The organism is Nocardioides sp. GCM10027114, from assembly GCF_042659625.1.
In the GTDB taxonomy this organism is placed as follows: Bacteria; Actinomycetota; Actinomycetes; order Propionibacteriales; family Nocardioidaceae; genus Nocardioides.
Map to the genome: position 1 here is coordinate 1 of NZ_JBHSSS010000025.1, position 57,671 is coordinate 57,671.

34 protein-coding genes (1 of these 34 running past the window's edge) are annotated in these 57,671 nt (G+C 69.3%); 27 read left to right on the forward strand and 7 right to left on the reverse strand.

All coding sequences use genetic code 11. The features are described 5' to 3' along the window. The 3 genes from ACFP2E_RS13285 to ACFP2E_RS13295 all read right to left on the reverse strand — a co-directional run. Nucleotides 1-198: hypothetical protein (locus ACFP2E_RS13285; protein WP_378539341.1), on the reverse strand; the 198-nt coding region annotated here is incomplete at its 3' end. A gap of 212 nt (nt 199-410) precedes the next feature. After that, nucleotides 411-1,124, reverse strand: coding sequence for a transcriptional repressor LexA (lexA, locus tag ACFP2E_RS13290; protein WP_378523950.1), 714 nt, complete (start codon nt 1,122-1,124; stop codon nt 411-413). A 347-nt stretch (nt 1,125-1,471) separates the two neighbouring features. Then, on the reverse strand, nt 1,472-2,263 hold the full coding sequence (locus ACFP2E_RS13295; RefSeq protein ID WP_378523952.1) for a GNAT family N-acetyltransferase: 792 nt from the start codon (nt 2,261-2,263) through the stop codon (nt 1,472-1,474). Between the two features lie 123 nt (nt 2,264-2,386). Here ACFP2E_RS13295 and ACFP2E_RS13300 point away from each other — a divergent pair, with 123 nt between their 5' ends. Both ACFP2E_RS13300 and ACFP2E_RS13305 read left to right on the forward strand, forming a co-directional pair. Beyond that, a complete protein-coding gene (locus ACFP2E_RS13300) occupies nt 2,387-3,208 on the forward strand; it encodes an SDR family NAD(P)-dependent oxidoreductase (RefSeq protein ID WP_378523953.1) in 822 nt (273 codons plus the stop codon). A 535-nt stretch (nt 3,209-3,743) separates the two neighbouring features. Then, complete coding sequence (locus ACFP2E_RS13305) at nt 3,744-4,175, forward strand: LysM peptidoglycan-binding domain-containing protein (protein WP_378523954.1); 432 nt, start codon at nt 3,744-3,746, stop codon at nt 4,173-4,175. A gap of 116 nt (nt 4,176-4,291) precedes the next feature. Here the strand turns inward: ACFP2E_RS13305 and ACFP2E_RS13310 are convergent, their stop codons facing one another. Continuing rightward, complete coding sequence (locus ACFP2E_RS13310) at nt 4,292-5,218, reverse strand: calcium-binding protein (RefSeq protein WP_378523955.1); 927 nt, start codon at nt 5,216-5,218, stop codon at nt 4,292-4,294. Nucleotides 5,219-5,495: 277 nt separating this feature from the next. Here ACFP2E_RS13310 and ACFP2E_RS13315 point away from each other — a divergent pair, with 277 nt between their 5' ends. Beyond that, on the forward strand, nt 5,496-6,824 hold the full coding sequence (locus ACFP2E_RS13315) for a DUF2254 domain-containing protein (RefSeq protein WP_378523956.1): 1,329 nt from the start codon (nt 5,496-5,498) through the stop codon (nt 6,822-6,824). A 39-nt stretch (nt 6,825-6,863) separates the two neighbouring features. Here the strand turns inward: ACFP2E_RS13315 and ACFP2E_RS13320 are convergent, their stop codons facing one another. After that, the gene (locus ACFP2E_RS13320) at nt 6,864-7,271 is read right to left on the reverse strand and encodes a hypothetical protein (protein ID WP_378523957.1); all 408 of its coding nucleotides are present in this window, start codon (nt 7,269-7,271) and stop codon (nt 6,864-6,866) included. A gap of 80 nt (nt 7,272-7,351) precedes the next feature. On the opposite strand from ACFP2E_RS13320, the gene ACFP2E_RS13325 reads away from it, so the two are divergent. Further along, a complete protein-coding gene (locus tag ACFP2E_RS13325; protein WP_378524180.1) occupies nt 7,352-8,377 on the forward strand; it encodes an ATP-binding protein in 1,026 nt (341 codons plus the stop codon). Between the two features lie 4 nt (nt 8,378-8,381). Here the strand turns inward: ACFP2E_RS13325 and ACFP2E_RS13330 are convergent, their stop codons facing one another. After that, nucleotides 8,382-9,293, reverse strand: coding sequence for a hypothetical protein (locus ACFP2E_RS13330; protein WP_378523958.1), 912 nt, complete (start codon nt 9,291-9,293; stop codon nt 8,382-8,384). A 356-nt stretch (nt 9,294-9,649) separates the two neighbouring features. Here ACFP2E_RS13330 and nrdR point away from each other — a divergent pair, with 356 nt between their 5' ends. The 8 genes from nrdR (at nt 9,650) to ACFP2E_RS13370 (ending at nt 24,730) form a co-directional block, all read left to right on the forward strand. Next, nucleotides 9,650-10,159, forward strand: coding sequence for a transcriptional regulator NrdR (nrdR, locus tag ACFP2E_RS13335; RefSeq protein ID WP_378523959.1), 510 nt, complete (start codon nt 9,650-9,652; stop codon nt 10,157-10,159). 192 nt (nt 10,160-10,351) lie between these two features. After that, nucleotides 10,352-13,252 (forward strand): vitamin B12-dependent ribonucleotide reductase, encoded by a 2,901-nt coding sequence (locus tag ACFP2E_RS13340; RefSeq protein WP_378523960.1) that lies wholly within the window; start codon nt 10,352-10,354, stop codon nt 13,250-13,252. A 404-nt stretch (nt 13,253-13,656) separates the two neighbouring features. Beyond that, entirely contained in the window at nt 13,657-14,523 is an 867-nt protein-coding gene (locus tag ACFP2E_RS13345; protein WP_378523961.1) for a hypothetical protein, read from the forward strand. 551 nt (nt 14,524-15,074) lie between these two features. Then, nucleotides 15,075-16,511, forward strand: a complete 1,437-nt coding sequence (locus ACFP2E_RS13350) for a hypothetical protein (protein WP_378523962.1) — start codon at nt 15,075-15,077, stop codon at nt 16,509-16,511. 49 nt (nt 16,512-16,560) lie between these two features. After that, nucleotides 16,561-17,028 carry a hypothetical protein gene (locus ACFP2E_RS13355; RefSeq protein WP_378523964.1) on the forward strand — a complete coding sequence of 156 codons (468 nt, stop codon included), beginning with the start codon at nt 16,561-16,563 and terminating at the stop codon, nt 17,026-17,028. Between the two features lie 478 nt (nt 17,029-17,506). Continuing rightward, nucleotides 17,507-18,286: a hypothetical protein gene (locus ACFP2E_RS13360; RefSeq protein ID WP_378523965.1), complete on the forward strand. Its 780-nt coding sequence runs from the start codon at nt 17,507-17,509 to the stop codon at nt 18,284-18,286. Next, nucleotides 18,283-21,708 (forward strand): helicase-related protein, encoded by a 3,426-nt coding sequence (locus tag ACFP2E_RS13365; RefSeq protein WP_378523966.1) that lies wholly within the window; start codon nt 18,283-18,285, stop codon nt 21,706-21,708. The genes ACFP2E_RS13360 and ACFP2E_RS13365 overlap by 4 nt, the downstream gene beginning before the upstream one ends. 10 nt (nt 21,709-21,718) lie before the next feature. Continuing rightward, the gene (locus tag ACFP2E_RS13370) at nt 21,719-24,730 is read left to right on the forward strand and encodes an SNF2-related protein (RefSeq protein WP_378523967.1); all 3,012 of its coding nucleotides are present in this window, start codon (nt 21,719-21,721) and stop codon (nt 24,728-24,730) included. 25 nt (nt 24,731-24,755) lie between these two features. On the opposite strand, the gene ACFP2E_RS13375 is transcribed toward ACFP2E_RS13370, so the two are convergent. Continuing rightward, nucleotides 24,756-27,842, reverse strand: a complete 3,087-nt coding sequence (locus ACFP2E_RS13375; RefSeq protein WP_378524181.1) for a DUF3427 domain-containing protein — start codon at nt 27,840-27,842, stop codon at nt 24,756-24,758. Between the two features lie 272 nt (nt 27,843-28,114). On the opposite strand from ACFP2E_RS13375, the gene ACFP2E_RS13380 reads away from it, so the two are divergent. The 15 genes from ACFP2E_RS13380 to ACFP2E_RS13450 all read left to right on the forward strand — a co-directional run. Continuing rightward, on the forward strand, nt 28,115-30,988 hold the full coding sequence (locus ACFP2E_RS13380) for a DEAD/DEAH box helicase (protein ID WP_378523968.1): 2,874 nt from the start codon (nt 28,115-28,117) through the stop codon (nt 30,986-30,988). Then, on the forward strand, nt 30,985-35,622 hold the full coding sequence (locus ACFP2E_RS13385; RefSeq protein WP_378523969.1) for a class I SAM-dependent DNA methyltransferase: 4,638 nt from the start codon (nt 30,985-30,987) through the stop codon (nt 35,620-35,622). The genes ACFP2E_RS13380 and ACFP2E_RS13385 overlap by 4 nt, the downstream gene beginning before the upstream one ends. Further along, the gene (locus ACFP2E_RS13390; protein ID WP_378523970.1) at nt 35,619-41,963 is read left to right on the forward strand and encodes a DEAD/DEAH box helicase; all 6,345 of its coding nucleotides are present in this window, start codon (nt 35,619-35,621) and stop codon (nt 41,961-41,963) included. Before ACFP2E_RS13385 ends, ACFP2E_RS13390 begins: the two co-directional genes overlap by 4 nt. Next, nucleotides 41,963-44,185 (forward strand): 3'-5' exonuclease, encoded by a 2,223-nt coding sequence (locus ACFP2E_RS13395; protein ID WP_378523971.1) that lies wholly within the window; start codon nt 41,963-41,965, stop codon nt 44,183-44,185. The genes ACFP2E_RS13390 and ACFP2E_RS13395 overlap by 1 nt, the downstream gene beginning before the upstream one ends. 522 nt (nt 44,186-44,707) lie before the next feature. Continuing rightward, entirely contained in the window at nt 44,708-46,459 is a 1,752-nt protein-coding gene (locus tag ACFP2E_RS13400; RefSeq protein ID WP_378523972.1) for a DUF262 domain-containing protein, read from the forward strand. Next, the gene (locus ACFP2E_RS13405) at nt 46,456-48,729 is read left to right on the forward strand and encodes a DUF262 domain-containing protein (protein WP_378523973.1); all 2,274 of its coding nucleotides are present in this window, start codon (nt 46,456-46,458) and stop codon (nt 48,727-48,729) included. The genes ACFP2E_RS13400 and ACFP2E_RS13405 overlap by 4 nt, the downstream gene beginning before the upstream one ends. A 64-nt stretch (nt 48,730-48,793) precedes the next feature. Next, a complete protein-coding gene (locus tag ACFP2E_RS13410; protein ID WP_378523974.1) occupies nt 48,794-50,236 on the forward strand; it encodes an ADP-ribosylglycohydrolase family protein in 1,443 nt (480 codons plus the stop codon). 23 nt (nt 50,237-50,259) lie between these two features. Then, a complete protein-coding gene (locus tag ACFP2E_RS13415) occupies nt 50,260-50,628 on the forward strand; it encodes a hypothetical protein (RefSeq protein ID WP_378523975.1) in 369 nt (122 codons plus the stop codon). A 150-nt stretch (nt 50,629-50,778) separates the two neighbouring features. After that, entirely contained in the window at nt 50,779-51,738 is a 960-nt protein-coding gene (locus ACFP2E_RS13420) for a hypothetical protein (RefSeq protein ID WP_378523976.1), read from the forward strand. Next, nucleotides 51,728-52,321 (forward strand): HD domain-containing protein, encoded by a 594-nt coding sequence (locus ACFP2E_RS13425; protein ID WP_378523977.1) that lies wholly within the window; start codon nt 51,728-51,730, stop codon nt 52,319-52,321. The genes ACFP2E_RS13420 and ACFP2E_RS13425 overlap by 11 nt, the downstream gene beginning before the upstream one ends. 13 nt (nt 52,322-52,334) lie before the next feature. Then, a complete protein-coding gene (locus ACFP2E_RS13430; protein WP_378523978.1) occupies nt 52,335-53,306 on the forward strand; it encodes a hypothetical protein in 972 nt (323 codons plus the stop codon). Between the two features lie 551 nt (nt 53,307-53,857). Next, nucleotides 53,858-55,189 carry a hypothetical protein gene (locus ACFP2E_RS13435; protein WP_378523979.1) on the forward strand — a complete coding sequence of 444 codons (1,332 nt, stop codon included), beginning with the start codon at nt 53,858-53,860 and terminating at the stop codon, nt 55,187-55,189. Then, nucleotides 55,179-56,522, forward strand: coding sequence for a UDP-N-acetylmuramoyl-L-alanine--D-glutamate ligase (gene murD / locus ACFP2E_RS13440; RefSeq protein ID WP_378523981.1), 1,344 nt, complete (start codon nt 55,179-55,181; stop codon nt 56,520-56,522). The genes ACFP2E_RS13435 and murD overlap by 11 nt, the downstream gene beginning before the upstream one ends. Before the next feature lie 35 nt (nt 56,523-56,557). Next, the gene (locus ACFP2E_RS13445) at nt 56,558-57,319 is read left to right on the forward strand and encodes a hypothetical protein (RefSeq protein WP_378523982.1); all 762 of its coding nucleotides are present in this window, start codon (nt 56,558-56,560) and stop codon (nt 57,317-57,319) included. A 39-nt stretch (nt 57,320-57,358) separates the two neighbouring features. After that, nucleotides 57,359-57,671, forward strand: the beginning of a protein-coding gene (locus ACFP2E_RS13450; protein WP_378523983.1) for a GNAT family N-acetyltransferase. It continues 776 nt past the right edge of the window; only the first 313 of its 1,089 coding nucleotides appear in the window; it begins with the start codon at nt 57,359-57,361; its stop codon lies off the right edge, out of view.

A 57,671-nucleotide genomic window follows, 5' to 3' on the forward strand; every position in this document is an offset into this window, starting at 1 on the left:
CGCGCGGTCGGGCGCGCGGTCGGCGCCGGTCAGCAGCGCCGTCGCCCGGTCCAGCGCGGCGGCCGCGGCGCGCGCCCGGTCGGTCGCCGCCGGCGGAGTCCGGTCGGCGCGGCCGTCGTCGGCGGCGGCCCCGGTCAGGCCGACGGAGGTGGCGAGCGTGGTCACCACCAGAGCCGAGACGACGGACCTCTTGTCCATGGGCACCTCCGCGCGCAGGCGACCCTTCCAGTGGAGGTCGGTCCGGCGCGCGAGGTCGGCGGATCCGGGGGCGGGTACCCAATAGTGGGGCGGCCCCCGCGCGAGGTCGGGGACAAGGTCCCGGGCCCTCCGCGCGGCCGTACAAGACGAACGGCGCCCGGGCCGCTCAGGTGAGCGGCCGGGCGCCGTCCGTGTGGGTCGGGTGCCTGGGGTCAGACGCGGCGCAGCACCGCGGTGACCTTTCCGAGGATCGTGGCGTTGGTGCCATCGATCGGCTCGTAGGCCTCGTTGTGGGGGAGCAGCCAGACCTTGCCGGACTTCTTCTGGAAGGTCTTGACCGTGGCCTCGCCGTCGATCATGGCCGCGACGATCTCGCCGTTCTCCGCAGTGGGCTGCTGCCGGATCACGACGTAGTCGCCGTGGCAGATCGCCGCGTCGACCATCGAGTCGCCTGCGACCTCGAGCAGAAACAGCTGGCCGTCGCCGACGAGCTGCTTGGGCAGCGGGAAGACGTCCTCGACCCGCTCCTCGGCCAGGATCGGGCCACCGGCGGCGATCCGGCCGACGACCGGGACGTACGACGCGGCGGGCGCGGCGTCGCCGACCCCGGTCTCGTCGATCGAGGACTCGTCGGCCGAGCTGATGGAGCGGCGGGCCGCCATCACCTCGGGCAGGAAGACCTCGATCGCGCGCGGCCGGTGGGGGTCGCGCTTGAGGAACCCCTTCTCCTCCAGCACCTTGAGCTGGTGGGCGACGCTCGAGGAGCTGGTGAGGCCCACGGCCTCGCCGATCTCGCGCATGCTGGGCGGGTAGCCCCGCTTCTCGATGGAGTCCTTGATGTGGGCGAGGACGCGCTGCTGGCGCGGCGTCAGGCCGGTCGCGTCGGGCGGGCCGTCCGGCAGCTCGGACACCTTCTTCTTCGCCATGGGTCGTGCCTTCCGGTCAGCATGGGCTCGGCTGGGTGCGGGAACCCGGCGGTCCCCGACCCGTCACGAAGAACGCTAGTGCGCCGAGCCCCGGACTTCAAACATCTGTTCGAACAGGCGTGTCGGCCCGATCTGCTACGCCGGCGGATCCGGTGAGAGGAGCAGGGCGCCGAGGTACGCCGGTCGAGCCCGTCGAGACCTGTGGCTGATGGTGCCCGCGTGCGCAACGGCAGCTGGTGGACGGCCTCCGACCTGCGGTTGCGCACAAGTGCGGTGAGCCTAAGTGGCATCGGTGGTTGAGGTGCGAGCGCAGCGAGCCTCGAAACCCCGGAAGAGGAGCAGGGCGCCTACTCCGGCGACCACACGTACTGCGGCACCTGGCACACCTCGACGAACCCCAGCCGCTCGTAGACCGACCGCCCCAGGTCGGAGGAGTGCAGCACGGCCTCGGTGCACCCCCGCTCGCGTGCGAGGTCGAGCAGGGTCGCCGTGACGGCGTACCCGATTCCGCGCCCGCGGAAGGGCTCCAGCACGGCGATGTTGTAGAGCCCGGCCACCCGGCCGTGGAGCCACAGTGTGCCGCCGCCGACCGGCTCCCCGTCCACGGTGGCGAGGACGTGGCTCATCCGGTCCGTCGGCAGCTCGGTCATCGCCCGGGTCATCATCGGCTGCGCGAAGTCGGGGAACCCGAACACCTCGAACAGCACGGGTAGCAGCCGATCGTGGTCGCCCGGGCCGACGCGGCGGATCTCGAGCCCGGGGGTGAGCGCGACGTCCGGGTCAGGGCCGTCGAGCCGGCGGTGCATGCCGGGGGCCACGTCCACCTCCAGCCCGGCCTCGACCAGCGCGGCCTCGATCCCCGGGCTGGTGTGCGACGGCGTCGCCACCCAGGAGAACGGCAGGCCGCGCTCGAGGAACGGCCCGAGGACCGCGCGGGTCCGCTCCGCGGCGCGGTCCGCCGGGAAGCGCGCCGCGACGACGCCGTTGTAGAGCGGGAACGGGACGTCGCAGAAGTAGGTCAGCGCGTCGGGCTGGTCGTCGGTGCCGATCCCGGGCATCGACGCCAGCACCGTGGTGAAGTCGACGAGGTTGTCCTCGACGGGCCCGACCCGCGGGTCGGTGACGGTGGTGCCGGTCATGCCCGGGACGGTACGCCGCACCGCCGCCGCCCGCAGCGAAGCCGGTGATCGAGGTGCGAGGCGCCCCGGCGCCGAGCCTCGAGATCCCCGCACGGGCGCAGGGCTCTGGTTGACTCCTCGCCCATGGAGACCAGGGCGGAGACCAGCTGCGTCGTCACTGGAGGGGCCCGCGGCATCGGGCGCGGGATCGCCGAGCTGATGGTGGCACGCGGCCACCGGGTGGTGGTCACCGACGTCGACGGTGCGGCCGCGGCGGAGACGGCCGCGGAGGTCGGTGCCGCCGAGGGCCTCGCGCACGACGTCCGCGACCCCGAGGGTCACCGCGCCGCTGCGGAAGCCGCCGCGTCGTACGGCGTGCTGACCGCGTGGTTCAACAACGCCGGCGTCGGCGACGACGGCCGGCTCGCGGAGCAGTCCGAGGAGCAGGTCCGCCGGCTCGTCGAGGTCAACCTGCTCGGCACGATGTGGGGCACCCGCGCCGCCATCGACGCGTTCGGCGAGCAGGGCGGCGACATCGTCAACACCGCCTCGCTGTCCGGGCTCTGCCCGGTGCCGGGCTACGCGGCGTACGCCGCCACCAAGGCCGCGGTCGTCTCGCTGTCGGCGTCGGTCGACCTGGAGACGCCGCGGCGGGTGCGGGTGCACGCCGTCTGCCCGGACGTGGTGCAGACGGCGATGCTGACCGAGGGGCACACCCACGACTCGCTGGGCTCCCGGCTCGCCCACTCGGGCGGCCGGATCCTCACCGTCGAGGAGGTCGCCCGCGAGGCGGTCGGCCTCGTCGGGTCGAACCGGGTCATCCTGTCCGTCCCCGGCTGGCGCGGCGCCCTCGTGCGCGCCAGCGGGCTCGCGCCGTCGGTGTCGCGGCACGCGCTGGGGCTCTTCGAGCTGATGGGCAAGCGAGCGATCGCGAAGCAGGAGCGCGCCCGGCTCAGAGGGGCCTGACACGGAACCACCCACCCCCGGGTGAGGCCGGGGATGGGTGGCCGTGGCAGCGCACTGCCTGACAGCCCCCGGGTGCTCCCCAGGGCGCCGCTGATCGCGGGCCGTGAAGGGCGGGTCGGGGGAGCAGCACGCTAGGACGCGGAGCGTCCCGACGCTTCCGAATATCCGCCGCTGTATGGACCGGCGCCCGTGGGCGTGGGGTGAGGTCTCGACGGGCTCGACCACCGTGTGGTCGCCGCCCCGCACCGGTGAGCGGCACCGGTGGTTGAGGTGCGAGGCGCGCCGGCGCCGAGCCTCGAAATCCCCGCACCCGCGCAGGGCCCTGGCCGAAGTCGAGCCGCGACACGCTCGAACATCTGTTCGGCGTGTTGCTTGATCTTGTTCGAACACCTGCTCTACCTTCGAACACGTGATCGATCGAACGTCTGATCGACGACCAGCCCCGGAGGCGGGCAAACCGGCTTGTCGGTGGTCGCGGTTAGACAGTCCCTCGTCACCGACCGAAGGCTGACCGCCGCTTCCCCAGGAGGTCCTCATGAGCAGCATCTCGTTCGCCCCCACCGCCGTCCCGGCCCGCGACTTCCGCGCTGTCCGCCCGAGCCGCCCGGCCCGCCCGGTCAGCAGCGCGCGCCCGGCCCAGACCCGCCCAGCCCAGCCCGGCCAGGTCCGGCTCACCCGCCGCGGCCGTGTGGTGGTGCTCCTCGGCGCGCTGGCGATGGTGCTGCTGCTCGGCTTCTTCTGGGGCGCCGGCTCGGTCGCCACCGAGCGACCCGGCCAGGCCGAGCCGACCACCGTCGTCCAGGTCGCCCCGGGCGACACGCTCTACGACCTCGCGGCCGCCGTCACCGTCGACGGCGACGTCAACGCGATGGTCGAGCGCATCCAGCGGCTCAACCGGCTCGACTCGGGGATGCTCCTCGCCGGCCAGAAGCTGCGCATTCCCGTCACCGGCGCCAGCGCCGGCTGACCACAGTCGTCCGCCGGCCGCCTCGACCCCGGCCGGCGGATCAGGGGAAGACGACGGGCGGGACCGCTCTTGGGGAAGAGGCGGTCCCGCCCGAGTCGCGTCCAGGACGGATCCCCCTACGGGATCCGTCGCTTCCGCTCGCACTTCTTCTGCTGGTCCTTGCCGACGCCGCCGTCGCACCGGTCACGTGCCGCGCCGCCGTTCAGGAAGTCCGGCCCGGGACCGCCGAACAGCCGGTCACGAGCCCCGTTGCCGTACACATCGTCGGGACCGCCCGCGCCGCGCACGTCGTCGGGGCCCGCGCCGCCCTTGATCAGGTCCGCTCCCCGGGCGTCCTGGACGAAGTCGGCTCCGCCGCCGGCCCGGGTCCGGTCGTTGCCGTCGCCCGGGAAGATCAGGTCATCCCCGCCGAAGGCCCGGATCCGGTCGTTGCCGTCGTCGCCGCAGATCACGTCGGAGTCCGCGGTGCCGAGCAGCAGGTCGTTGCCCGGCGTGCCGAGCACGGTGCAGATCGGCTCGATCCGGATGTCGTCCACGAGCTCCCACAGGATGTTGGGAGCTCCGGCGGCGTCGACGTACTGGAAGATCGCCCGGTTGAAGAGGTCGGTCCCCGAGATCCCGATGCGCTGATCCATCTCGTCGTTCGAGTTGATGGTCATGGTTCGGGTCCCGACGAGGTCGGCCCCTCGGAAGACCTTGAGCTGGGCTTGGTCTGTCTTGTCCGAGAAGCCCGGGTCATCGTTGCCGAAGGCCAGACTGATGCCCGTGGTCGGATTCGGCAGGCGGATCTCGATCGCGCTGGCGTCGTCCCCCACCGCCAACAGCCCCAGCCCGTTGCTCTGCACCCCGAAGTCATCGACCTGGAGATCGGCGCCCACCGTGTCGAAGAACTGCACGTTGGGCGCCTCGGCGCTCGAGTACCCGTTGGGCTTGGCGCCCGTCGCCTCGCCGGTGAACGTGATCTCGACGTCCGGCGGCAGCGCCGCGCTGGCCGGCGCGGGCGCCAGCCCAGCCGAGATGAGGACGGCCGCTCCAGCAGCCATGAGTGTCGTTCTGAGGTGCCGCATGCCTTCCGCCTCGTTCCTCGCTCGAGGCCGGCCCCTGCGGGCCAGGCTCTTCGGATGTGTGGCGGTTCCGGCTGCTACTCCGGCCGAGTCTGGTCCCGTTCCGCAACCGTCCGCCAGAGCCCGGACGGGCTGGTCAGGTGGGGCAGGCCGGGTGGGGCAGGCCGGTCGATCCGGGCCGGACGTGACCGCGGGCGCGATAGGTTGCCGAGGGTGCCCGTCGGAGGGGCGGGTGGGGCGACGCCGAGGAGGCCATGTGAGGACGCGCCTGCACGACCTGGCGGAGAGCCTGCGCGCGAGCTTCTGGTTCCTGCCGGTGCTGATGACGGTCTCGGCCGCGGCGCTGGCCTACATCACCCTCAACATCGACGACGAGTTCTCCGGGACGGTCGGCGGGCTGCTCTACAACGGCGGCCCCGACGGCGCGCGCGTGCTGCTGTCGACGGTGTCGGCCTCGATGGTCACCGTCGCGGCGACGGTCTTCTCCATCACGATCGTCGCGATGACGCTGGCGAGCCAGCAGTTCGGGCCGCGGATGCTCACCAACTTCGTCCGCGACCGCGGCAACCAGGCCACGATCGGCACCTTCCTCGCCGTCTTCCTGTACGCCGTGCTGGTGCAGCGGCAGGTCCGGATGAGCCCGGGCCGGGTGCCCAACATCTCGGTCAGCCTGGCGATGGTCTTCGCCGTGGCTGCGGTGCTGGTCCTCATCTACTTCATCCACCACATCGCGACCTCGATCCAGGTCATGAGCCTGACCCGGACCATCTCCCGCGACCTGCACTACCGCGCCACCCGACTCTTCCCGAACCTCGACGAGTTCCCCGAAGCCCGGCCCTCCGACCCCGACCTGTTCAACCCGCAGGGCAAGGAGTGGCACGCCCGCCCCGGCTATCCCGGCTACGTGCAGTCCATCGACGTCGAACGGCTCCTCGCCATCGCGGCGAAGCACGACCTGCTGCTACGCCTGGAGACCCGCCCCGGGAAGTTCGCCGTCGCGTCCACCCCGCTGGTCACGGTCTGGCGCCGCGACGGCTCGGGCGAGGACGTCGGGACCGACCTGCTCCAGGACATCGTCCGCGCCTTCCGGCTCGGGTCGCGGCGCGAGCACGGCCAGGACGCTGAGTTCCCGATGGCCCAGCTGACCGAGGTCGCGGTCCGGGCGCTCTCGCCGTCGCTGAACGACCCGTTCACCGGCTGCGCCTGCGTCAACCACCTCGCCGCCGGGCTCTGCGACATCGCCGGCGAGGAGATGCCGCCGCGGGCCCTCGCCGACTCCGACGGCACGACCCGGCTGTTGATGGGCGCGCCGATCACCTTCCACCGGCTGGTGCGCGAGGCCTACGACCCGATCCGGCAGTCGGCCGACTACCACGTGATGGTCTACCTGCGGCTGCTCGAGGCGCTAACCGAGATCGTGCTCAGCGCCGCGACCGCCGACCAGTACGACGCGCTGCACGAGCAGGCCGACCTGGTCCGCGAGCGGGCCGGACAGGTCGTGCCGCAGCAGGGCGACCGGCAGGACGTCGAGGCGCGCTACGAGAAGTTCCGCGACGTGCTCGCCGCCGCCCGCGTGCCGGGCTGACGGCCGCCCCCGGCCAGGCACCAGCAGCAGGACCAGCGGTCAGCGGGCAGCGCGGCGGCCGCCGGCCAGCCGCGCCACGGGGACCTCGGCGGTGTCGTCCGCGGTGTCCCCAGCTGCCTCGGTGACGTCCGCCCGCAGCTCGATCCGGCGTACCGGCGCCAGCGGCCCCTCCTCGGGGTCACGGGTGATCCCGAGCCGGCGGGTGATCCGGGCGACCAGCATCAGCCCGACGAACAGGCAGGCCACCGCGCCGAGCGACGCGAGGCCCAGGAACGCCCACGCGGCGGGCTCGCCGCTGCGCGCCGACGTACCGAAGTCGATGGCCGCCTTCACGAGGTAGCCCCAGGCCACCACCAGCAGCGTGACCCCCAGGGCGAGCCCCAGCAGGGCGGCGTCGAACGACGACCGCCTCTTGCGCGGTCCCACCCGCTTTCCTCCCTGACCCACCGGCACATCATGACCCATGACCGGGCACGGATTGCGGTGGACCGGCGAGAACGCAGGTCCTTTAACCTGATGGGGTGGGGATGGAGCGGTCGCTCTACGATCCGGGGGGAGACGCCCTCCGGGCCTCGGTCGCGCACGTCGCCCGGCTCGACGAGGTGCTGGCCCCGACCGCCGACCTCGACGGCGTCGCCCGCGCCTGCCTGACCCACCTCGCGCTGCTTCCCGGCGTCCGCCGCGCCGGCGTGGCGTTCACCGAGGGCGCCGGCCGGCGACTGCAGTTCCTGGCGTCCGACTGGGTCGGCCCGGGCCTGCAGCCGGGGCTGCTGCCGTGGTGCCACATCGACGCCTACGACGACGTCCCGCTCAACACCGTCGCCCGGACCGGCCGGCCCGAGATCGGCAGCCTCGAGGAGCTCGAGAAGCGGTTCGCCGGCGTCGTCGCCCGGCAGCGCGACGAGGGCACCCGCGCCATGGCGGCGGTCCCGCTGCCCGGCAACGGCGCCCCGCTGGGCGGGCTGATCCTGTTCTTCGACACCGACCAGGCGTTCACCGACGACCAGCGGCGGGTCTACGACTCGGCCGCCCGCCGGATCTCCGACGCCGTACGCCGCGTCACCGCCGCCGCCGGCGGCCGGCACGGGTCGCCCCGCCCGGACGTGCGGGGCGTGGGGCTGCAGGCCGAGGGGCACGTGGCGCGCTGCTCGCTCGACCACGACCCGCAGTCGGCGGGGGAGGCCCGCCGGTTCCTGCGCGGCCGGCTGGCCGAGTGGGCGGTCGACGACGACATCTCCGACAACGCCCAGCTGTGCCTCTCCGAGCTGGTGAACAACGTGATCATGCACGCCCGGGCGAGCGCGGAGCTGACCGTCGGGCTCGACGGCGGCGTGCTGACGGTGGTCCTCCGCGACCACGGCGGCGGCCCGCCGGTGGAGGCGGACGCCCCCGTCCACCGGCCGGTCCCGGACGACGACCCGCTGCGCGTCTTCGGCCGCGGCCTCACCCTCGTCGACGCCCTCGCCGACCGCTGGGGGACCGAGCGCGACGCGGTCGGCACGACCGCCTGGTTCACCCTCGACGTGGTCGCCCCGCGCACCTCCGCCGGCTGACCGCTCAGGCGTCGGCCGGCTCGACTCGACGCACCGTGACCAGCGCGCCGCTCAGCTGCACGCCCTGCGACGTGGAGTCGTCCCGGACGGCGACGTCGCCGAGCACGCAGCGGTGGTCCTCGGGGCTGACCACGACCCGGCCACGCGGGCTCACCCGCAGCGCTGGTGAGGTGAACAGCAGCGGCCACGGCTCCTGATCGAGCAGCAGCCGGAGCTCTTCGGGTTCCTCGTCAGGCAGTGCAGCGGCCAGCGGGTCGGCGACGGCCGCGGGGGAGGGGACCGGGTGGAAGGCCGCGAGAACGCCGTCGACGACCTGCTCGCTCACCGCCTTGGCGCTGCGCCTGCGGCCCGCCGGCAGGTGGACGACCAGCCGGACGCCGAACTCCTCCGGCGGCTGATGGACCTCGGTCGGGCGGTGCACCTGGTCGCCGACCATCCCCCGGCGCATCGTCACCCACCACGGCTTGGCGGTGTCGTCGCTTCGCCCTCGGTGCTCGAGGCGCTCCCACGAAACCAGCACCGCGTCCGGCCGCCAGTGGTGCCAGCGGCCGTCGACGTCGTACTCGTAGAACGCTCGCTCGCCCGCCCCGTCCAGCGCGGACGGCGCCCCCGGCGGCGTCCCGGGCCCCCGCTCGAACCGCAGCCGGGCGACGGGCGGGATCGCGCGGCCGGGGTTGGTGAAGAGCCGGTTCTCCACGTCGCAGGCGACGTCCTCGGCGCTGTCGTAGTAGCCGCACAGCGCCTCGTCGGCCGTGACGTGCACCTGCGCGAGCGCGTCCCGGAGGTCGTCGACCAGGTCTCGGAGCCACGGAGCGGCCGGGGGAGTCTCGAACGGGATCGGCCGCGCGGACCACACCCGGACCCGCCGCTGGTGGTCGCTCAACCCCTTGATCACGTAGTGCCGGGACGAGGTCATGATCACGTTCCTCCTGCGACCCCGCGCACCCCCATTCTCACCCCCGCGACCCGCCCCTGCCGCATAGTCCGAACGGGCTATTTCCGGGCCGCGACAAGCCGCTGACCTGCGACTTTACCGAGGGTGTGATCTGGGCCTCTCGAGTTGCCGCGTTCCGCTTGCACGGCCTTGGGGTTGGCGCGTACGGTAACCACAACATCTAGTACTTACACCGGTGTAGTTATCCACATCTAGTTCACAAGCTGGTGCGGAAGCCCCACAGGTGACTGGTTGTTCTACACAGCAACAGCACTGTTTTCCACAACCCACCGCACACCCCTCGGGGTGTCCTCGTCGACCCCGGAAGGAGGCCCCGGATGCACTGCCCGTTCTGCCGCAGCACCGACACCCGGGTCCTCGACTCCCGCGTCGCCGACGACGGGTCCTCGATCCGCCGCCGCCGGCAGTGCTCGGCGTGCACGAAGCGGTTCACGACCGTGGAGCAGATGCAGCTCAGCGTGGTGAAGCGGTCCGGCGCGACCGAGCCGTTCACCCGGGCGAAGGCGATCTCCGGCGTCCGGAAGGCCTGCAAGGGTCGCCCGGTCACCGAGGACCAGCTCGCCTGCCTCGGCCAGGCGGTCGAGGACGCGCTGCGGCTCGAGGGCGCCGCCGAGATCCCGGCCCACGAGGTGGGCCTGGCCATCCTCGGCCCGCTGCGCCAGCTCGACGAGGTGGCCTACCTGCGGTTCGCCTCCGTCTACCGGGCCTTCGAGTCCGTGGACGACTTCGAGCACGAGATCGCGCTGCTGCGCGCGGAGCGTCGTACGCCGGACTCCCCCGCGGAGCTCGCCGACGCCCCACCCCCTCAGCCCGCGCCGACGGGCTGACCCAGACCGCCCGGCGTGTGTAGTGGGGAAGCTGCATGCGCCGGGCGAACCAACTGTGTCGGTGGCCGGAGCCACCATTGATTGCAGAACCGAGAGCACGTGAGACGACGCCAGCCCAGTTTCAAACAGAGCATCAAGCAGGGCATGAAGAGCATCAGCCAGAGCACCAACCAGGGGAGCAGAGGAGCATCCATGACCGAGACGGTGAGCGGCGCCGGAGCCCGGACCGGGCTGAAGATCGACCGGGTCTTCAGCACCGAGGGCGTCCACCCGTACGACGAGATCACGTGGGAGCGCCGCGACGTCGTGCAGACGAACTGGAAGACCGGTGAGGCGGTCTTCGAGCAGCGCGGTGTGGAGTTCCCCGACTTCTGGTCGGTCAACGCCTCCACGATCGTCACCACCAAGTACTTCCGCGGCGCCGTCGGCACCGACGCCCGCGAGTGGAGCCTCAAGCAGCTCATCGACCGGGTCGTGCACACCTACACGAAGGCCGGCATCGAGCACGGCTACTTCGAGTCGAAGGCCGACGCCGAGGTCTTCGAGCACGAGCTCACCTGGCTGCTCGCCCACCAGTACTTCTCGTTCAACTCCCCGGTCTGGTTCAACGTCGGCACCCCGTCGCCGCAGCAGGTCTCGGCCTGCTTCATCCTCTCGGTCGACGACTCGATGGACTCGATCCTCAACTGGTACAAGGAGGAGGGCTTCATCTTCAAGGGCGGCTCCGGCGCCGGCCTGAACCTCTCCCGCATCCGCTCCTCCAAGGAGCTGCTCTCCTCCGGCGGCACCGCCTCCGGCCCGGTCTCCTTCATGCGCGGCGCCGACGCCTCCGCCGGCACCATCAAGTCCGGCGGCGCCACCCGCCGCGCTGCGAAGATGGTCGTCCTCGACGTCGACCACCCCGACATCGAGGAGTTCGTCGAGACCAAGGCGCGCGAGGAGGACAAGATCCGCGCGCTGCGCGACGCCGGGTTCGACATGGACCTCGGCGGCGCCGACATCACCTCCGTCCAGTACCAGAACGCCAACAACTCCGTCCGCGTCAGCGACGAGTTCATGCGCGCGGTCGAGGACGGCACCGAGTTCGGGCTGCGCGCCCGGATGACCGGCGAGGTCATCGAGAAGGTCGACGCCCGCGAGCTGTTCCGCAAGATCAGCAAGGCCGCCTGGGAGTGCGCCGACCCGGGCCTGCAGTACGACGACACCATCAACGACTGGCACACCAACCCCGAGACCGGCCGGATCACCGCGTCCAACCCGTGCTCGGAGTACATGTCGCTCGACAACTCGTCCTGCAACCTCGCGTCGCTGAACCTGCTGAAGTTCCTCAAGGACGACGACACCTTCGACGCCGAGCTGTTCGCCAAGGCCGTCGAGGTGATCATCACCGCGATGGACATCTCCATCTGCTTCGCCGACTTCCCGACCGAGAGCATCGGCGCGACTACTCGTGATTACAGGCAGCTCGGCATCGGGTACGCCAACCTCGGCGCGCTGCTGATGGCGATGGGCCTGGGCTACGACTCCGACGGCGGCCGGGCGATGGCGGCGACCATCACCTCGCTGATGACCGGCGTCTCCTACAAGCGCTCGGCCGAGCTCGCCGGGATCGTCGGCCCGTACGCCGGCTACGCCCGCAACGCCGACGCCCACAAGCGGGTGATGCGCAAGCACCAGGCCGCCAACGACGCGGTCCGCACCCTCCACGTCGCCGACGCGCAGGTCCACAAGCTCGCCACCAAGGCGTGGGCCGACGTGCAGACGCTGGGCGAGGAGCACGGCTTCCGCAACGCCCAGGCGTCGGTGCTCGCCCCCACCGGGACCATCGGCTTCATGATGGACTGCGACACCACCGGCATCGAGCCCGACTTCTCGCTGGTGAAGTTCAAGAAGCTCGTCGGCGGCGGCTCGATGCAGATCGTCAACCAGACGATCCCGCGGGCGCTGCGCAAGCTCGGCTACCAGCCGGAGCAGGTCGAGGCGATCGTCGCCTACATCGCCGAGCACGGCCACGTGATCGACGCGCCGGGCCTGAAGACCGAGCACTACGAGGTCTTCGACACCGCGATGGGCGCCCGCGCGCTCAAGCCGATGGGCCACGTGCGGATGATGGCGGCCTGCCAGCCGTTCCTGTCCGGCGCCATCTCCAAGACGGTCAACCTGCCGGAGACGGCGACCGTGGAGGAGATCGAGGACATCTACCTGCAGTCCTGGAAGCTCGGCCTGAAGGCGACCGCGATCTACCGCGACAACTGCAAGGTGGGCCAGCCGCTTTCGTCCGGCAAGGGCGAGAACAAGGGCGAGTCCGCGTCCGCCAAGGTCACCGAGGCCGTCGAGGAGGCGACCAAGGTCGTCGAGAAGATCGTCTACGCGCCGACCCGCAAGCGGCTGCCGAAGTCCCGCACGTCCCGCACCACCAGCTTCACCGTCGGTGGCGCCGAGGGGTACATGACCTCCGGTGCCCACGACGACGGCGAGCTGGGCGAGGTGTTCCTCAAGCTCGGCAAGCAGGGCTCGACCCTGGCCGGCGTGATGGACGCGTTCTCGATCGCGGTCAGCATCGGCCTGCAGTACGGCGTCCCGCTGGAGACCTACGTCTCGAAGTTCACCAACCTGCGCTTCGAGCCGGCCGGCCTCACCGACGACCCGGACGTGCGGATGGCGCAGTCGATCATGGACTACATCTTCCGCCGCCTCGCGCTGGACTACCTGCCCTTCGAGTCCCGCTCGGCCCTGGGCATCTACTCCGCCGAGGAGCGCCAGCGCCACCTCGAGACCGGCTCCTACGAGCCCCTCGAGGAGACCGGCTCCGCCTCCGAGCTCGTGGAAGCGGCGCGGGGCACCACGTCGTCGCGGAGCGCCGACAGCGACCACACGGAGGTCGAGCCCGTCGAGACCAACACGGTCGACGCGGAGATCGTCGAGACCGCCAAGCCCGCCCCCAAGGAGGCCCACACCTCCGCGGAGCTCCTGGAGAAGATCACCGGCACCGCCGTCGACAGCCCGCTCTGCTTCACCTGCGGCACCAAGATGCGCCCCGCCGGCTCCTGCTACGTCTGCGAGGGCTGCGGCAGCACCAGCGGTTGCAGCTGAGCCAGATCTCAAGCCAGGGCGCTCTCTCCGCGCTCTTTGCTCGACAAGTCTGATGGACGCGCCTCGAAGGGCCGGGACCTGCGGGTCCCGGCCCTTCGTGCCGTTCATTGGCCATCGGACGACTCGAGTCGAGCTCGAGCTGAGGCCGGATCAGCGCCGCGGGGCGGGATGCTCGCCTGCTGGCACGAGCGCGGTGCTTGGGCTGATGCCGTGGGCGAGATCGGTGCGGTTTCGCGACAAGTTTCGCCGCGCCGACGCTGTTGATTGTCGAATCGAGGCATAGCAGTCAGAGCTGCGTCTGTCGGCGCGCTGCCGGCCGGGCAGCTAGCCTGCCCATACACGCAAACGCGACAGCCCCATTGCCGGGATCGATCCCTGCGAATGAGCGGACGGAGGGGCCAACAGTGCAGTACCAGAAAGCGACCCCCGTCAGTCTCAAGGCTCACCCGGTCTACAACGAGAAGTGGCTGCAAGAGCGCATAGCGGAAGACGCCACCATCCTCGGTCTCGGTGACCTCATCGTGAAAGACGTTGAACGTCGCCAGCCTCGCGCCGGACGTCTTGATCTTCTTCTGTCCGACCCCGACACGGGCACCCGATACGAGGTCGAGATCCAGCTCGGAGCCACCGACGAGGCGCACATCATCCGCACCATCGAATATTGGGACATCGAGAAGTCTCGCTACCCGCAGTACGAGCACGTCGCCGTGCTCGTCGCGGAAGACATCACCAGCCGGTTTCTGAACGTCATCAACTTGTTCAACAAGTCAATCCCCCTGATTGCCGTGCAGATGCGTGCCCTCGAGGTCGGGGGTGTCCTCACCCTGAACGCTATGACCGTTTTGGACCTTATGGCGCTCGGGACGGAGGAAGAGGACGAACCCGGGCAGGCAACCGACCGCGCGTACTGGGAAGCCAAGGGCTCACCAGCCACAGTGGCCCTCGCAGACAAGATGCTTGCCCTGGTCAACGAAGTGACTCCTGGGCAGGCCCTCAAGTACAACAAGTTCTACATGGGGCTCACGCGAAGCGGAGTAGTGGACAACTTCGTGACGTTCCGTGCACGGAAGGACTTCCTTATCGCTGAGTTCCGCATCCCGCGGACAGACGAACTCACCGTGCGCCTGGACGAAGCAGGCATTGACCGCATGGAGTACGACAAGCGCTGGGGGCGGTACCGAATCCGCCTCACCAAGGATGACATCGCCAGTCATCGCGACCTGCTCATCGAGCTGACGCGAATGTCAAGCGGAACCCCTGCGTCGGACTGACGCGCTTGATGAGCTTGGAACTGACGTCTAGTGAGACGGCGGATCGACCCAGAACCTGAGACTTCGGTGATCCGAGGGTGATGGTTGAACGGATCACGATCCTGTCGCATTCGCTGTCCCAGGAGGAACATGGCAGGCGAAGCCTGATCCGTCGTCGCGCTTACGGGGGTGCGCTGGGCATGAGCTACTACAACGAAGAAGAAGACGTCATCTGCGTCGACTGCGGGTCACGAGACTGTGAGCCGCCCACGCGAGACAGACACGGATTCCACTTTGTCGACGCCGCAGGGAACAAGGCCAGCGTCGAGAAGCCGGCGAGGACGCGGTCTTTCCGCTGCAACGAGTGCGGATACGTCTGGCGCTGATCGGCGAGATCGGGTGAGCCGCCGGTCCAGCCAACCTTCTCGGGCAAACCTCGGTGGGCGATGAAACTTTGCTTTAGGGTCGTCCGCGGGGACTGATTCGTGCTGGGGGCGTCTCGTGCTGCCCGGCTTCGGAGAGCAATCAACAGGTGGGGCCGACTGTGGGAGGCCGGATCGGGGGCGGCATTCATGTCTGACGAGGAAGCAAGGCGCTGCGCGGACCAGCTCCGCGATCTGGCCCGAGACCCGCGTTTCGACAGCAGGGCCGAGGACCTCAATGCTCTCGCCGCGGACATCGCGTCGCCGGAGGGCGACAGCTGGGCGGATGTGGACCTGTTCGCGGCCTTCCCGGCGAACTCGACCGCCCATCTCCGGCACAGGAACGTCGTGGAACGCTTGCTTGGCGTGCTGGCCGGCGTCTCGGTCTTTCTTCCGGTCGGTTGGACCTGGCTGAGCTTCCACCGGGCCTCGGACGCGTACGAGCAGATGATCCGCGCGGGAGAGGAGCCGGAGGGGCGGACGTTCCTGTCGCTCTGGACCACCGGTTTCGAGGGCCGGCTGACGGGTGATCACCAGCTGGTTCCCATGGGCATGTGGTCGGTGCTTCTCATCGCCTTCGCGATCCTCAGCCTGGTGGCTCACCGCCTGGTGGCGGGCTACAACGTACGTAGTGAGGAGCAGGCTGCCCGCGACGCGCAGCGTGAGCTGGTGGCGGTGCTGACCAGCGCCCAAGTGATCCTCAGCGCCCGCCGCGCGAATCACCCGTTGCGCGTCGAGGGGATCATCAAGTCGTCGATGAAGAAGCTGCGGGAGGCACACGAGGCCGCCCGGCGCGTCATCGTCGAGCTGACCGAGACCTCGACCGCGGTGAGCTCCAGCGTCGGTGAGCTGGTGGAGTCGGCGAAGAGGGCGGGGGAGGACACCCAGCGCCTCATCGCGAGCGCCGCGGAGCTCCAGACGCAGCTGAACACGACCGCGGAGCGGCACCAGACCGCGGTCACCACGTCCCTCCAGACAGTCGAGACAGCAGTGACGTCGTCGATGGCGGCCGTCGAGCAGAGAGTGACCGCGACCATGTCGCAGGTCGACCAGAACGTCACGTCCGCCACCTCGCAGCTGGAACAGAAGGTCACCACGGCCGCAGCGCAGCTGGAGCAGAACGTCACCTCGACCGTGCGCGCCGCCCAGAATTCGGCCGACGACGCGGCGAAGCAGCTCCGGGACGGTCTGCGCGAGTCGCTGTCCGAGCTCGAGTCGGCCATGGGGGTGCGCTTCGCGGAGTTCCGTGACGACGCCGTGGAAGGGATCCGTCGAGCTGGCGACTCGCTACACGGCGCGGTCGACGGGATCGGTGCCAGCGCCGCGAGGAACGCCGAGGCCGCGACCTCACTCAGCCAGCAGATCGCTGCCATGACGGACGACAACGCCACCACCCGGGCCGAGTTCATCGCTGCCATCGCTGACATCCGTGCGGCTGTGGACGGTATCGAGTCGGCACTGCTGCGTCACGAGGGTGCGCTGCAGGGACAGGCCTCCGAACTCAGCGGCGCCCGCGACGCGGCTGAGCGGATGCTGCGGCGACTCACCCTGGCGAGCGACACCGACGGTGTCGTGACCGGCGCCTGACATGGCCGCCGATGCAGGCAGGCGTGGTCGCCTCTTCACTGTCGAGTCCGTGGCCGGGTGGGTGTTCGCGGACCTGCTGCTCGTTCTGTTCATCGTCGGGCTCGGCTCGGCGGTTGCCTATACGCCGCCGCCTCCGCCGGAGCCCGAGCCCAAGATCCCGCCCATCGTCGGCATGAAGACCGAGCCGACGTCCGTGTTGGTCGACGTGAACGGTCCGCTGCTTGCCAGAGGGCTGTCCCTCACCCCACCCCAACGGCGAGCGGTCTGCGCCAGCGTCAAGCGGGGGCTCGGGCCGGTCCGTGGGGAGCGTGCTGCACTCGTTCTCATCTTCGGTGGGGCCCCCGAGGTGACGTCGGGGCAGAACGTAGCCCGAGCCATCGGCCGCGAGCTAGGCTGCGCCGACAAGAAGGTGTTCCGCGGCAAGGTCCCGACGCGTGCCTTCTGGGATGGAACGCTGCCGCTGGGGAAGGCCCGGCTGGAGATCTTCCTGTTCCTCAGGCAGGGCGAGAACCGGTGATGGTCCGTGAGGGCTCCTGCCCGACGGGGGCGACGGGTAGCCGATCGTGACCTGGCTGGTCCGACTGCTCAGGCGGCTGGTCGGCGGTGGACCCGCCGACCGCCGGGAACGACCGACCCCGTCGCGAGGTGAGACCGGCGTCAGGCCCGATCCGACTCCGTCGCCGGCCACTCCACCGGTCCCGCCGGCACGCGGCCCGGCGAGGCCACGACTCGCGCAGCCCGGCGTGCGGGAGCCGGCGAGCCCCGGCCAGCCCGTGGCACCTCCCGGGCCAGCGGCACCGCCCGAGCCGACGGTGCGTCCCGAGCCGAGCGGGCCTCGGCATCAAGTAGAGCCGCGCCCGTCGCCGTCGGCTGCTCCCACGGGCGAGACCGCCGAACCCGAGCCAGCCGTCGCCGAGGCCCCGACGCCGGCGGTACACGCCGAGCCCGCGCCTGCGGCCGCCCCGCCCGCGGCGCCCGAGCCCGTTCTCGACGACTTGTCGCACGTCCACTACGAGCAGGTGGAGGGCGGCTACGCCCCGCCGCCCCTAGCCCGACCAGCATCAGACGAGCTCGGGTCGGGCGCCCAGCCGATGGTCGCCCGAGACCTGGCGACCCACACCGCCACGCTGCCGGCGGTCGTGCTCGACGAGGTGCTGCACGACCTGGGCGAGGCAGAGCGGGAGGTGTCGGCTGCGCTGCGCGGCGAGCCCGCTGAAGCCCTACTACCGGTGCGCCGTGCCGCCGACCGTGCGTACGCCGCTGCCGCGCCGCACCGGCGCTTCATGGTGACCAGCGAGGAGGGAGCACTCGTTCCTCGGACCTTGGACCAGATCCTGGGCCAGGCGGACCCCTTCGACCGGATCGAGCTGGTGCGACTCGTGGGCGGGCTGCTGGGCGCGCTGCACGCACGGGACTGCTTGACCTCCGGCGTTGCGCTCACCTCGTTCGCCTGTGCGCTCGACCCCAGACCTGCCGTCCTGTGGCTGCACCCGGCCGCGGTGAGACGCCTGGGCGGAGAGTTCGTCAACGTGAGCTCCGGCGGAGCGCACCGTGCGGAGTCCTTCGACGAGGACCGTTTCGAGTTCGCCGTCCTCGCCCACCAGCTGCTGGTCTCGGTGAGCACGCAGCGGCCCGACACGTTCAGGGTCCCGACCTCGATTCCTGGTCTGACCGACGGGCAGGTCCGTCGCCTCGAGCTGCTCTGGGAGCGAGCCGCCGGCGCACCTGGGACCCGACCTCAGGTCGGGGAGTGGATGGAGGTGCTGGAAGCATGAGGCTCGAGGAGCTGATGCCCGGGCTGCGCGTCCGGGGCCTGACCGCCGAGGCCGTCGAGATCGTGTCCACGTCGTGGGTGGGAGGCGACTTCCTCCAGATCACCTACCGCGACTCGACCGGAGCGACCGCGGAGGGGCTCGTCAACCGGGAAGACGAGGCGGTCCTCAGCGTCGATGCCCCCGGCAGGGATCGCCGCTTCGGCGCCGACCCACGCCTGTGGAAGCTGGGTGTCGAGGCGCTCCGCATCAAGCACGCCGCCCTCATCGACCCGATGCTGGCGGTGTCCAGCTCGACGCTGCAACCACTCCCGCACCAGATCAAGGCGGTGTACGGCGAGTTCCTGCCCCGTACGCCACTGCGCTACCTGCTTGCCGACGACCCCGGTGCCGGCAAGACGATCATGTGTGGCCTGTACGTGAAGGAGCTGGTCCTTCGGGGCGACCTCGAGCGCTGCCTGATCGTGGCGCCGGGCGGGCTCGTCGAGCAGTGGCAGGACGAGCTCTGGGAGAAGTTCGGTCTCCAGTTCAAGCTCCTCTCGCGTGAGCTGATCGCCAGCACCGTGAGCGCGAGCGTGTTCGAGGAGAACCCGCTGCTTATCGCCCGCATGGACATGCTGTCCCGCAACGACGAGCTCATGGAGCAGATGGACCGCTCCGAGTGGGACCTCGTCGTGGTCGACGAGGCGCACCGGATGTCCGCCCGCTACGCGGGCACCGAGCTCGTCCCTACGAAGCGCTACACGCTGGGCAAGCGACTGGCCCGGCTGACGCGCAACCTGCTGCTGATGACCGCGACCCCCCACGCGGGTGACGCCTCCGCGTTCCAGGCGTTCCTGGCCCTCCTCGACGAGGACAGGTTCCAAGGCCGGGGACGATCGTCGCTGGCCCCGGGCACCGACCTCATGCGGCGGATGCTCAAGGAAGAGCTGCTCACCATGGATGGCCGCCCGCTGTTCCCGGAACGTCGGGCCCAGACGGTGACCTACACGCTCACCGACCTCGAGCTGCGGCTCTACCAAGAGGTCAGCGACTACGTCCGTCACGAGATGAACCGAGCGGAGCGCCTCAAGCGCGAGGGCGACGGCCGCGCGGCGTACACCGTCGGGTTCGCACTCACCGTGCTGCAGCGCCGTCTCGCCTCGAGCCCCGAGGCCATCCTGCGGAGCCTGGAGCGCCGGCGTGCCCGGCTCACCCGCATCCGGGAGGAGCTCGCGTCCGGCGGAGCTGCCCAGGCGCCGGAGCTCGGCTCCGTAGACACGCGGAACCTCGATGAGGAGGAGTGGCTCGAGCAGGACCTGAAGAAGCTGGAGGACGACGAGGAGGCCCTGGTCGACGCCGCGAGCGCGGCCCGGACGGTGGCCGAGCTGGACGTGGAGATCTCGAGCCTCGACGTGCTGGTCACCCTCGCGACCCAGGTGAGGAGAGCCGGGAAGGACCGGAAGTGGTCCGAGCTGCGCTCGATCCTCGAGGAGCACGAGCTCACGAAGGATGCCCAGGGACGGCCCCGCAAGATCATCGTCTTCACGGAGCACCGCGACACGTTGCGCTACCTGACCCAGCGGATCCGTGAGCTGCCCGGACGCGCCGACGCCGTCGTCGAGATCCACGGCGGCGTGAGCCGCCCCGCCCGCCGGGACGTGCAGGACCGTTTCACCCGCGACCCCGGGACCTCGGTGCTGGTCGCCACCGACGCCGCGGGGGAGGGCCTCAACCTCCAGTGCGCGCACCTGATGGTCAACTACGACCTGCCCTGGAACCCCAACCGCATCGAGCAGCGGTTCGGTCGGATCCACCGCATCGGTCAGACCGAGGTCTGCCACCTGTGGAACCTGGTCGCCGACGGGACGCGCGAGGGTGACGTCTTCAGGCGACTGCTCGCGAAGATGGCCGAGCAGTCCAAGGCGTACCAGGGCAAGGTCTTCGACGTGCTCGGCGAGGCCTTCGAGGGCGAGCCCCTGCGGGACCTGCTGGTGAAGGCCATCCGGCACGGCGATGACCCCGACGTCCGCAGGCAGCTCGAGACGGTCATCGACGAGCGGGTCAGCGCCGGCATCCCCGAGCTCGTCGAGCGCCGTGCGCTCTACCAGACGGTGCTGGAGCAAGTGGACGTCGAGCAGGCCCGGGACCGACTCGACGCGGGCGGTCGGACCCAGCTGCAGCCGTACTTCACCTCGTCGTGGTTCGAGTCCACCCTGAAGGAGCTGGGCGGGCGCGTGCGGCGCCGCCCGGACGGGTTCCACGACGTCGGGTTCGTGCCGGACGCGGTGCGGAGCGCGGGTCGCCGCGGGACGGCCGCGATCGTGCGGTCCCGCTACGAGGTGGTCAGCTTCGACCCGCAGCGGACAACCGGCGAGCCCGGCGTACTCCCTGAACTGGTGGCCCCGGGGCACCCCTTGCTCGACGCCGTCGCGGATGTCGCGGAGCGCCAGTGGCGCGAGGTGCTGAGGGAGGGGGCGGTCCTGGTCGATCCCGACCCCAGGGCGAGCCGGTGCCGCGTCTTCTTCGGCGTCAGCCACGACATGGCCGACGGGCACGCGACGCCCAACACGCTGTCCCGTCGGGTGGCCTTCGTCGAGCTCGACGGCGAAGGTTTCCACGGCGAGGTGGGGCCGACGTACCTGGACTACCGGTCTCCTCTGCCGACGGAGGAGAGCGCACTCGACCGGGTCCTGGCCGACCATCCGTTCCTGGACCAGGGGCGTGAGCTCGCCACCGAGTGGGCGATGCGCCACCTCGTCGGGGAGCACCGCAGTCGCGTGGCGCAGAGCCACACGACGGCCGTTGAGCGCGCGCGGGACGAGGTCACAAGGAGGCTCGAGGCGGAGATCGCCCACTGGAGTGCGGAAGCGGAACGGAATCGGCGGAGCGACGACGCGCAGCGACGGGAACGTGACGCACGCAGGGTGCAGGCTCTGCAGTCCAGACTCGCTCGGAGGCTGGAGGAGCTGGCCGCCGACGCCCGGGTCGTGGCCCGTCCGCCCCGTGTGCTCGCCAGCGCGGTCGTCGTGCCGGTCCGCCTCCTGTCACCGCAGGTCGAGGAGGCAGTTCTGCCGCCCGGCGGGCTCGACCTGGTCCACGCAGCCGAGCAGGAGCTGGGGCACGAGCCTGGCGAGTGGGTCGAGGCCGGGACGGCCACGGTGCGGAGCACCCGTCCAGATGGTCTGAGCCGCTGGATCGACGTCCACCACGCACCGCGAGACGGCGGAGGCGTGCGGGTCACGCGCACCCAGGTGCTGCAGGCCCGCAACCTGGGCGACCGCCACCGCCTCGCGCTCGTCCAGCCCTCGCGGAACGGCGCCGGTGGCGCGACCCTGCGGTACGCCGTCGACCCCTTCGCGCGGATCCGGACCGAGGACTTCCACCAGCACGAGTACGAGCTCTCGTGGAACGTCCTGTGGCGTTCCGCCAGGGAGCCCTGGTGAGGAGGCACGGATGACTCAGACCGCCCTGTCCGCCGAGCGGCCGACGGTCGACTCGGTGTTGGAGCGCGCCCGCGCCCTCACGAAGGCGATGGACCAGCTCCTCGCCGAGGAGCTCGAGATCTCGAGAGCGGCCGAGCGTGAGCTGCGCGGGACCAGCTGGAGCGTCGAAGGAACGGAGGGTGTGGGGCTCGCGCGCGGGCTGGTGCTCGCGCCGGTTCGCAACCTGGGTTCGACCAGTCAACCCGGCAGCGCGCGGCAAGTCCGGCTCGTCCGGCGTCGCCAGCTGGCGGCACTTCGCCCACACCTGCGGCCGTTGCGCGACGAGCTGGAGCGCCTGATGGCGGGCAGTGCCACTCAGAAGTCGCGCTGGTGGCGTGGACGGCGGGACGACACCGCGGCCCTCTCGACCGCGAACGCCGTCCACTCACTGCTCGACTGGGCCGACAAGACCGGGTTCGCCGAGGACGTCACCGCCGCCGCGTCGGGCCAGCCCCTGAGCCGGGGCGGGGGAGCCCTCGCGCCGAGCGATCTCCTCCAGGAGGCGTTCTCCGAACTGGCGGCGGCAGTGGGCGCTGTGGAGCCGGCGAGCAGCGCGGTGCTGTCCGCGGACGAGGTCAGGTCTCTCGATGCGGTGGCGGTCCGCGGGGTGGACCTGCTCTCGGCGCGGGAGCGGCTGGCGGCGCCCGTGAAGTCCGCCTTCGAAGCGGTGCAGGCCAGGATGGTCGATCGACGGCTGTCCGAGATGAAGCTCGACACGCTGCACGCCGCCTCGATGGGGCAGGTGAGAGTCGGTCCCCTCGAGAGCGCCGGCGTCACCAGCGTGCAGGACGTCCTGGCCTGGGGGCGCGGCCTGTCGTCCGTCCGAGGCATGAGCCACCAGTCGGCGGGACTGGCGGTCAGCACCGCCCAGGCGATCCGACGCGAGGTGCTCGCCGACCTGAAGCTGCGGATCGACCTGGACGAGAGCGACAAGCTCCTGTCCGACCTCATCGTCGGCCTCCATGCGCTGCTCGGTTTCGACGACCGGCTCGACGAGGTCCGCGGTGACCTCGAGGCGCTGATCGCGGACCTGCAGCCGCTGCGGCCGGCCCTCGCCTCGGGGGAGGAGCTGGCGATCATCCACCGGGACTCGCCCCGCCGCGGTCGGGACGTGACCCGGTTCCTCCAGGAACGCGCAGCCTGGGTGCGCGAGCACCGGATCGACGTGCTCCTGGGGGAGACGGCGACTCGGCCGAGCGGCGCGGCGAGTGAGGCCTGGGAAGACTTCAAGCGACGCTCACCCGTGTATTACGGGCTGCTGGGCGAGATCGTCGGCTACGACGTCGACGTCGACGCGGTCCAGGGACACCTCCCGAACGAGATCGTGGCTGCCGTCGAGCGGCAGGTGCTGGACACCGGCCTGCTCAAGAAGGACCTGCGGGCCTCGTTGCGGGGGTACCAGTCCTTCGGTGCCCGATACGCCCTGGTCCAGCGGCGAGTGCTGCTGGGCGACGAAATGGGTCTGGGCAAGACCATCCAGGCGATCGCGGCGATGGCCCACCTCGCCGCGAACGGGTCGCGACACTTCGTGGTCGTGTGCCCGCCCGCGGTGCTGGTCAACTGGATCAAGGAGATCCGGCGGCACAGCGACCTCGAGGTCCACCGCATCCACGGTCCGGAGCGCGACCGCGAGCGCGACCTCCGGTGGTGGCGCCAGCGCGGCGGAGTGGCGGTCACGTCGTTCAACCTGCTGGCCAAGCACGACTTCACCGATCCGGTGCCGGCGATGCTCGTCGTGGACGAGGCACACTTCGTGAAGAACCCGAACGCGCAACGGTCCATCGCGGTCCGGGAGCTCGTCGAGGCCACCGAGCGGGCGCTCTTCATGACCGGGACCCCGCTGGAGAACCGGGTCGAGGAGTTCGTGAGCCTCGTCCAGGTGCTCCAGGAGGACGTGCTGGACGACCTCGACCCGGCGTCGATGGTCGCGGGCACGCGACGCTTCCGGGAGGCGGTGGCGCCGGTCTACCTGCGCCGGAACGCGGACGACGTGCTCTCCGAGCTCCCCGACCTCGTGCAGGTGGAGGACTGGGTCGACCAGTCGTCCCACGAGGAGTCCGCCTACCTGGACGCGGTCGGCGCGGGCGACTTCAACGCCATGCGGCAGACGGCGTTCGTGGCGGACCCGAGGCGCTCCCAGAAGCTCGAGCGGCTCGAGGAGGTCGTGGAGGAGGCGCTGAGCAACAACCGCAAGGTCCTCGTCTTCTCCTACTACCTCGAGGTCATCAAGACCATCCGTGAGCGGCTCGGGGACGCGGTCCTCGGGGTCATCACCGGAGGCACCTCCCCGGACGAGCGGCAGCGCCAGGTGGACCGATTCACCGACAGCTCCTCACCCGGCGTCCTCGTGAGCCAGATCGTCGCCGGCGGGGTCGGCCTCAACCTGCAGGCGGCCTCGGTGGTGGTGCTGTGCGAGCCGCAGGTGAAGCCCAGTCTCGAGCATCAGGCCATCAAGCGGGCCCACCGCATGGGGCAGGTCCAGACGGTGCAGGTGCACCGACTGCTCACGACGGACAGTGTCGACGAGCGCCTGATGGCCATGCTCTCGCTGAAGGAAAAGCTGTTCGCACAGTTCGCCGCCACCAGCGAGGTGGCGGACGCCAGCCCCGAGGCCACCGACATCACCGAGGCCCAGCTCATCCGCGGGGTCATCGAGGAGGAGCAGGCGCGACACCTCGCCGAGCTGCGCTCCCGCTTGGGTGGGAACCGTCCGGCCGCGCCTCAACTGGAGGAAGCGCCCGAGCGCCCGGACCAGCCCGCTGACACGGCAGAGCCCGAGCCCACAGCGTCTCCGGAGAAGCCGAAGCCGGCCCTTCCGAAGTCAACGCCCGCGCGCCACCCAGGCCCGCCCACCCCGGCGCGCTTCAAGCCGTCGACCACACCGGTCTTCCGCTCGGTGCCACACGACAACCAGCCGAACGTGCTGGTGTGCCAGTCGTGTGCCCGCCCCATCGACTTCAACGGACACTGCGGTTGCTCGTAGACCGGCATCCGGGTGGAATGCCCGCCTACTGAGCAATCGCGGACGCCACTGTGAAGAAATCAGTCGGCATCGCATGCTCGAGCCGCCAAGTGATGGCGATTGGCCGGTCTCCCGAGTGGCTCACGTAGTGAGCCAGGCCGAGGAAGAGATACGGAGACGTGCCGAACTCATCCTTCTGCTCTTGGCGGGCGAAGATCAGCACGCGGCTTGTCCCATTCAGGTAGCGCTGGCCCGTCTTCGAGGTCACCGACGTAGTCGACTGCGACTCCCAATGGAACAGTGTGGGCGAGATCGGGTAGTCGCGATACATGGTCGTGGGGGAGTAGTCGGCCTCTGACTTCTTCAGCGTCACGAAGAACGCGTCGATGTTGAGGTCGTCCGAGTACCAAACGCCCTCGCGGAAGCTGTTCGGCTTCCGAGGGAAGTCGAGGGCAGCCAAGATCTCCTCCCGCTGATAGCGCGCGTGCACACGAAGCGGGATGTCAGCGAGCTCGTCCTCGAGCTCCAATGAGACGTGCCTCGCCGCGTCGAAGGAGAGGTCGACCACAGCGGAAACCTCCCGCCGTGTCGCCAGCTCCGCGCGAAGTGCCGCGAATCCGGCAGAGTACGACGCGTGACCGCCGCCGTCGGACCACAGCGAGTAGTAGAGCATCCGAGCAAGACGCTGCTCGCCGGGCGATAGATCGTCGTAGCGGCGAGCGTCATCGGCGAGGAGCGCGCGATACGCCCTGGCCCGGTCAGGGTCGTCCACGTGGGCGAACGCCCGGACTCGCTTGAGCAAAGCCTCCTCCAAATCGGAGCCGGGTGCCGTGGGGAGGCCGGCGTCGCGGCGCAGTCGTGTCCATGAGTGACTTCCGCGTCGCAGCACGTCGCTCAGTTCGACGCCCGATTCGCGCAGGAACTCTTCAAGGTCGCTCTCACCATGGGAACGGAGCTCGGCAACAATCTGCTGCCAGCGGTTGGCGATCTGGGAGCGGAGGTTCTCCAGGACCAGAGTCTGCGACTGTCGATCCATCTCGATTGAGCAACCGGCGGGCAGAAACGGGAAGCCATCCTTCACCTGGCGCTCGACGCCGGTCCGGGTAGCCCCTGTCAGAGCGCGGAGCTTCTGGTCGAAGCGGAACTCCTTACGGTGATACCCGACGAAGTCCAGAACCGTAAGAACTGCCTTCTCGTGCGTCCGCCGAAGGCCGCGGCCAAGCTGCTGCAAAAAGATGGTCGCGCTCTCTGTAGGGCGGAGAAAGAGCACCGTGTCGACGTCGGGTATGTCGAGGCCTTCGTTGAACAGGTCCGCCGCGAAGAGGATGTTGACGGCGCGACCTCGCAGATCTACTAGCGCTTGATCGCGCTCCGCCCGCGCTGTCGCACCGCTGACCGCCCGAGCCGGAATGCCGGCGTCATTGAAGACCTGGGCCATGTACTCCGCATGCGCCACGCTCACGCAGAAGCCGAGGGCCCGCATAGCGCCGACGTCGGAAACCTTGTCGCGAAGCTGGTTCAGGACGATGCGGGCGCGGGCGTCGTTGCCGGTGTACACGTTGCTGAGCTCGGCCTCGTCGTATCTGCCTCGCGACCACCTGATCGACCTGAGGTCTGTGCCGTCGGCCGCCACGAAGTAATGGAACGGGCAGAGGAGGTCCGCCCCGAGCGCGTCCCAGAGGCGCAGTTCGGCTGCGGTACGCCCGTCGAAGAAGGCCCGGACATCGGTCCCATCGGCGCGCTCCGGCGTAGCGGTGAGTCCAAGAAGCTCAGTCGGCTGGAGGTGGTCCAGGATCCGGCGATAGGTGCGCGCCTCAGCGTGGTGGAACTCGTCGATGACGACGATGTCGAAGGCGTCCCTCGGGATGTTGCTGACGCCGTACGAAGTCAGCGATTGAACGCTGGCGAAGACGTGCTCCCAGCGTTCGGGTCGGGCGCCGCCCACGTAGAGCTCACCGAAGTCGCCGTCGCCCAGAACCTCGCGGTAGGTGCGAAGCGACTGCTCGAGGATCTCGCGCCTGTGAGCGACAAAGAGCAGTCGGGGTCTGTGACCGCCCTGGCATAGCCGTCGGTAGTCGAGGGCGGCCACTACGGTCTTTCCAGTGCCCGTGGCCGCCACGACCAGGTTGCGATGGCGGTCGTGGACCAGGCGTTCGACCTCAATCGCGTCGAGCATCTCCTGTTGATAGGGAAACGGACGAACCTCGAGGCCTGAAATGGAGATGGTCACGCGGTCACCCGAGCGGCCGCCCCTCGCTGCAATCAGGGCGTCGTCAAGTCGGTCGCGGTCCTTGTCTGGGTGGTAGTCCTCGAACTCGGAACTGTTCCAGTAGGAGTCGAACGTGGCCTCGAACTTCTGCAGCAGTGCAGGGGTGGCCTGCTGAGACAGGCGGACGTTCCACTCCACGCCCTCGAGAAGAGCGCTCGTTGACAAGTTCGACGAGCCGACGTAGGCCGTGTCGAACCCGGTGTTGCGTCGGAACAGCCAGGCCTTCGCATGCAAGCGTGTTCGCGCGGCGTCGTACTGCACTTTGACCTCGGCGCCGAAGTCACGCACGAGCCGATCGAGGGCCTCGCGTTCGGTGCCGCCGATGTAGGTGGTGGTGACGACCCGGATCGGAACGCCGGCGACCTTTGCCTGCTTGAGAGGCCCCTCCAGCAGTCTCAAGCCGCGCCACATTACGAAGGCGCACAACAAGTCGATCCTGTCGGCGGAGTCGATCTCCGCCTTCAGCTCCGCCGCGAGTGACGGCTCACCGTGAGCGTTCGTTAGGAGGGCTGCCTCGTTGAGAGGCGTCTTGGGCCGGTCTCGGTAGCGAGTCACGGTACCGGGAGCGCAAGGCCGCCGTACTGCGTGCAGCTGGCGTACCGGATCGGCGACTTCCGGGACGGCTGCGTCTACTGCCGCGAGAAGCTCATTGGCCAACGCGAGCTTGCGCGCGGGGTCCTTCTCCGCAGCCAAGCGACGTTGGATGGCCTCGGATAGATGTCTCGCCAGCACGTGAGTTTGGTCGGCCGGATCGACCTTGGCGATCTGAGTCTCGAGGGCTACGAGTCCGTCGAGTTGCCGTCCCAAGCTCGTGGTGACTACCGATTCGTAGAGGCCTTCTCGCAAGTCTGATTCCCCGTTCATGAGGACGCCGAGCCTGCCAGAAACAGACTGCACGCGGGCAGTGCCTCGCCCTCGAGTCTTTGCTGTCGTCATTCGTCCGGACCAGCTACGTGCGCAGTCGGTGAACCCGGCCTGATGCGAGCTGGCCGCACGAGGTTCGACGCGATCACTGCTCCACCCCCGGCTGAGCCTTGGGGCCGGTGAGGTCCAGACCGTGCCGGCCAGCAAGGGGGTGATGTGATCGCGGCACGATCCTCCCGGGATGTGCCTCGCCGACGTCGGAGCGTCGGGTTATGGTCGCGCCTGTGGTGGGAGTGACGGAGGAAACGAGCCCAGCCCCGAGCCCCGGTTCGGTGCTGGTGGTGCGAGACGAGGAGTGGCTGGTCACGCGGACGGAGCGGTCCGCTGACGGGGCCTGGTTCGTGGACGTGCACGGGCTCTCGGAGCTGGTGCGGGACACCTCGGCGACCTTCTCGACGGCCCTGGACCGGATCGAGGTGCTCGACCCTGCCGAGGCGCAGGTGGTCGCCGACGACACGCCCGGCTACCGGCGGTCCCGGCTGTGGCTGGAGGCGATGCGGCGCAAGACGGCCGTCCCGGTCACCGACCCCACCCTGACCGTTGCGGCCCAGGGCCTCGCGGACGCGCTCCCGTACCAGCTGGAAGCGGCGCGGAAGGCGCTCGACCCGCAGAACCTCAGGCCCCGGATCCTGCTCGCCGACGCGGTAGGCCTCGGCAAGACCATCGAGATCGGCATGATCCTCTCCGAGCTCGTGCGGCGTGGCCGTGGGGAGCGGATCCTTGTCGTCACCCCTCGGCACGTGCTGGAGCAGATGCAGTTCGAGATGTGGACCCGCTTCGCCCTGCCCTTCGTGCGGCTGGACTCCGTCGGCATCCAGCGGATCCGCCAGAAGATCCCGGGCAACCGCAACCCGTTCGCCTACTACAAGCGGGTCATCATCTCGATCGACACCCTCAAGAGCGACCGGTACCTCAGCCACCTTCGCAAGCAGCACTGGGACGCGGTCGTCATCGACGAGTCCCACAACGTCACCGGCGCCTCGCAGAACAACCGGCTCGCCCGGCTCCTCGCGAGCCGCACCGACGCGCTGGTGCTCGCGTCGGCCACCCCCCACAACGGCCGCAAGGAGTCCTTCGCCGAGCTGGTCCGGATGCTGGAGCCGAGCGCCGTGCGGCCCGACGGCGAGCTCGTCGAGGACGAGGTCAAGCGGCTGGTCATCCGCCGGCACCGGCACAGCCCCGAGGTCGCCTCCCACGTCGGGGGCGACTGGGCCGAGAGGCTCCCTCCAGACAACAAGGTCGTGAAGGCCTCGCCGATCGAGGACGAGATCGCGCGAGAGCTCGACGAGGTGTGGCTGCACCCGCGGTCCGGGCAGAGCCCCTACTCGGGCGCCAACGCGGCCCTCTTCCCCTGGACCGTGATGAAGGCGTTCCTCTCCTCGCCCGCGGCCCTCGTGTCGACGGTGTCGGAGCGCCGGCGGCGCCTCGGCCGCGACCTGACAGCCGCGGAGCAGGCAGAGGCGGACGCGCTCGACCGGCTCCTGGCCCTCGCCCAGCGCGCCCTCGGTGAGCCGAGCGGCAAGTACGACGCCCTGCGCGAGCACCTCGCCGAGATCGGGGTCAAGAAGGGCAGCCCGACCAGGGTCGTCGTCTTCGCCGAGCGGGTCGCGACCCTCACCTGGCTGCGCGACCGCCTCTCGAAGGACCTGCGGATGGCCGCGGACGAGGTCGTCGTGCTCCACGGCGGGCTCACTGACACCGAGCAGCAGGACGTCGTCGAGTCCTTCAAGCTCGAGTCCTCGCCGATCCGGGTCCTGGTGACCGGGGACGTGGCCTCCGAGGGCGTCAACCTGCACCTGCAGTGCCACCACCTCGTGCACTACGACATCCCCTGGAGCCTGATCCGCATCCAGCAGCGCAACGGCCGCATCGACCGGTACGGCCAGCGGCACAACCCGCGCATCACCACACTCCTGCTCGACCCCGACGTCGACGGGTCGCTGGGCGACCTCCGGGTGCTCACCCGGCTCATGGAGCGCGAGCACGAGGCCCACCAGGCGCTCGGCGACTCGGCCTCCCTCATGGGTCAGCACGACGTGGCACGCGAGGAGGAGCAGATCCGTCGGGTCCTCGCCGAGCAGAAGTCCTTCGACGAGGTCGTCCGCGAGGTGAAGGACGTCGGCCAGGGCGACAGCTTCGACGACCTCTTCGCCCGGCTGATGGGGGCCACGGACGACGACGAGGACGTCGAGCTCGACAAGCCGTCCGGCGTCTACGCCACCGACCTCGACTTCCTCCGTGACACGCTCGACGAGGTGCTGGTCACCCCGGGCCGGAGGTGGCCCGACGGCGTTGCCTGGGGCGAGAACCCCGCCTACCAGGTGGCCGACCTCGAGCCGTCGCCCGACCTGCGCCGCCGCCTCGAGGTGCTGCCGCAGAGCTACCTCCGCGACCGGAACGTCGCAGAGCGACTGCGGCTGGCCACCACCAAGCGCCGCGGCGAGGAGGCCCTGCAGGCCGCCCGAGGGCAGGGGCAGCACACCCTGTGGCCCGAGGCCCACTACCTCTCCACGCTGCACCCAGTGCTCGACTGGGCGGCTGACCGGGCCCTCGCGCTGCTGGGCCGCAACCGGGTGTTCGCGGTCCGCGGGCCCGTCGAGCAGCCCGCGGTCCTGCTGCACGGCACGTTGACGAACCGACGCGGCCAGGTGGTGGCGTCGTCCTACGTCGTCACGCGGTTCGTAGCAGGCGCCCCCGAAGGCCTGAAGCTGGCCGAGCCGCACCGCTCGCTGCGCGGCGCCCTGGAGTCGGTGGGCCTGGGCGGGACGCCCGTCAACACCGGGGCCGTGGACCACCTCGACACCCTGCAGCCGTACGTCGCTCCCGCGGTCGCCCAGGGCCACGAGGTGCTCGGCACCGTGGTCGACGCGGCTGAGGCCGAGGTGCGCAAGAGGGTGGAGGCGTGGTTCGACCGCGTCCACCAGTGGGAGGCCCGTGCCGACGAGGAGGCGCAGCGGCTGCAGCTGCGGGACCGTCGCGCGCTGGTGGAGAGCGAGCGCGAGGTGGCCGCCTCGCTGCTGCCCGACCAACGCCTGGTGCGCCCGCTGCTCGTCGTCGTCCCCACCGCCTTTGGAGGTCCCCAGTGAGCGCCAGCGACGCCATCCTCGTCGGAGGCGACTGGATCAGCGAGCACTACCTGACCACGGACGCCACCAGCCAGTCCTTCAAGGCGCGGGTGCTCGCCCGACGCAAGGAGTGGGACGCCCTCGAGGGCGACTCGGTGCGCACGCGCTTCACCGGGGCGCGGTCCCAGCTGCTATCGCGGCTGGCCGAGCTGGAGGAGGCGCCCGGCCTGGCCGCGGAGCTGCGCCACGACCTGCTGCAGATCCTCGGCTGGTCGGCGCTGGGCCTCGAGCACGAGGCGACCGGGCCCGTGGACGAGGTGAGCCGCGTCGGCCTCGAGGGCGTCCCCGGGACGGCCCTCGTCTCGGCCTCGCCGGTCGACTCCGTCGAGGACCTGTTGGACAAGGACGCCGAGACCCTCAGCGAGCCCTACGAGCTTGAGGACGGCACTGTTCTTTGCTCGGTACCACGCCTGCTCTCGACGCTGTTCGTGCGCGACGGCGGCCCGGCGTTCGCGCTGGTGCTGGCGGGCCGGGTCGCGCTTTTAGCGGAGAAGGAGCGCTGGGCCGAGGGACGGTACCTCGCGATCGACCTCCAGCTCGTGTGTGAGCGCAACGACGCCACCAAGGGTGGCGAGGTCGACCGCGCGCTCACCTGTCTGTCGGCCGAGTCCCTCGCGCCCGACGCCGAGGGCAACGTCTGGTGGAGCGAGACCCTCGAGGAGTCCGTCAAGCACACGGTCGGGGTGTCCCAGGACCTACGCGAGGGCGTGCGGCTCTCGATCGAGCTCATCGCGAACGAGGTCGTGGACCGCCGCCGACTGCTGGGCCTGGAGCCGCTGCCGGCGGAGGAGGCGCAGCCGCTTGCCAAGCAGGCGCTGCGCTACCTCTACCGCATCTTGTTCCTGCTGTACGCCGAGGCGTCGCCCGAGCTCGGGGTGCTCCCGGTCGGGGCACCGGAGTACGACCAGGGCTACAGCATCGACCGGCTGCGCGAGCTGGTGCAGGTGCCGCTGACTACGCCGCAGGCGGAGCACGGCACCCATCTCTACGACTCGCTCGGCGTGCTCTTCCGCCTCGTCGACCGGGGCTACGAGCCGGAGACCGGGGACGAGGACGGCCTGTCTGACCCGCTGAGGTTCCGCTCGCTGCGCGCGGACCTGTTCCGGCCCGAGGCGATCGCCCACGTCGACGAGGTGAGGCTGGGCAACGCGCGGCTGCAGCAGGTGCTGCAGCACCTGCTGCTGTCGAAGGAGTCGCGCGGCCGCGACCGTGGGTTCATCTCCTACGCCGAGCTCGGGATCAACCAGCTGGGCGCGGTCTACGAGGGCCTGATGTCCTACACCGGCCGCTTCGCCGAGACCGACCTCTACGAGGTGGCGAAGAACGGTGACTCCTCGAAGGGCTCCTGGTTGGTGCCGGTGGAGCGCTCGGGTGGCATCGACGAGAAGGACTTCGTCACCACCGAGGACCCGGTGACCGGGGAGCGCAAGGCCGTGCTCCACCGCAGAGGGAGCTTCGTGTTCCGGCTGGCCGGCCGCGAGCGGCAGCAGTCCGCGTCCTACTACACGCCAGAGGTGCTCACCAGGTTCACCGTCGGGCAGGCGCTGGAGGAGCTGCTCGACCAGGACGGCCGCCAGACCACGGCCGAGGAGATCCTCGGGCTGACAGTGTGCGAGCCGGCGCTCGGGTCGGGCGCGTTCGCCATCGAGGCGGTGCGCCAGCTCGCCGCTGAGTACCTCAAGCGACGGCAGGAGGAGCTGGGGGAGAGGATCGACCCGGAGGACTACCCCCGCGAGCTGCAGCGGGTGAAGGCCTACCTCGCGCTGCACAACGTGTATGGCGTCGACCTCAACGCCACCGCGGTCGAGCTGGCGGAGATCTCGCTGTGGCTCGACACGATGGTGGAGGGACTGCACGCGCCCTGGTTTGGCCTGCACCTCCGTCGCGGCAACTCGCTGATCGGTGCTCGCCGGGCGGTGTTCCGGCGCAGCCAGGTGGCCGACAAGACCTGGCTCACCGCCGTCCCCGAGCCCGTCTCGAACAGCGAGGAGATCACCGGGCGGGTGCCGCACTTCCTGCTGCCCGCCGAGGGCTGGGGTGCCGCCGCCGACGTCGGCAAGGACATCAAGGAGCTCGTCCCCGACGCCGTCGCCGCGCTCAAGTCATGGCGCAAGAGCATCCGCGGCAAGCCCGCGAAGAAGCAGGTCGACCGGCTGGTCGACCTGGGCGAGCGCGTCGAGCGGCTCTGGCAGCTCGCCCAGCGACGCCTGGAGATCGCCAACGAGCAGGTCCGTCGTGACATCCGGTTGTGGGACGGCGATGACAGGGAGATCAAGCCCGCCGAGACCAAGAGCTCCGCGGGACGACACGTCTCCCGCGAGGAGATCGAGGCATCTCTCGCGGACGTCGACGGCGCCTACAGGCGGCTGCGCCGGGTCATGGACGCCTGGTGCGCGCTGTGGTTCTGGCCGCTCACCGAGGACCCCGACGATGGCGGCGTCGCGCCGCCGAGCCTGGAGCAGTGGTACGACGCTCTCGGGATGATCCTGGGCAGCACAGGCTCTGCCGCATACGCGCGCAAGGGGGACGAAGCGCTGGCGTCTGCCGTCACGTGGGATGAGCTCGAGACTGCCGAGCAGCTTGATCGATCGTTCGCCAGCGCGATGCCGTTCGACAAGGTCTTGGCGGCGCATCCCTGGCTCAAGGTCTGCGAACGCATCGCGGAGCAGCAGGGGTTCTTCCACTGGGAGCTGGACTTCGCCCCGGTGTTCGCAAGCGGGGGCTTCGACCTGCAGGTCGGGAACCCGCCGTGGGTAAGGCCGGACTGGGATGAGGCGGCAGCGCTCGCCGAGTTCGACGTGCGATTTGCGCTAAGTCAGCAGATGGCAAGCGAGGTCGCGGCCGCGTTGAGAGCGCAATCGCTTTCCCAAGCGTCGGTGTGCCGGGAGTACGTGCAGTCAGCAGCTGACCAACTGACGATTCGAGCCGCGGTGTCAGCGCCCCAATTGTTTCCACATCTCACGGGACTGCGCCCAGACCTTTATCGATGCTTCATGGAGCGGACATGGCTGCATCAGACGGAGCGCGGGATTGTGGTTCTCCTCCATCCAGAGTCGCACTTCGTTGAGGAGAAGGCCAAGTACCTTCGTTGCGCAGCGTACGAAAGGCTTAGGCGTCACTGGCAATTCAGCAATGAACTCCTGCTGTTCGAGGTGCATAACACGACTCGCTATGGCGTTCACGTATATGGAAGTCAGCGATCACGTGTCGACTTCATTCAGGCTCTAGGTCTTTTCCATCCGGATACCGTAATCCGTTCGCTTGCTCACGACGGCAGTGGCGACGTTCCTGGCGTTAAGACCGATTCGGGTGCCTGGGATGTGAGGCCTCATCGAGATCGACTTGTTCGAGTCGACGAGGATGTTCTTACTTCTTGGCGTGACCTGGTTGAGTCGCCAGATGTCCCTCCGCGCCAAGCGCGGATGGTAGGTGGGTTGACCGTCAGCATGACGAGAGTTCTCGATCGTCTCGCTCAGGCGCCCAGGTTGGGTTCTCTGGACTTTTCCTACTCCCAGGGATGGAACGAGAGAACAGACTTTGTCTCGGGAAGGTTCGTAAGGGCATGGGGGATGCCCGACTCGTGGGAAGACGTAATCCTTCAGGGGCCGAACTTCCACGTGCACAACTTATTCAGCAAGTTTCCGAATCAATCGATGAGGAGCAATAAGGACTGGAGTTTGATAGACCTGGACGAACTTGCTGCGGCTGCCCTCCCGGTTACGTCCTACAAGCCCTCGGGGTCTCGACGCCAATACAGGCAAGGTTTTAGTCGTTGGGGTGCCGAGGGCGCCTCGGCGCTCGACCACTACCGTCTGTTGTGGCGGAGTATGGTCAACACTTCCAACGAGCGAACGCTTATCTCTGCGCTCGTCCCGCCTGGCGCTGCCCACGTTCACGCGGTGTCAGGATTGGGTGGCGTTGAGCCGCGACAACTTGTCCTGAGCGCGGGCGCGGCCGGCGCGCTCGTTGTCGACTTTTTTGTGCGCAACGTTTCTCCCGCAACGCTAAACAAGGAGGCCATGCGACGCATCCCGATTCTGCCCGATGATTTTCTATTGGCGGATGACGTCATTCTGCGAGTTTCCCGTTTGAACTTCCTGACCCAGGCCTTCGGTGAGTTGTGGGCTCGTGTTGCAGAGGGCTCTTCAAGGTGGACCGACTGGTCGGGCGGGCTTGCCTACGCGGGCAGGCCGACGCTAACGAATGTCGAAGGTTCGTGGTCGCCGGGCCTGCCGCTTCGCCGAGCGTCAGACCGCCGGCAGGCGCAGGTTGAGTTGGATGCGCTGATCGCTATTGGGCTTGGAATTTCTGTGGATGACCTATGCGAGGTCTACAGGTCCGAATTTTCGGTTCTGCGTTTCTACGACGAAAGCCAATACGTCTACGACACCTTGGGGAGGTTGGTGCCCAAGACCGTGCTTGCAGCTTGGCGCAAGAGGGGTGACGCCATCAGCGAGGAGGAGCGGACCGCTACCAACGCCTCGGGGAACAGCTACACGTACGAGCTGCCGTTCGCCACCCTGGACCGGGAGGCGGACATGCGGCAGGCGTACGCCCACTTCGAGAAGGTGCTCGCGGAACGGGGCGGCGCGTGACCGAGCTGCTGCCCACCACCCAAGCTCCCCGGGTTCAGCAGAGCATCCTCGACTACCTGGCGACTACCTTTTCGCTCGCCGACGAGGAGGCGCGTGCGGCGCTGCTGGAGTTGTTGCAGGACCGAGAGAGCGGCATCTTCAAGGGGCCGTACCTGCGGCTGCGGCTGCCGTTCCGCCCGGCGGCTGAAGGCTGGCGAGACTCGCTCGAGTGGTACGAGGGCCCCACCCCCTACGGCCACCAGGCGGAGGCGTTCGCGCGCCTGACCAGCCTCGACCTCGGGTCGGACAAGCCTCGGCCGCTGCCCACCCTGGTCACCACCGGCACCGGCTCCGGCAAGACCGAGGCGTTCCTCTACCCGATCCTCGACCACGTCCTGAGGGCGAGACGGCGCGGCGTCACCGGCACGAAGGCGCTGATCCTCTACCCGATGAACGCGCTGGCCAACGACCAGGCGGGCCGTCTCGCGGACATCCTGACCAGCCACGACGAGCTCTCCGGCATCACCGCCGCCCTATACACGGGGGAGCAGGGCATCACGCGTTCCCGGGTCAGCGCCGACGGGCTGATCACCGACCGTCACGTCATCCGGCACGAGCCGCCCGACATCCTGCTCACCAACTACAAGATGCTCGACCAGATGCTGCTGCGCGAGGCCGACCAGCGCATCTGGGCGGAGAGCGCCACGAGCCTCCAGTACCTCGTGCTCGACGAGTTCCACACCTACGACGGCGCCCAGGGAACCGACGTCTCGATGCTGCTGCGCCGGCTCGGGCTGGCGCTCAAGAGCCACTGGCCGGCCGACGCGTTCACCGCCGCCGAGCGGGCGCGCCCGCTCGGGCTCGTCACGCCGGTCGCGACGTCTGCGACGCTGGGGGACCGCGGCGACCCGCTCGCCATGCTGGAGTTCGCCCGCACCGTCTTCGGCGACGACTTCGACGAGACCTCCGTCGTCACCGAGTCACGGCTCGACCTCGACGATTGGCTCGGCACCCCGGCCACCACGCTGACGCCGCGCACCGACAAGGAGGCGGTCGAGCTGGCCGTCGAGGTCGGCTCCTCCCAGGTGAAGGGCCGCCGGATCGCCGAGGTCGTCCTCGGAAGCCTCTTCGCCGACGCCGACGCCGACGGCAACGCCCCGCTGCTGGCGGGCGCCAGCCCCGAGGAGCTGCTCGACCTGGTCAAGGCGCACCCCTTCACCCGGTCGCTCGTCGCCGCCGCGGAGCAGGCCGCCGACCTCGCCGACCTGGTCGAGGCGGTGCTCCCGTCGTACGCCGCCGACGACACCGCCCGCGCACTCGCCGAGCAGGTGCTGCTGCTGTGGAGCGCGGTGCTCAGCCACGTGCGCAAGGAGGTCGGCCGCGCCGCGCTGTCGGTCGAGCTCCACCTCTGGGTGCGCGAGCTCAGCCGCATCGACCGACGCGCCACCGGGACCCCGGAGTACCTCTGGTCCGACGACCGCCATCTGGCCGCAGGCGCCGAGGCCGGCACCGGCGGGGTCCCGGCGTTCCCAGCGATCTACTGCCGCCACTGCGGCAGGTCCGGATGGGCCGTGCAGCGCGCACCCGTCGGAGGATTCGACCTCACTGGCGCCGACGCCGACGAGATCCGGCGAGCCCGCATGTCCGAGGACCGCGAGTTCCGTGCCCTGATCCACGCGCCCGCCGAGGCCGAGGCCGATCCGGGCGAGCCCCCCAGCGACCCGGACGAGCCGCGGCTGATGTGGCTTCACGCCGAGCAGCGGCGGGTGCTGGCCGGTCGACCCGACGACGCCGGCGACCTCGCCGAGGGGCGAGTCCTGCCGGTCCTTGCCCACCACGGCCCGAGCGCCGGCGAGCACTCCCGCAAGGACACCTGCCCCTCCTGCCTGCAGAAGGACGGCATCCGGTTCCTCGGCACCGCCGTCGCGACGCTGCTCTCGGTGTCGCTGTCCACGATCTTCGGCAGCGACGACCTCGACAAGACCGAGAAGAAGAGCCTGGTCTTCACCGACAGCGTGCAGGACGCCGCCCACCGTGCCGGCTTCGTCCAGAGCCGCTCCCACCGGCTCACGCTGCGCGCCGTGCTGCGCGCGGCCGTGGACGACGAGCCGGTCAGCCTAGACCTGCTCGTGGAGCGAATGCTGGAGCAGGCAGGTGACGACCCGCACCGCCGTTACCGGTTGCTGCCCCCCGACTACGCCGACCGTGACGAGTTCGCGCCGTTCTGGCGGGAGCGTCGCCAGCGTCGGGTCCCGCCTGCGGTGATGCGCCGCGTGCGCAAGCGGCTCCTGCTCGACACGGTCCTCGAGCTCGGTCTCCAGTCGCGCCTCGGCCGCACCCTCGAGCTGACGGGGAGTCTCGCCGCCCAGGTCGACGCCTCCGCGGCCACCCTGCTGCGCGCTGCCACCACGGTCGAGAAGGCCGTCGGGCAGCAGCACCTCGAGGGCCTCGGGGTGACCGACACTGATCGGGTGCGCTGGGTCCGGGGCGTCCTGGAGCGGATGCGCACCGACGGCGCGATCCAGCACGAGTGGTTCCGCCGCTACCAGTCCGAGGACGGCCGCCGCTACCCGATCTGGGGTGGCCGCCCAGCAGCCGACGGCATGCCGGCCTTCCCCCGTGGGCGCCCGGCGCCGGCCTACCCGCGCGTCGGCGGCAGCGGCGGCCCCCGCGACAACGACCTCGTCTCTGTCGCGTCGTCGCAGAGCTGGTACGCCGTGTGGGCTGCGAGGGTGCTCGGCTGCACGCCCTCCGAGGGTGCCTCGCTCGCGGTCGAGCTGCTACGACAGCTTGCCGCGCTCGACGTCGTGCAGACCGTCAACACCCAGTCCGGAGGGCAGGTCTACGAGGTGCTGCCCAGCCGCGTCCTCGTCGAGCCGGTGAGCGGCGACGACCTCGCGGGCGGAGCCGTGCTGCTCGCCTGCGACACCTGCGGGTCGCTCGTGCCCGGCGCGCGGCAGGTGGTGGACGAGCTGGAAGGCGCGCCGTGCCAGGTGCTGCGCTGCCGTGGCCGGCTCCGCCGTGCCGCCGGCGAACCGGACAACTTCTACCGGACTCTCTACGAGGCAGCCGACACCACGCGGGTCGTCGCCAGGGAGCACACCAGCCTGCTCCCCGACGAGACCCGGCTCGAGTACGAGAAGCAGTTCAAGGTCAGCGCCACGAACCCGCAGGCCCCCAATGTCCTCGTCGCGACCCCGACGCTGGAGATGGGCATCGACATCGGCGACCTCTCCACCGTGATGCTCGCCTCGCTGCCGCGCAGCGTGGCGTCGTACCTCCAGCGCGTCGGCCGCGCCGGGCGCCTCACCGGCAGCGCCCTCAACCTCGCCTTCGTCTCCGGCAGAGGCGAGCAGCTGCCGCGGCTCGGAGACCCGCTCTCGGTCGTCAACGGCCAGGTCCGGCCTCCCGCGACGTACCTCGATGCCGAGGAGATCCTGCGGCGCCAGTACCTCGCCTCGGTAGCCGACACCCTTGCGCGGCGCCCCGACGCGCCGCACCCGACGACACCGGCCCAGGCGATCGGCAGCATGGAGGACGGCAGCTTCCTCCACGCGCTCGCCACCGCAGGCGAGACCGGCGAGGCGTTGGACGGCTTCCTTGCCGGCTTCGACACGCTCTCACCAGACGCTCGGGACCGGCTCAAGGCCTGGGCCACGCCCGGGGCCGAGCCGCTCACCAGCCTGCTCTCGCTCTTCCTGCACGAGCAGCGCCACCGCTGGACGCGTCGCGTCGAGACGCTGCAGCACCGGATCTCGGAGATCCAGACCGAGCTGCCCGAGCTCCAGGAGCGCGCCGGCCTGCCCGCGGCCAGCGACGACGACAAGGTGGCCCTGCGCACCGCCGTGGCTGGCCTCGGCCTTGCGCGCAAGCAGCTCAGTGACGTCCGCGACGGCTACTGGATCGGGGTGCTGGAGGAGCACGGCATCCTGCCCAACTACACGCTGCTCGACGACTCGGTCACGCTCGACGTCACGCTCAGCTGGATCGACCCCGACACGCAGACGTACGTGACGGAGGAGCAGACCTTCAACCGCGCCTCGGCCCTCGCGCTGCGCGACCTGGCGCCGGGTGCCACCTTCTACGCCAACCGCCACCAGCTGCTCGTCGACGCCGTCGACCTCGGTGCGAACGCCGAGGCCGTGCAGCGCTGGGCCTTCTGCCCATCGTGCGGCCACGCCCACCATCGCGTGGACGGCGCCAAGCCGCCGGCCTCCTGCCCGCGCTGCGGCGACCCGGCCATCGCCGACGTCCAGCAGAACCTCGACGTCGTCGAGCTGACCAGCGTCTCCTCGGCCGTGCGGCGCGAGGAGGCGACCATCGACGACGGCCGCGACGACCGGCAGCGCACCGGCTTCGAGGTGGTGACCGCCGCAGACGTCGGTACCCCGCGGCACGAGTGGCACGTGGACGGCTACCCGCTCGGCGTGAAGCACCTGGTCGGCATGACCATCAGGTGGCTCAACCTCGGCCGGGCCGGGGAGCCGTCGTCCGGCTCCCGCTGGATCGCCGGGCAGGAGCACGCGGCGCCGCTGTTCCGGGTCTGCGCCAAGTGCGGCAAGGTCGACACCGGCACGGGTCGCAACTCGGCCGCGGAGCACCGGCCCTGGTGCCCGCAGCGCAAGGCGCTGGACGAGGACGTCCGCGCCATCGCCCTCTCGCGGACGCTCACCACGGAGGGCGTCGTGATCCGGCTGCCGGCCACGATCACCGTCGGTGACCGGTTCGCGGTGCCGAGCCTGATGGCGGCCCTGCAGCTCGGTCTGAGGGAGCACCTGGGAGGTGCCCCCGACCACCTCGCCGTCGAGCAGGTCGTCGACCCCTTCCTCAGCGACGGGACCGAGAACCGCGACGCGCTGCTCGTCCACGACGTGGTGCCTGGCGGCACGGGCTACCTCGCGGAGCTTTCCGAGCCGCAGAAGCTCTGGTCGGTGCTGCACCGAGCGTGGTCCGTCGTGCGGGACTGCCCGTGCCAGCACGAGAACCGGGCGGCCTGCCACCGGTGCCTGTCGCCGTGGATCAACGGCCCCGCGGGTCGGTACGTCTCGCGCGTCGCGGCCGAGCGCCACCTGCGCGACCTGTTGCTCGGCAACAGGTCCGAGGGCGACCTCGGCCAGGCCATCGAGTGGACCGTGGTGCCGCAGGCCACCGCGACGTACGACCCCGAGACACACATCGAGCAGAAGCTGCGGGCCGTGCTGCACCACCGACTCACCGAGGGGCTGGGTGCGAGCGTCACCGAGCACCCCGGGCCCCACGGCAACCGCTGGACGATCCTTCTCGGCGGCCGGACCTGGACCCTGGAGCCGCAGCTGCCGCTCGGGCAGGTGAGGCCTGACTTCGTGCTCGTCTGCAACGCCCCGGACATCCCGCGCCTGGCCGTCTTCTGCGACGGCTGGCAGTTCCACGCCAGCCCGGCGGTCAACCGGCTGGCCGACGACGCACACAAGCGGGCCGTGCTGCGGGCCCAGGGCTACGTGGTCGTCTCGCTGACGTGGGCGGACCTGGAGGCCGCCGAGGCGCGCACGGTCAGCCCGCCGCCGTGGTTCAGCGAGCAGCGCTGGAGCCAGGCAATGGCGGTGAGCAAGGGAGCGCTGCGGCCCGGCCTGCGGGACCTGGTCACGGGCGGGCCGGTCGACCTGGTCACGAGCTGGGTCGCCCACCCTGACCCGGCCGGCCTGCAGGCGCTGGCGGAGCACCTTCCGCTGCTGCTGGTCGGTGCCGGCTCGGTTGGGAAGGTCGCCCGAGATGTCGGCCTCGGCGCCACTGTGCGCCTGCTGCACGACGGTGAACCGCTGCCCACGACCGGTGAACAGACGGCGTGGTCGTGGCAGCACGACACACTGACGGTGGTGGCACGCAACACGAACGGCCACGCCACCGAGATCGCCGCCCTGATCGACGACCGGGCCGAGCGTCTGGGCCAACAGCACAAGTCCGCCTGGAACGAGTGGCTGCGGCTCTCCAACCTCGTGAACCTGCGCCTGCAGGAGGCTCACGTAGTCACCTACTGCCAGACCGGTGGTGCCGCGGTCGAGTCCAGCGTGCGCGTCGACGCCGGGTCGCCGGCAGGAGTGCACGTCGAGCACCCCGCCCCCTGGCGTCCGCTACTGGAGCAGGCAGTCGGTGCCGAGCGCGGCCTGCTCGAGCAGCTGGCTGCCGCGGACCTGCCCGTCCCGGTGCTCGGCCTCGAGACCGGTGACGGGCTGCCCATCGACCTGGCCTGGCCGCAGCAGCGGGTCGCCGTCGGGATCGACATGCCTGAGGACGACCGCGACGAGCTCGTCGAGCTCGGTTGGTCCGTCGTCCAGCCCGACGTCGACGCCATCCGCGCTGCCCTCGAAGAAGCAGGAGAGCACTAGTGCCGCAGATCATCCTCGGACCGCAGCAGCACGCCCCCAGCATCGATGGCTCCGTGCGGGGCAAGGCCTACGCGTTCCTGGCCAAGCTCGCCGAGAACGACACCCTCCCTGGGCTGCACGTGGAGCCGATCGTCCACGCGGTGGACCCGCGGGTCCGGACCGGACGGGTCGACCAGTTCTGGCGCGCCGTGATGTTCAAGGTCCAGGGGCAGGGCGCCGACTCGATGTACGTCTATCTCGGCGTCTGGCCGCACGACGAGGCTGCCGAGTTCGCCATGCGGGCCCGGCTCCAGGTCAACCCGGTCAACGGCATCGCCGAGCTGCTGCTGAGCGACGACGCGGCGACGCCTCCGCCCTCGCCGCACGTCGCGGAGGAGCCCGCGCCGGCCGCGCCGGCCGAGCCCGCCGAGCCGCTGCTGGTCCGCCTCGGTCACACCGCCGAGCGGCTCGTCGACGACCTCGGCCTGGACCCTGCGCTCGTCGACCTGGCGATGGAGGTGACCGATCCCGACGAGCTCGTGACCCTGGCCGACGTGGCTACCAGCTGGCAGGGTGTGGCCCTCATCGACCTGTCTGCCGGCAAGAGCATCGAGCAGGTGCGGGAGTCGCTCGGCATCGAGGACAGCGCTGCAGCGGACGCCTCGAAGGATGCGGACGAGCAGCTGGCCAGGGCGCTGCACCACCCCGCCGCGCGGCTCCAGTTCGCCTTCGTCGAGGACGACGCGGACCTGCGTCGCGCGATCGAGGACAACGACTTCGCTGCATGGCGCGTGTTTCTCCACCCCGAGCAGCGACGGTACGCCGAGCGCAGCTGGAACGGGCCCTTCCGGCTCTCGGGCGGCGCCGGCACCGGCAAGACCGTGGTGCTGCTGCACCGCGCCCGCCACCTGGCGAGGAAGGACCCCGACGCCCGCATCCTGCTGACGACGTTCAACAAGACCCTGGCCGAGGCGCTGCAGCGCGACCTGAAGGTGCTCGACCCCACGCTCCGGACCGTCGATAAGGTCGGCCAGCCCGGGATCCTGGTGCGGGGCATCGACGCCGCAGCGCGTGCTGTGCGCCAGACGAACCCGCAGGCGCTCGCTGCGGCCGTCACCACCGTGCTGGGCAGCCGGACCAGCGAGATCGGGAACGTCACGCCTCGCACCGCCTGGAGGGACGCGATCGCCAGCGACGGCGGCGACCTGCCGGCCGAGCTGCGCAGCCCGACGTTCTTCGAGGCCGAGTACGCCACGGTCGTGCTGCCGCACAGGGTGACGTCGTTCGAGCAGTACGCGAGGGTGCGGCGCCCCGGCCGCGGCATCGCCCTCGACCGGTCGGCGCGTGCCGCGGTCTGGAAGGTCGTGGAGGCCTACCGGCTCGACGCAGGGATCCGGGGCAGCGTGGACTTCGCCGAGGCTGCGGCGATCGCGGCGGAGGTGCTGGACGCGCCCGGGGTGCGCCCGTTCGACCACGTGCTCGTCGACGAGGGGCAGGACCTCAGCCCGACCCACTGGCAGCTGCTGCGGGCGCTCGTGGCCGAGGGGCCCGACGACCTGTTCATCGCCGAGGACTCCCACCAGCGCATCTACGGGCAGAAGATCGTGCTCGGGCGCTACGGGATCAAGATCGTGGGCAGGTCCCAGCGGCTCCGGCTCAACTACCGCACCACGGCGCAGAACCTTCGCTACGCCGTCAGCGTGCTGTCGGGGACGGAGTTCGTCGACCTGGAGGACGAGCCCGAGGACACGAGCGACTACCGGTCGGCTCGAACTGGGCCAGCGCCCCAGATGCTGCGCGCGACCACGCCCACCGAGGAGCTCGACCTCGCTGCCAAGGTGATCGGTGGCTGGCGAGGGGCAGATGTCGTGCCCGAGACGATCGGCGTGCTGGTGCGGACCGAGCAGGCGGGGGAGCGGCTGGTTCGTGGTCTCGAGGAGCGAGGTGTGGAGGCCCGCTTCGTCCAGGACAGGACCGTCCCCACCGGCAAGCCCGTGGTGATGACGATGCACCGGGCCAAGGGGATGGAGTTCTCGCGGGTCCTGGTCGCGGGCACGGACGCAGGGTCGCTGCCGGCGCCGTACGCGCTCAACGGGCTCAGTGACGTTGACCGTGAGGATGCGCTGCGTCGCGAGCGGTCGCTGCTCTACGTGGCGACCACGAGGGCCCGTGACGAGCTCGTGGTGGTGTGGTCCGGCGAGCCGAGCGAGCTCCTGCCGACGACGAAGGGTGAATTGGGCTGATCAGCCCACCTCCAAGCGGCGAATTGAGCTTGACCCAGGCCCGCAACCAGGCGTTTCCATCCTCAAGTCCGAGATCGACATGGTCCGCCATCCCCACCTAGGGTCGGTGCGGTCTGGATGGTTCGATCGTGGCGCTGATGAGTCCCCTGCCGTCATCCAGCAGAGCCTCCCCTAATCGACCCTTGACCCAGCTGATCACGACGCCTCCTGCGGCGTCCAAGGTGTCCGTGTCTAGCGCGCTCGGAAGCCGGAGAAGGTCTGCATAGGCGGTCTGGATCGTTCTCGACGACTCTGCGGGGGCTGAGCAATTGAAGAGCTCGTCGCGTCGCGATGGGCGTACCGATTCCACACAAGCTGGGCCCCGGACATGCCCAGGTGCCCATAGCACCTGGGGTGGAGTCCGAAGAATGTCTCGGATTCCAGCGGGCGGTCGCGAGCGGAGACTCGAACCGTCGTGGTCGCAGAACCGGGCTTGGAATCTTCTGGCTGGCGTGCCTTGACGTGAGGGGGACGTGCGCGAGGATGGCCGGCATGCATCTCGGAACTCCGGCGATTCTGGAACCGCGCAAGGTCGGCGAACTCGAGGGGACTTTCTTCGTTCCCGACTACCAACGCGGCTACCGCTGGGGTGAGGACGAGGTCCGCCGACTCCTGGACGACATCAAGGAGGCGGGCACGTCCGAGTACTACTTGCAACCGGTCGTCGTGAAACCGATGGACGATGGGTGCTGGGAGCTGGTCGACGGTCAGCAGCGGCTCACGACGCTGTACCTGATCCTCCGAAGCCTCCAGACCTTCCTTCCGCAGTCCGAGCCTCGCTACACGCTCACCTACGAGACACGGCCGGGAAGTGCGGCCTACCTCGATCAGCCCGACGAGGAAGCGGCGTCGGGCAACATCGACTACTTCCACATGTACCAGGCCTTTACGGTGGTGAATGCCTGGTTCAGAGAGCAGGAGAACGCGACGTTCGCCGCCATCCAGCTCTTCCAGGCGCTGACCGACACGGTCTACGTCATCTGGTACGAGGCGCCCCAGGAGCCGGAGTTCGACTCCCGAGCGCTGTTCACACGATTGAACGTGGGGCGCATCCCGCTCACCGACGCCGAGCTCGTGAAGGCCTCACTCTTGTCGCGTGTCGAGCGTCAGCATGAAACCGCGGCCCAGTGGGACAGCATCGAGCGCGACCTGTGGTCGCCGGAGGTCTGGGCCTTCGCCACGGGGTCGTCGAACGGCGGTGCGACCAGGATCGAGCTTCTTCTCGACACGATTGCCGATTCCATCTCGGGTAGGCCGGCCCACCGCGCCCCGTTCCACACCTTCGAGACGCTGCGCCCTCTGATCGTCGACGATCCGGAGCAGCTCTGGAGCAGGGTGGTCGACCTGCACTCGCTGGTGCTGGGGTGGCACGACGACCGCAGCCTCTTCCACAAAGTGGGGTATCTCGTCGCTACTCGCCGAGCCTCCTTTTCTCAACTCGTCGAGCTGGCCACTGACACTCCCAGATCGACCTTTGAAGCGTCACTCGATGCCCTCATCACGAAGAGTCTCGACCTTCCGTGGCACGGCGTCACGGCTCTGACTTACGGGAGCGCGAAGACCAGCCGGGCTCTGCTGCTCATGAACGTCGAGACGATCCGTCGAAACGACCACTCATCCGAGCGCTATTCCTTCAGTGCTCACGCGCTCAAGCTATGGTCCCTCGAGCACATCCACGCCCAGAACTCGGAAGGTCTCAACACGGTCGAGCAGTGGACCGCGTGGCTCAACGAACACCGCGACGCTCTGGACGCGCTGGACCTCTCCGCGGAGGAACGCCACTCGCTCGACGACCGGATCGAGGCAGCGCTGCCCACGATCAGCAGCGACACCTTCGGGCCGCTCCACCGGGAAATCGTCGCCCTCTTCACTGCGAAGGGCGACTTCGAAGAGGACGGCGGTCCCGAGGCAGCCGATCGCGACGAGATCGACTCGATCGCCAACCTCGCACTGCTGTCCCGTGACGACAACAGTGTGCTGAGCAACTCCGTGTTCGAGGTCAAGCGTCGCCACCTGATCGACCTCGACCAAGCCGGGTCTTACATCCCCATCTGTACCCGCAACGTCTTCCTCAAGTACTACGACAAGAGTCCGGGATCCCGCCAGCTCCACTTCTGGGGACGGCGCGATCGCGAGGCGTACCTGGATGCCATGCGCGCCGCGCTCAGCCCCTATTTGCTGGAGGACACGCCGGAGAACGACCCCATCGAAGACTTCGAGGAGGCTTCCGCATGAGTGACGGCGGCATCGTCGGTTACCGCTCGACCTTCCACGGCATGTTCGAGACGGGTTCTCATGGTGCTCCGAGAGTCGAACAGGTCGAGATCCCTATGATCCAACGGGATTACGCCCAAGGACGTCTCGACGCTCGTAGCACAGCCATCCGGCGCACCTTCCTCGACGCGCTCTACTCGGCCCTCACCGACGACGAGCCGGTCGGGCTCGACTTCATCTACGGTGAGGTGCGCGATGGGAAGTTCGAGCCCCTCGACGGACAGCAGAGACTGACGACGCTGTACCTCCTGCACTGGTACCTCGCCTTCCGTCGCGGCCAGCTCACTGCCTCCGAGCCCTGGACCCGGTTCTCGTACGCAACACGCCCCAGCGCGAGGCTCTTCTGCGAGCGCATCGTGAAGAACCCGCCTCCCCGAGACCTCGCTTCGCCTCCGTCAGAGTGGATCACCGACCAGAGCTGGTACCTGCACCTGTGGCGCTACGACCCGACCATCCGGGCGATGCTCGTGACGATCGACGCGGTAGCCGCGCGGTTCTCGGGGGCCGATGTCGACGAGCTCTGGAGGCGGCTGACCGACGAGACGAAGCCCGCTGTCTGGTTCCAGCTGCTGCCCATCGACGAGATGGGTCAGGCCGACGACCTCTACATCAAGATGAACTCCCGCGGGAAGCCGCTCACGGCCTTCGAGGCGTTCAAGGCACACATCGGACGACTGGTCGCCGAGACCGGGGCAGACCACGACTTCGGGCACCGGATCGACGGGGTGTGGACCGATCTCTTCTGGCCCTACCGGGGTGACAACGACATCGTCGATGACGAGTTCATGCGCTACTTCGACTTCCTCATCGAGGTGTGCGAATGGCGCGAGCATCGAGTCCGCGGAGATGAGGTTCTCACCCCCGAACAGCGGATCAGCACCCTGCTCAGCCCAGGAAACCCGCGGCATGCCGAGCATCTCGAGTTCATCTGCAGCGCTTTCGACGTCTGGACGACTGACAACACGATCGCCGACGTTTTCGCCGAGTTCTTCAAGACCAGCCGAGACGGCGAGGGAGTCCGACTCGTCGGAGCGAGCTCCACGGACCTGTTCCATGCCTGCTGCGAACGATATGGCGCGGTGCGGGGAACGACCCGTCTGTTCTCGTTGACCGACACCCTGCTCCTCTTCGCCGTCCTGATCCACAAGATCCACAAGACCGAGGATGTGACCAGCCGCTTGCGGAGCCTGCGCAACATGAACGAGGCCTCGCAGTTCGAGATGCGCGTCCAGAACATGCCCAAGTTCATCGCAGAGGTCGAAGAGTTCATGCGGAGTGGGGAGCTTGCGGCCCTCGAGACCTTCAATCACAACCAGGTGAAGGACGAGATCGAGAAGCGGCGATTCCTCGGCCGTCATCCCGAGCTCACCACGTCCGTGCACCGTCTCGAGGACCACACGATTCTGCGCGGCACCCTCGCCGCGTTCGACCTCGATCCTTCGATCGAGGAGCGCGCCGAGGCATTCGAGGCCGCCTTCGCTCCGCACAACTGGCCAGCGCTGACCGGTGCCCTGCTGGCGACAGGCGAGTACCAGCGCGACTACCCCAACTCCGACCAGCACCGTTTCGGGTCGCCCACCACGGAGAGCGTGTGGAGAACGCTGCTGGTGGATCGAGGCGACCGAACAGCGCTCGCGCGTGTGCGCGGGGTTCTCGGGACCTTGCTCCATCGACTCGCGGAGTCGTCCGAGGAGACGCAGGATGCCCTCGCCTCGATCAGCAAGGACTTCCTCGACGCCCGGATCGCTGCCTCGCACTACGACTGGCGGTATTACCTGGTGCGCTACCCGTGGATGCGCGAGGGCAACTCTGGGATCTATTACGGGGCCGACGAGAGAATCGGCTACGAGCTCACCATGCTGCGCAAGACCGTGCAGCGCAGCTGGTACCGGGACGCCTATCTGTATGCGATCTGGTGCGAAGCCGGCAGGCCGGACGAGGTGGAGGATCCGTGGTTCTACGGGTACTCGACCACGCCGCGGTGGATGAAGCTCACCCGCTCGGGGACGGGCCTGCGCAGTGTCCCCACCGGGATCGCGATCCAGGCGCCGTCGTCGGCTTCCCAGGAGTGCATACGGGAACTCGAGAGCACCGCCGGCTTGGTCGCCCACGAGGGATGGTGGCACCTATCAGTCCCGCAATCCGGCCAGGACGGCGAGGCGATTGACTCTCAGGACCGGGTTCAGGCGGGTGCTGCGCTGCTTCAAGAACTCATCGCCTCGGGGCTCTAGGAGCAGGTCGCGACATGCACTTACTCGTGACCGGCAGCCACCACCCGCTGTTGGGGGGCGCCTGATGGCCGCCCTCACGCCCGCCCAGACCGACCGCGCGGTCGGCGTCCTGCTCGCGGCCGCCTGCGGGGACGCGCTCGGCGCCGGCTACGAGTTCGGGACCGCCCGGCTCGACGGCGAGCCCCGGATGATCGGTGGCGGGCTCGGGAACTTCGCGCCGGGGGAGTGGACCGACGACACCTCCCAGGCGGTCGCGATCGCCGAGGTCGCCGCCACCGGTGCCGACCTGCGCAGCGACGACGCGCTGACCGCGGTCGCGCGCCGCTTCGCCGACTGGTACGCCGGCGGACCGGCCGACGTGGGCATCCAGACTGCCGCGGTGCTGCGCCGCGCAGGTCGGACCCCGACCGGCGCGGAGATGGCCGCGGCGGCGTACAAGATCCACCGGCAGACCGGCAAGAGTGCCGGCAACGGGTCGCTGATGCGCACGGGCGCGGTCGCGCTGGCGCACCTCGACGACCCCGAGGCGCTGGTCGAGGCGGCGATGGCCGCCAGCGCGCTCACTCACCACGACCCGCTCGCCGGGCAGGGGTGCGCGCTGTGGTGCCTGATGATCCGGCACGCCGTGCTGCACGGCGAGCTGCCGAAGCCCGACGAGGTGCTCGGCCACCTGCCCCACCCCGACCTCTGGGCAGTTGTCCTCGACGAGGCGACCAGCGAGCCGCCGTCGACGTTCCAGCAGAACGGCTGGGTGGTCGGCGCGCTGCAGGCGGCCTGGTCCGCAGTCGTGCAGACACCTGTCCCCGCGAACCAGCCGTGGCGGCACCTGCGCGACGCCCTCAACACCGCGGTCGGGATCGGCAACGACACCGACACCGTCGCCGCCATCGCCGGCGCGCTGCTCGGCGCCCGCTGGGGCGCGAGCGCGGTGCCGGCCGAGTGGCGGCGGATGCTGCACGGCTGGCCGGGGATGCGAGGCCCGCGGCTCGTCGCGCTCGCCCACCTGACGATCGGTGGCGGGCGCCCCGACTCGTCCGGCTGGCCCGGCGTCGGCCGTCTGGAGTACGACGGCTTCTTCGGCAGGCAGACGCTCGTGCCGCACCCGCACGACGACGGCGTCTGGATCGGCGGTGTGGCCGCGCTCGACGACCTGCCTGCCGAGGTCGACGCGGTCGTCAGCCTGTGCCGGGTCGGCGCCGAGCAGGTGCCCGACGGCGTAGAACACGTGGAGTTCCGGCTCATCGACAAGGGCGACGACCACAACCCGCACGTCGACTTCGTCATCGACGACGCGGCCCGGACCGTCCAGGCGATGCGGGCGGAGGGGCGCACGGTCTACCTGCACTGCGTCGCCGCGCAGAGCCGGACCCCCACGGTCGCGACCCGGTACGCCGCGCTGCTGGGCGTGCCGTTCGAGCAGGCGCTCGCGGAAGTGGTCGCCGCGCTGCCGGCGGCGAGCCCTAACCCGTCGTTCCGTCGAGCGTTGGGCAGACTGCACCAGACGTAGACACACAGGCACGGGGGAAGTGAATGGTGATCGGCGATCTGCCCGACGACGTACGCGCGTCGTTCCTGGCGGCGTACGAGCTCGAGTACTACGCGGCCTGGCGGCTGGCGTTCATCCACGACGAGGCCGAGGTGGCCGCCGCGGAGGTGCCGGTTCCGGAGGCGTTTCTCGACGCCGTCCGGCTGCGCGGCGCGATGAACGCCGTCTACTGCGCCGACGCGTCGGAGCTGGATGACCGCAGGGCCGCCTACGACGAGCAGGCGGCGGCGCTGAACGAGAAGTACGGCGACATCGTGGTGCTCTCCGTCGAGGGGCCGCCGCTGGGTCTGCGGGCTCATCGACGAGCCTCAGTCGACGACTGCGTCACCGACGGAGTCGTGCCGGCGCCGTAGCCAGCGGCCGCCGAGTGGGGCATGCTCGCTGGTGGGCAGTGCGGAGAAACGGGGGTCTCTCATGCGCCAGGTGTCCGACCGGGTGTCGGCGATCGACGACAGAGCGTGGCGACCAGAGCGCAGCCGTCCCTCCCGAGGGGGTGACAGGCGGTGAGCACCGAGACCATTCTGGCCGTCGGTCTGGTGGTGCTGGCCTGCGTCATGGCGTGGGTCGTTCATCTGGCTCGCGAAGCGAGGATCTCCCGCACGACCGTCCAGGTCCTGGCCCTTTCGTGTGCGCTGGGTCTGCTCGCCATGCTGCTCAGCGACTGGCCTTCCGAGGTTCTCTCGACCTTCTGGGCGGACCACTCGATCCTTGCGGGGATCCTGAGCACCGTGCTCCTCGTGGGCCTTGTCTTCCTCGTCTACGAGGAGCGCGAGCAGCGCCACCAGGACGCCCTGGACGAGGGCCTCACAGGTGCGGGTCTTGGCGGAATCGTCGATCACCTCGTCGACGTGGAGGTCGCCCTTGCCCTGGTTGCGGCGCCAGGGCCACCGAGCACGCCTGAGTGGAAGCGCTGGGAAGAAGCGGGAAGGCCGCTGAGGTGGCTTCGCGAGGGTCGGGAGCAGCTGCATCGCACGGACTCGGGGCTCGGGGCGGCCGACCCCCGTGCGGGTGGCTGCAAGCTGACGGACTGCGACGAGCACGCGCGCTGGCGCAAGCAGCTCGTGGACCAGTGCGTCCGTCGCCTGCTGGCAGGCATGCGTGACTGGTCTCCCCTGATCGGGGCGTCGCGCAACGGGGTGACGACCCTGCTGGCCGTCTCCGAGATCCGGAAGGACCTCATGAAACTCGGGCCCCGACTCGGTGTCGAGAATCGGGAGACCGACGCCCTCCTACTGAGCCTGAGGCAGCGCCTCCGCCTCCTTGCGCGGTTCTGCGAGGAGAAGAGCGGCGCCAAGCCGCATCGGTTGGAGGTCCTGCAGACGTTCGAGCCGCTCGAACCGCCGCGAGTACCTCTCAGGTGGGTGTCGGCGGGGCGCGGTACACACGTCTTCGGGAAGAAGTGGAACGACCAGCTTGGCGATGCCCACGGGGCACTGATCGGGGGAGGCACGCATGTGGACTGACGAGATGAACCCGGAGCGGTTCGCGGCCGCGATGCAGCTGGCGGCACGGCTCCACGCCAAGCAGGTGCGCAAGGGCACGCGGGTGCCCTACCTGTCGCACCTCCTGTCGGTCGCGGCGCTGGTGGCCGAGGACGACGGCACCGAGGCCGAGGTGCTCGCCGCCGTGCTGCACGACGCGGCCGAGGACCAGGGTGGCGAGTCCGTGCTGCGGGTCATCGAGGAGCGCTTCGGTGCCGAGGTGGCCGGGATCGTGCGGGAGTGCTCCGACTCGATCCTCGAGGTCGGCGCGGCCAAGGCGCCGTGGCGGGAGCGGAAGCTCGCGGCGATCGAGCGCATGGCCACGGCGTCGGAGTCGGCCCTCAGGGTGATGGCGGCGGACAAGCTCCACAACACCCGGGCGACGCTGAACGACGTGCTGCTCACCGACGACGAGATCTGGGACCGCTTCCAGACCGGACGCGAGGGCTTCCTCTGGTACCACTCCCAGGTCCTCGAGATTCTCCAGCAGCGGCTCCCCAAGTCCCGGTCCGTCCAGCTGTTCGCGCTCGAGCACGCGCGGCTCGAGTCCGAAGCCACGGCCTGAGGTCTGCGCGGCCGTGGACGACTGGGACGACCTCGATGATCTCGACGGCATGGATGGCATGGATGGCATGGATGGCATCGGCGGGATGGGCGGCATGGACGACGACGGCGTGAGCCCGACGCTGCTCGGGACCGGCTACGCGCTGTACCGCCACGGCCAGGACCGGATGGCGGCGCAGATCGTGGCCGGCGTACGGGCCGCGCTCAACGACTGGGACCCGGGGCTCGCCCTCGGCGGGTCGTGGAGTGAGCCCGAGCCCGAGGCGCGGTGGGGCGTCGCGCCGGTCGACCTCGACGGGCCGCGGGTGCCGCACGAGTGGGAGCGGTGGATCGGTCAGGACCACCTGCGCGAGCGGTTCGGCGTACGCGTCGACTCCGTCCTGGCGCGGCGCGGGCGGCTGCCGCACTCTCTGCTGGTCTCCGAGCAGCCCGGGATGGGCAAGCGCTACCTCACCCGGCTGCTCGCCAATCTGGTCGACGCGCGGCTGGTCGAGCTCGTCGCTCCCTTCCCGGCGCAGGCGCTGTACGACGCCCTCGAGCTGCTGCGGTACGGCGACATCCTGTACATCGACGACATCGACCGCATCGACGGGTTCGGGGCGGCGGCGCTGACGACGCTGCTGCAGACGGGGGACGTTCAGTTCGCGGGGGAGGAGGTCCTCGCGTCGGAGATCGCGGTCCTCGCCGGGACCACCCGGCTGGACGCCCTGCCCGGGGCGGTCGTCGACGGCTTCGCGGTGGTCGAGCACTTCGCGCCGTACAACCTCGCCGAGCTGTCCCGGATCGTCATCCGGCTCATTTTCGAGCACCGCGTCGACGAGCTGGTCGACGACACCCTCGCCACCCGGATCGGCGGCCTCGCAGGCACCCCGGGGCGGTGCCGGCGGCTCGTGATCGCGGCGCGCGACATCCTCCTGGCCCGCGGCGAGTGCACGATTGAGGACGTCTACGCGCTGGCCGGTCACGGCGCCCACGACGAGCCATGAGTGAGGGTCGAGCAGCAGCCCACCCAGCCTGCGGTTGCCAATCGGGGCAACACGGGAGGTCGGTGCGAATGGTGCGCCCGGAGTGGCGTTCGGCTCGAAACGCAATACGGCCCTGCCTGTTCCTCGGTGGTCGCGCGGCGCCCGGCAGACCCTACGGATTCAGAAGTGTGGGCGGCTACGGTGTCAAGCATGCACGCTTGCGGGCTCCTGCTTGAGGTGGAAGTGGCGAGTGGGTGCTGGGGGTCAATCCCGTGTCCGGCCTGGCCCTGTTAGGACAGATGCGCCGACGACGACCTTCTCCTTGCCATCGGCGCGGAACCGAGCCACCCAGTCGTGAGCACGCTGGCGTGAGATCCCAGGCTTCTTGACCGCGTGGGCGACCGGGCTACCCGTGATCGACCACAAAGTTCGATGAGCAGTCGACGACCGCAGATACCTGGGGTCGAGAGCACCTCCAGCCAGCAAGGGCCACGGGCTGTTATGAGCCCGCACCATGAGTGCAGCGGTGCGTTCGGGTCGTGGCTGCTCGGTACTCGTACACTCAAGGGGTGGTGAGCATGGAAGAGCACACGGTGGGAGAACTGATCTGCCTGCCGCCACGGCTGCTGGGCTCGACGATCGAACTCGACTACCGGGGCATCGGGCGGGACGGCGTTGCGACGAAGTTCACCGAGACCATTAAACTGCCCGGATCGCTCGAGCACGTCGAGAAGGGCACCCGTGACGCGGTGCTTCGCTTGCTCTCGCTCGCTGCTTCTTTGAGCTACTTCAAGGCGTTCGCGCCTGGGCGGATTGAAGTGCCGGCTGGGCTTTCGACTCAGGAACGGCATTTCATCGACACGCTCACTAAGAACGGCCTCGGGGAGTTCGCGTACGTGAACGACCTGCCCGAGGTGTTTCAGACCGAAATCATTGCTCCGCCGATCTCTGCGGACGAATCTCGAGCACACGAGTCGGAGACGGTCAGGCGCGTGCTGGTGGCCGTCGGTGGTGGCAAGGACTCGATTGTCTCCATCGAGGGCCTCAAGGATGCCGGCTTCGATGTGGGCCTGTTCTCCGTCAATAGCTACCGACCGATCGAAGCCACCGCGGAGGTTGCTCGGATTCCACTGCAGTCCGCCCGGAGACGACTCGACCCCGAACTCTTCCGGCTCAACGAGGCGGGGGCACCCAACGGGCATGTGCCAGTCACCGCAGTGAACTCACTCGTAGCAGTGCTCACCGCCATGGCGCTCGACTACGACACAGTCGCATTCAGCAACGAGGCGAGCTCGTCCTACGGGAACGTCGAGTGGTACGGACATGACGTCAACCACCAGTGGTCCAAGGGGATCGAGTTCGAACGTTTGCTGCGCGCTAGTCTCCCGGCTGGCGCGCCGACCTACGTGTCTCTGCTCCGCCCACTGACCGAACTCCGAATCGCCCGTCGGTTTGCCACCTACCGTGAGTACCACCAGGTCTTCACGAGCTGCAACAGGGCCTTCAAACTCAAGGAAAGCGACCGAACCTCGTGGTGCGCCGATTGCCCGAAGTGCCGCTTCGTATTCCTGTGCCTAGCTCCATTCATGTCGCGGACGAACCTCTTGGAAATCTTCAGTGGACGCGACATGTTCGCCGACCCTAAGCAGACTGCGGGTTTCCTAGAACTGCTCGGTGCGGACGACCTACAGAAACCCTTCGAGTGCGTCGGCGAGCCTGACGAATGCCGAGTCGCACTGGACCTCCTCCGTGTGCATGACGAATGGAAGGACCACCCCTTCCTCAGCAATCCACAGGTTGCCGCGCTTGCCGTTGGCGCATCAGAGCACGCGGACGTCTTCCTCTTCCGGGAGGACGAGCACTTCCTCTCGCCCACTCTGGAGGCAGTCGCCCGTGCGGTTTGAAGACCTCGTTGGCCGCCGAGTCGTCATCTGGGGCACCGGCCGCGAAGGCCGCGCCGCACATGCTGAACTCGAACGCCGCGGTATCCCCTCACTCTTCGCGCTGACGGACGCGGTTGAGGCGCCAGCAGACCTGATCGCAGCGACTGCCGTCGGAGCGGAAGGCCTGGAGCGCCTGGCTAACGCCGACGTCGTCATCAAGTCGCCCGGCGTCCCCCGAACCTCGCCGGACCTCGCTCGCGTGCGCCAACTCGGTGTCAGCGTCACCTCTCTCACAGACCTGTGGCTCGCTGACAACGCCGCGCGGGTCGTGGCCGTTACCGGCACCAAGGGAAAGAGCACCACGTCCTCGCTGATCCAACACCTCCTGAGCAGTGTTGAGGTCAGGGCGTCACTCGTCGGTAACGGCGGCACTCCCGTCACCGACGGCGACGACCCTGGAATGGGGGTCGCCGTAGCAGAGATCTCCAGTTACCAAGCTGCGGATCTATCGACGTCGCCACGTATCGCCGTCGTCACCTCCCTCTACCCCGAGCACCTGCCCTGGCACGGCGGCTACGATCAATACGTCGAGGACAAGTTGAACCTTGTGTGCCACCAGCCGGACCTCGTCGTCGTCCCCACGGTGAACGGAGAGATCGGCCAACTCGTCCGCGAGCGTGTCGCCGATACTGCGCAAGTCCTGGCGCCCGACGCGATCGGAATTGTCGCCACGAGCGCGCGGCTCACCTGGGAAGGCGTGGGCGAATTGACTGCGAGCCAACTTCCGATCCACGGAACGCACAATCACACCAATGCGGCGCTGGCACTTACCGCGATCGCGGCTGGCTTCGACCTTCCAGCGAAGAAACACCGGGTGCTGCTTGACGCCGTTCGGACGTTCGGACCCCTCGCCCACCGGCTGGAGACCGTTCCATCGCTCGACGGCCGTCAATGGGTTGACGACAGCCTCGCCACTGCTCCAGAAGCCGTCGTGGCTGCACTCGAGACCTTTCCGGACAAGAGAGTGACCCTGATTCTCGGAGGCGAAGACCGAGGGCTCGACTTCTCGCCACTCCGTACCTACCTCCGGGCGCGCCCACCGGCTGCCATTGTTGAGGTAGTCGCCGTCGGCCCAGCCGGTGCCCGTTGGGCCGCCAGCGAGAGCATCAACACGACGCTCGCTAGCGACTTCGCCGAGGCTCTCGCCTTGGCGCGCTCCGACCGCGAGGGCACAGACGTCGTGCTGCTGTCGCCCGGAGCGCCGAGCTTCGATGAGTTCGCCAGTTACGAACAAAGATCCGCCTCGTTCCGCGCCGCGGCTTCAGCTCAAGCGATGTCGGAGAAAGCGGAATGATGGAACTTGTGTGGGTGGATGGCATGAGGCGACCCATGGATGATGAGATCTGGAATCAGAACGCAGCCACGTTCTTCGGATTGGGATACCGGACGTCGCTTCCCGTCATCGAGGACATGGAAGAGCCCGTCAACTTTCATCGCGGGCTAGCAGCCAAGTTGGCATCCGCCCTCGGACGCACATTCGACCCTGCACCCTGGGATTTCATTGAAGCTGGAAACCTCCCAGCCGGTGGCGCTGTAGAGGTGGTCGGTGGATGGCCGAGTCCCGGGGTCGCCACCGGAGGAGGCCCCGGCGATACGCCATGGTCGGCCATCACGCAGGTGGCGCCAGCCGCCCATGACGCCAGCTACGGCGCTGGCGTGTCCCTGCCTTGGCCTTCGAATCCGTTGTCTGCACTTGCCGGTCTGCCCACGCTATCGCGACTCGAAGATCAGCAAGCTGAACGGCATGTCCAAGACATCGGCGCCGCAGTGGGCCTCTGGTGGAGCACGGCAGAGCACCTCACAGGATCCACCGCAGGTGTGCCCATGATCCAGACCGGGAGGCGTTCCTGGATCTTCCCCGACCGCAGCGCAGGCACTACCCCCAGTTGGGTGTTCTTTAACATCGCCAATGCACTCTCGGCAGTGCCGGGAGCCATCACCATCGACGCCATCCGTTCGAGCAAGGCGGCCGCATTCATCACGGGCACCGGCGCCGTCACCGTCATCGAAACCCTCGACGGAACTGATCTCGCGCCCGACCGCGAGCAGGTGCTCACTCTGCTGACAACCAGACTCCGATTCTTGGCATAACTCGGACAGTGGGACAGCCCCACAGGTACCGTTCCGAGCGTGAAATTGAGGGCAATCCGTCGCGACCACCTCGTCATGGGGATCGCTGCGGTGCTGTTCGCGCTCTGCCTGATCGCGATCAACATCCTCTGGCCCGGCGCGTTCGGTGTGTTCATCGCGATCGGTGGTGTCGTCGGCGCATTCGTGGTCGTCTACGAAGTCCGACTCACCAAGGGACTCGCACAAGCCGAGTTCATCCGCGATCTCCAGACCAGCTTCAGTTCGGACGCCAACATCGGCGAACTCTGGCGCAAAATCCTCCTCGATGAAGAAGTCACCGCTGACGACCGCGCCTTGGTGAGCAGCTACCTGA

Coding starts and splice junctions, on each gene's coding strand:
- lexA (WP_378523950.1), bottom strand. CDS start 1,124: ATGGCGAAGAAGAAGGTGTCCGAGCTGCCGGACGGCCCGCCCGACGCG.
- ACFP2E_RS13295 (WP_378523952.1), bottom strand. CDS start 2,263: ATGACCGGCACCACCGTCACCGACCCGCGGGTCGGGCCCGTCGAGGAC.
- ACFP2E_RS13300 (WP_378523953.1), top strand. CDS start 2,387: ATGGAGACCAGGGCGGAGACCAGCTGCGTCGTCACTGGAGGGGCCCGC.
- ACFP2E_RS13305 (WP_378523954.1), top strand. CDS start 3,744: ATGAGCAGCATCTCGTTCGCCCCCACCGCCGTCCCGGCCCGCGACTTC.
- ACFP2E_RS13310 (WP_378523955.1), bottom strand. CDS start 5,218: ATGGCTGCTGGAGCGGCCGTCCTCATCTCGGCTGGGCTGGCGCCCGCG.
- ACFP2E_RS13325 (WP_378524180.1), top strand. CDS start 7,352: ATGGAGCGGTCGCTCTACGATCCGGGGGGAGACGCCCTCCGGGCCTCG.
- ACFP2E_RS13330 (WP_378523958.1), bottom strand. CDS start 9,293: ATGACCTCGTCCCGGCACTACGTGATCAAGGGGTTGAGCGACCACCAG.
- nrdR (WP_378523959.1), top strand. CDS start 9,650: ATGCACTGCCCGTTCTGCCGCAGCACCGACACCCGGGTCCTCGACTCC.
- ACFP2E_RS13340 (WP_378523960.1), top strand. CDS start 10,352: ATGACCGAGACGGTGAGCGGCGCCGGAGCCCGGACCGGGCTGAAGATC.
- ACFP2E_RS13350 (WP_378523962.1), top strand. CDS start 15,075: ATGTCTGACGAGGAAGCAAGGCGCTGCGCGGACCAGCTCCGCGATCTG.
- ACFP2E_RS13365 (WP_378523966.1), top strand. CDS start 18,283: ATGAGGCTCGAGGAGCTGATGCCCGGGCTGCGCGTCCGGGGCCTGACC.
- ACFP2E_RS13370 (WP_378523967.1), top strand. CDS start 21,719: ATGACTCAGACCGCCCTGTCCGCCGAGCGGCCGACGGTCGACTCGGTG.
- ACFP2E_RS13375 (WP_378524181.1), bottom strand. CDS start 27,842: ATGAACGGGGAATCAGACTTGCGAGAAGGCCTCTACGAATCGGTAGTC.
- ACFP2E_RS13380 (WP_378523968.1), top strand. CDS start 28,115: ATGGTCGCGCCTGTGGTGGGAGTGACGGAGGAAACGAGCCCAGCCCCG.
- ACFP2E_RS13400 (WP_378523972.1), top strand. CDS start 44,708: ATGGCCGGCATGCATCTCGGAACTCCGGCGATTCTGGAACCGCGCAAG.
- ACFP2E_RS13405 (WP_378523973.1), top strand. CDS start 46,456: ATGAGTGACGGCGGCATCGTCGGTTACCGCTCGACCTTCCACGGCATG.
- ACFP2E_RS13410 (WP_378523974.1), top strand. CDS start 48,794: ATGGCCGCCCTCACGCCCGCCCAGACCGACCGCGCGGTCGGCGTCCTG.
- ACFP2E_RS13415 (WP_378523975.1), top strand. CDS start 50,260: ATGGTGATCGGCGATCTGCCCGACGACGTACGCGCGTCGTTCCTGGCG.
- ACFP2E_RS13425 (WP_378523977.1), top strand. CDS start 51,728: ATGTGGACTGACGAGATGAACCCGGAGCGGTTCGCGGCCGCGATGCAG.
- ACFP2E_RS13445 (WP_378523982.1), top strand. CDS start 56,558: ATGGATGATGAGATCTGGAATCAGAACGCAGCCACGTTCTTCGGATTG.